Origin of the sequence: Achromobacter sp. JD-1 (assembly GCF_038594925.1) — a bacterium.
Classification (GTDB): Bacteria; Pseudomonadota; Gammaproteobacteria; order Burkholderiales; family Burkholderiaceae_B; genus Achromobacter; species Achromobacter spanius_C.
Window position 1 is genome coordinate 1 of record NZ_JBCGCS010000009.1, and the last position, 56841, is coordinate 56841.

Genomic DNA, 56841 nt, shown 5'->3' on the forward strand with positions numbered 1-56841 from the left:
CCGGCTGATGGATGACGACGTCCCATACCCCAGCGCCCTCCCCACTGCAGAGGGCGCACCTACACCATACAAGGATGATGACGCGCACCCCGACGCCGTGCTGCAAGCCCTGCTGCTTGCTCGCCATAGCTGCCGCGCTTTCCTGCCCGCGCCGGTGCCGCGCAATGTCATCGAACGCATCCTGACGCTGGCGCAGCGCACGGCGTCCTGGTGCAACTGCCAGCCCTGGCAGGTGGCCATTACCGAAGGCGCGGGCACCGAGCGCCTGCGCGCGGCGCTGCAAGCGCGGGCGCAAGCCGCCGATGCTGGCCCCGGCTTCACCCCTGACTTCCCTTTCCCCCCCGAATACCGCAACGAATATCTGGCGCGCCGCCGGGAATCGGGCTTCCAGTTGTACGGCGCGGTGGGCGTGGCGCGCGGTGACCGCGAGGCCTACCGCCGGCAAGAGATGCGCAATTTCCAGTTGTTCGACGCGCCGCACGTGGCCATCATCACCACCGATGAGGCGCTGGGCGAATACGGCGCGATGGACTGCGGCGGCTACGTCGCCAACTTCCTGCTGGCGGCCCAGGCCAATGGCGTAGCCACGGTGGCGCAGGCCTCGTTGGCGATGTATCCGGAAGTGCTGCGCGAGGTGCTGGGCATTGGCCCCGACCGGCGCGTGGTCTGCGGCATTTCCTTCGGCTACGCCGATACGGCGCATCCGGCCAACAGCTACCGCACGCGGCGTGCCGAGTTGCCGGAAATCGTCAGCTGGATTTCTGGCTAGCAGCAAGGGCTGACGATCCACCCAGAGGACAGACGCCGCGACGCCTGATATGGTTCACCATGTTTGCCGTTTGGCTGGCTTCGTTTGGCCCCGTCCGGCCCTGTTCATTTCTCCAGCATCCCCCTTGAAGATGACCTCCAAACACATCGATACGGTATTGCAGCACGCGGGCACCGCCCCGTTCGACCCCGAAACCGGCACGGCGCCCGTGCCGCTGCCGCCCATGCGCGCCAGCACCGTGCGGTTCCAGAACCTGGCTGCGTTGGAGCAGGCACAGCGCAGCAAGGCCGCTGGCGACCGTGCCACCACTTACGGCCGCATGGGCATGGATACCCACGCCGCGCTGGAAGAGGTCTTCACACACCTGGAAGGCGGCACGCACTGCTATCTGGCATCGTCGGGCCTGTCGGCGATGACGATGGTGATGATGGCGCTGTGCTCGGCGGGTGACCACGCGCTGATTTCTGATTGCGTCTACGGCCCGATGCGCGAGCTGGACGACGCGGTGCTCAAGCGCATGAACATCAGCATCACCTACTTCGCGGCCGATGAAAACCTGGACGCCTTGGTGCAGCCCAACACCAAGCTGCTGTACGTGGAATCGCCGGGTTCGCTGTTGTTTGAAATGCTGGACATGGGCGCCATGGCGGCCGTCGCCAACCGCCACGGCCTGGTGCTGGCCACCGACAACACCTGGGGCTCCGGCTATATCTACCGCCCGCTGACGCTGGGGGCGCAGGTGTCCGTCATTGCCGGCACGAAGTACGTGGGCGGCCACTCCGACCTGATGCTGGGTGCGGTGGTGACGAACGACGAGGCCATCGCCAAGAAGCTGAACCGCACGCAATACGCGATGGGGTATTCCATCAGTGCCGACGACGCCTGGCTGGCGCTGCGCGGCGTGCGCACGATGCCGATCCGCATGGCGCAGCACGCGCGCAATGCTATGCAGGTGTGCGAATTCTTCAAGAACCGTCCCGAAACCGTGCGCCTGTTCCACCCGGCGTGGCCCGAAGATCCGGGCCATGCGCTGTGGCAGCGCGACTGCACCGGTTCCAACGGCATGCTGTCCGTCGAGCTGCGTCTATCGCCCGCCGGTGCGGGCGCTTTCGTGGATGCGCTGACCTTGTTCGGCATTGGCTTTTCGTGGGGCGGCTACGAAAGCCTGGTGCAACTGGTGTCGCCCAAGGACCTGTCTACGCATCGCTATTGGGGCGAAGGCGACAACGCGCTGGTGCGCTTGCACATTGGCCTGGAGTCGCCGGACGACATCATCGCCGACCTGACCCAGGCGCTGGAGAAGGCCGCCGCGGTCGGCGCATAACGCTGACGCGGCGGCGACGGTTTCACGCCGCCGCGGCGCGTATCCACGCGCCGATGCGCGCGGCGATGTCGTCGCTGTTGTCGTCCATCATCGGCATGTGGGAATTACCGGTAATGCCCATCTGAGCCAGCCGCCACGTGTCGACCCGCGCACCGTGGCGTGCCAGCATATCGGCATAATCCTGGCCACTGACGCACAGGCGCTGCCACAGCGGCGTGGCGTCCAGGTAGTCGCCATAGACGAAGAGAAACGGCTTGTCCGCCACGGCGGTAGCCGAGACATCGGCGGAGAATCCCGACGGTTCAATCCCGATGACGCCGCGCACCAGATCGGGCCGCGCGTGCAGTGCTCGGTAAGCCACTTCGCCGCCGTGGCTATGCGCCACCACCAGGCAGGGGCCGACGCGGTCGAGCACCGCGCAGAAGGCGTGCCGCGCCGCGTCGTTATTGCCCAGCCAGCGTGGCACGGCATGCCGGATGAAGTCGTCGAACGCGTCGACCGGAAAGCGTTGCCCCGCGAACGCACGACGCGCCCCGAAATCTTCGGCGCGACCAAGCCGGAACAACGACCAACTTTCCTGCGCGCTTCGGATGATGGGCGGCTCGGGCCAGACCTGTTCGAACGGCGCCCACCCGGCGCGCCCGCGCTCGACGTTATCCACCACATACACGGCATGGCCCTGGCGCAGAAAATGCTGCATCCAGCCCGTGCGTCCGTCAGGCGTCTGCTCCCACATCGCGCCCGTCATACCGCCGCCGTGCAGCAGCACGATGGGCAGCGGATGCGCCAATTGCGCGGGAACGAAGTACTGCACATAGGCCTGTTCAAAGTGGTACAGGCCATTGGGGTCATACGCCAGCGACGCGCTTTGCGTGAACGCGATTTCGCGTTGCGGCAGGCCGGCGATGTTTACCGGCCTGCCGCCCGCGTAGAAGCTGCCGAAATCGGTCAGCGTGACGGGCTGGTTCTGGCCCTGCGCTTGCATCATCGTTTGACCAGCGGGCATTGGCTGTCCGCCAGCGGCCAGGCCAGCGTGTCGCCGGGAATGTTGCGCACGATGTTGTAGTAGTCCCAGGGCCCCTTGGATTGTGCAGGTGTTTTTACCTGAGCCAGCATCATGTCGCGCACCACCAGGCCGTCTTCGCGAATATGCGCGTTGATGCTGAAGGGGTCATCGATAGGCAGCGATTTCATTTTTGCCATGACGGCATCTGCGTCCACCGTGCCGGCCGCCTTCACGGCTTGCAGGTAGTGGCGCACCGAGCCGTAGACGCCGGCCTGCAGGAAGGTGGGCGGACGGCCGACGCGTGCTTCGAACTTTTTGGTAAAGGCGCGCGTGCCGTCGTTCATGTTCCAGTACGACGGCACGGTCAGGTAGGTCTTCTGCGCGGCTTGCAGGCCCAGGCTGTGCACGTCCGTGATCAGCAGCAGCATGGCGGCCAGTTGCTGAGCGCCGCCGATACCGAATTCCGCGGCTTGCTTGATGGCCGCAATCGTGTCGCCGCCCGCGTTGGCGATGGCGATGATCTGCGCCTTGGTCCCTTGGGCCTGAAGCAGGAAGGACGCAAAGTCCGATGCGTTCAGCGGATGGAACACCGTACCCACGACTTCGCCGCCGTTGGCCTTGACGACGGTCTCGGTGTCGGCCGCGAGTTGCTTGCCAAAGGCGTAGTCCGACGCCAGGATGAACCAGCGCTTGTTGCCTTCGTTGACCACGGCGGTGGCCGTGCCGCGAGACAGGGCGTAGGTCGTGTACGTCCACTGCACGCCATAGGGCGAGCACTGCGCTTGCGATAACGCGGTGGTGCCGGGGCTGGAGAACAGCACCAGCTTTTTCTTTTCGCGCGCAATGCCCTGCACCGCCAGCGCAACCGATGAATTGGGCACGTCCACCACCACGTCCACGCCGTCGGTGTCATACCACTTGCGGACCATGCTGCTACCGATGTCGGGGCGGTGTTGGTGGTCGCCCGATACCAGCGTGATCGGCTTGCCCAGCACGGTGCCGCCCATCTCTTCTATGGCCAGCCGGGCGGCTTCCACCGAGCCCTTGCCCGTGGCGTCGGCGGTCACGCCCGCCATGTCGGTAAGCACGCCGATCTTCACGCCTTCGGTTGTGCTGGCGTGTGTGGTGATGGCGCTGAACGCCAGGAACAGGCCCAGGCCCAGGTTCAATGTCGCGCGCTTGCGCGGGAATTGCCGTTTCATTTGTCTTCCACCCATGTGATGCCGTCTTTGCGGCGAATTCTTGTGGCGAAAGTGTAGCGCCGCGGGTTCGATGGCGAGGAAGAATTTCTCAACGCATTCCCAAAAGCAGAGCGCCCCGGCCATGCGGCCGGGGCGCTCTGCAATCCCTGCGCAAACCGAATTACTGGTTGCGCGCCATCGGGATCAATTTGTTGACTTCCTTCAAGGCGCCTTCGTAGCTGTTGCCCGCCATGACCGGCGAGGTCATGAACTTGCCACCGACGGCAAACGACGGCGTGCCGTCGATACGGTAGGCCTCGGTCAGTTGGGTGGCGCGTTGCACCTGCGCCTGCACGCTGAACGAATCGAAGACGGAATCGAACTTGGCGCGGTCCACACCTTGCGTGGCAACCCAGTCGCCCATGGACTTCTTGTCGAACAGGCGCTTGTGTTCACCGTGGATGGCGGTGAAGAACTTGGCGTGCAGATCGGGGCGGTCCAGCGCCTGGAACGTGTAGTAGACCTGTTGCAGCGGCTTCATGCCGGCGTTGAACGCAATGGGAATCTGCTTGAGCACGACGTCCGACGGGGCCGTCTTGGCCCACTCTTCAACCATGGGTTCCATGGCGGCGCAATGCGGGCAGGTGTAGGCGAAGAATTCCAGCACTTCCACTTTGCCCGGGGTGTCCGACGGCAGCGGCGGATTGATTGCCACATAGGCTTGCGTGCCTTGCGCGTGGCTTACCGGGCTGAAGAACGCCGAGGCGGTCAGCGCGGCCGCGGCCATGATGCGAATGATCTTTGGGGACAACATGGATGAGAGGTTCCTGAGTAAAAAGTTACAGACAGGCCCGGGGCCGGATAAGTTCAATGCAAAAAATAGCGCCGGATAGGTTTACTGGCGGACCACGGCGGTTTCGATCTTGTTTTCGCCCAGGCGGCCACGCGCGCGATTCATGTCGTCCAGCCGCGCAAACGGACCCACCCGCACCCGGTTTAGCGGTTTGCCGTTGACTTCCGCCTTTTGCACCGCCACCGGCAGGCCCAGCAGGATGATGCGCGCCCTTAACGATTCAGCATCGCTTTCGCCGCGAAATGCGCCTGCCTGCAAGTAATACGTGCCCGTTGCCGCCGGCGCGGCCTTGGCGGCTGGGGCGGGCTTGGACAGCGGTGTCGGGCTTGGATTTTGCGTTTGAGCCGGCGTTTGACCCGACGCGGCGGCCTGCGGCTTGTTGGTGGACGGCAAGGTGGCGATCAGCGCACCCAGGTCATCCAGCCGGGACGGCGTCTCATCGGGCTTGGACGTGGTGCCGGCACCTGGCAGAGGCACCGGTGCGGTGGCGGTGGGACCGGTGGGCGGCGCGCCTGCCGGTCCGTCGCGTCCGTACAGGCCGGCGTTCGGATCCGGCGCCTGGCGCGGGTCGGGCAGCTTGCCCGTGTCGCCCTGGCGGCTGGCCCGGTCCACGAAGGGCACGGGAGCCTTTGTGACGTAAAAGGCCACGACGGCGGCCACGATCAAGCCTAGGAGCAGACCGGCGAGCGCCCCGTAAAGGGTGCTGCCGCTTTCGCCCGAGGAACGGCGGGTGGTTTTGCGCTTGGTTGCCATGAACCGATGTTACATCCGCTCGGGCGCGGACACGCCCATCAGCGTCAAGCCATTGGCCAGCACCTGACGCGTGGTGGCGGCCAGGCGCAGGCGGGCCAGCTTCAAGGCCACGTCGTCCACCAGCACACGTTCGGCGCTGTACCAGGCGTGGAAGTCAGACGCGCAATCGCGCAGCCAGAAAGCAATGTGGTGCGGCGACAGGTCTTGCGCGGCCAGCGCCACCACGTTGGGAAATTCGGCCAGGCGTTGCATCAGCGCGAATTCGGACGGCGCGGTCAGCAAGGACGTATCGGCGGCTGCCACATCGGCGGCGGGCATGCCGGCGTTGTTGATCATCGTGCAGATGCGCGCGTGGGCGTACTGGATGTAATAGACGGGGTTCTCGTCACTTTTCGACAAGGCCAGGTCCACGTCGAACACGAATTCGGTGTCGGCGCGGCGCTGGATCAGGAAGTAGCGCACGGCGTCGCGGCCCACCCAGTCGATCAGGTCGCGCATGGTGACGTAGCTGCCGGCGCGCTTGGAGATCTTGACCTCTTCGCCGCCGCGCATCACCTTGACCATCTTGTGCAGCACGTACGATGGGTAGTCTTTCGGAATGCCCTCACCCAGCGCCTGCAGGCCGGCGCGCACGCGGGCCACGGTTCCGTGGTGGTCGCTGCCCTGGATGTTCACGGCGCGGTGAAAGCCGCGTTCCCATTTGGCCTTGTGGTAGGCCACGTCCGGCACGAAGTAGGTGTAGCCGCCTTCGCTCTTGCGCATGACGCGGTCTTTGTCGTCGCCGGTGCCCAGTTCGGTGGTGCGCAGCCACAGCGCGCCGCCCTCTTCATAGGTATGGCCGCCGGCGACCAGCGCCTTGACGGTGGCTTCGACGCGGCCCGACGTGTACAGCGAGCTTTCCAGGTAGTAGTTGTCGAACGCCAGGCCGAAGGCCTGCAGGTCCAGGTCTTGTTCGCGGCGCAGGTAGGCCACGGCGAAGACGCGGATGTCGTCCAGGTTGTCGATGTTGCCGGTGGCGGTGACGGGCTCGCCGTCGGACGGCTGGATGGTCTTGCCGGCCTGGAAGTCGCGGGCGATGTCGGCGATGTAGTCGCCCTTGTAGCCGTCTTCCGGCCAGTCGGGGGATTCGGTCGTCAGGCCACGGGCGCGCGCCTGCACGCTGATGGCCAGGTTGTGGATCTGGTTGCCGGCGTCGTTGTAATAGAACTCGCGGGTGACGTCCCAGCCGATGGCGTCGTACAGGCGGCACAGCGCGTCGCCCAGCGCGGCCTGGCGGGCGTGGCCCACGTGCAGCGGGCCGGTGGGGTTGGCCGACACGAATTCAACCAGGATCTTCTCGCCGCTGCGCGGGGCGCGGCCAAAGCTTGCGCCCTGCTCGGCCACGGCGGCGATGACGGCCTGGCGCGCGGCGGCGGTGATGCGCAAGTTGATGAAGCCGGGGCCGGCCACTTCGGCGCTGTCGACCAGATCACGGGCCTCGGGGTTGGCCAGCAGCGTGTCCACGATGGCTTGGGCCAATTCGCGCGGGTTGCGGCGGGCCGGCTTGGCCAGTTGCATGGCCACGTTGGTGGCAACGTCGCCGTGGGCGGCAACCTTGGGGCGCTCGAGCAGCACGTTGGCCTGGGCGTCGGGAAGGCTCTGCGCAACGGCGGCCTGGATCAGGGAGATAAGCTGTTTTTGTTGCTCGGGGAGCATGGGCGTCTGAAGAAGTTCTGGGTGAGTGACCAAGGCGGGGATCAAGCGGACGGTGTCCGGGCCGGCGATGTCACGGGAATCATCCGGAATGATAGTTGATTTGGCGGTCCAACCGGCGGCCTCGGGGGCGCAAACTGTCCGGCAAGCGTTCGCGGGGACGGCGGAACTCTCAATAAAATCAATCGTCTAGGTTTGTGAGGGCGCGCCGGCGGCAGCCGCCCCTGCGCCCGCGCCATAGCGCCAGTTGGCATCGCTTTGGCGTTGGGGTAGTGTATGTAACGTATTCATTGAGGGAGACCGCAACATGCTGATTACCTTTCACTCCAAGGTCGTGGCCGAAGTTCTGATGGTGTCCGACCACGCCGTCCCCATCCTGCAGGCGGCGGGAAAGCCCATCGGCGACAAGATCCCCGAACGTGGTGTTTTCACCGTCGAGCAACTGGGCCCCGCCATCAGCGGCATCGAGCACGCCATTGAAAGCGCCGAGCGTCCCGACGAGGACGAAGACGACGAAGACAAGGCGCCCCGCTCGGCCATGGCGCGCATGGTCGGCTTGAAGGAACGCGCGTTTCCGCTGCTGGACATGATGCGGCAATCTCAAGCCGCGGGCGTCGAAGTTACCTGGGAAGCCTCGCGCGGTTGGTAAGCAATGTCGCCCGGCGGACAATCTGCCCGGCGTTTTTTGCCTACCCTTGCCGCCTGACGCCCTTTCAAGGAACCCCTTTATGCGCTGCGACATCACCATTGTTTTCGACACCCGCCGGTCGCTGGACCTGACCGCCACGGTGGAAACGTCCCCGCAACGCCAGAGCGACGCGCGCGACTGGTTCGACGGCGCCTGGGAAACCCTGGGCTGCGAACCGTTGCGCCCCAGCGGCAAAGTGCTGCTGCTGGACAAGGTGCTGGGCGTGGCCGACGCGCTGGGCTACGACACCCTGTCCTCCGACGCCAAGGAAGCCCGCGAGTTCGCGGAGCATCTGGCCATGGCGCTGGAGCGCCCGCGCATCACTGTTGACCTGCCGGGTTTGACCGTCGGCTACTGACGGCCCAGGCGCGGCATACGTGAAAATCCCCGCTCGCAAGGCGGGGATTTGCTTTTGGGCGGCGTCTGCATGCCTTGCGGCAGCAGGCAAGCCCTAGCGGATCCCCGCCCGCATGAACGATTGCACGAACTGCCGCTGGAACAGCAGGAAGGCGATCAACAGCGGCGCGGCCGACATCAGTGTTGCGGCGGTGATGACCGACCAGTCGATGCCCTGATCCGTGGACGAGAACACCTGCAAGCCCACCGTCAGCGGCCGAGATTCGACCGAGTTGGTGATGATCAGCGGCCACAGGAAATTGTTCCAGTGGTGGCTGACCGACACCAGCCCATAGGCCACGTAGATCGGCTTGGCCAGCGGCACGTATACCTTCCACAGAATCTGCATGGCGTTGGCGCCTTCCATGCGCGCCGCTTCCTCAAGCTCGCGCGGCACCGTCTTGAAGGTCTGGCGCAGCAGGAAGATGCCGAACGCCGAGGCGAAGTACGGCAGCCCGATGGCGAACACCGTGTCGCGGATGCCCAGTTGGCTCATCGACCGGTAGTTCTCCACCAGCAGCACGTCCGGCATGATCATCAGCTGCAGCAACACCAGCATGAAGACGAAATCGCGGCCCCGGAATTCAAAGCGCGCGAAGGCGTAGCCCGCCAGCGTGGACAGCACCAGTTGCGCCGCCAGCACCATCGTGACCAGCATGAAGGTGTTCAGGAAGTAGCGCGGAAACGGCGCGGCATTCCAGGCGCGCGCGAAGTTATCCAGCGTCAGCGGCGCGAACAGCTCGAAGCGGGTCGCGTAGGCCGGGGGGTGGAACGCCGCCCACATGGCATAGGCAAGCGGCAGAATCCACAACAGGCCCAGCGCCCAGGCGCCCAGGGTATCTAGCTTGTCTTTCATTGATAGTGCGTCCTGCGGTCCAGCCAGCGGAACTTGATCAGCGCGGTCAGCGCCAGTACCACCAGCAACACGACGGTCAGCGTGGCGGCGTAAGCCGTGTCCCAGAAACTGAAACCCACCTGGTAGATGTAGTACAGCAGCAAGGTGCTGGCGTTGTCCGGCCCGCCGCGCGTCATGACCACCACATGGTCCACCAGACGGAAGGCGTTGATCAGGGCATTGATCAGCACGAACAGCGTGGTGGGCATCAAGAGCGGCCACAGGATGCGGCGGAAATACTGCCAGCGCGAGGCGCCTTCCAGCATGGCGGCCTCGCGCAGCGACGGCGACACGGTCTGCAAGGCGGCCAGGTAGAAGATCATGAAAAAGCCGGCTTCCTTCCACACCGTTACCAGCATCAGCGCCGGCAAGGCGGTTGCGCTGCTACCCAGCCAGTTGGGGCCGGGCGCACCGAACCAACCCATTACCTGCGCAATCAAGCCGTATTGCGGCGTGTAGAAGAACAGCCAGATGTTGGCCACCGCCACCATCGGCAGCACCGTCGGCGTGAAGTACGCCATGCGCAGAAAGCCGCGGCCGCTCAGATTGCGGTTTACCCACAGCGCCATGATCAGCGCAATGCCGATGGACGTGGGGATCGTGCCCAGCGCAAACCACAGGTTGTTCCACAGCGACTGCCAGAACACCGGATCGTCACGCATCAGGGCGTAATTCTCCAGCCCCACGAACCGCGCCGGACGCGCGCCCTTGGGGGTGGAGAAAAAGCTGTGCCAAAGCGTCGCCACGGCCGGGTAGTGCGTGAACGCGGCGAGCAGCACGATGGCTGGCAGCAATAGCAGCCAGCCATAAAGCGCATGTAAAGAGCGGCTCATCGTGCTTGTCGGCTTACTTGTAGGAACGCAGCACGCGATCGGCCTCGCGCTGGGCGTCGGTCAGGGCTTGCTGCGGCGTCTTCGACCCGATCAGCGCCGCTTGCAGCGCATCGTTCAGGGTCTTGGTGACGCGCTGGTTTTCATGCGTGGAGAATTCCGCCACGCTGACTTCCAACTGGTCACGCGCGACGGTTGCGGCCGGCACTTCCTGTGCGTACTTCTTCATCTTCTCGGTCTGCCAGGCGGCCGGCGTCACGGCGACGTAGCCCGTGGCGATGCTCCAGTCAGCCGCGCGTTCCGGCGTGGTGGCCCATTGCGCGAACTTCAGCGCGGCTTGTTGCTGCGCCGGCGTGCCGCTCTTGAAGATGTAGAAGTTGCCGCCGCCCGTGGGGCTGCCGCCGCGCTTTTGCTTCGGCATCATCGCAACGCCGAACGGGAAGTCGGCATTCTTGCGGATGTTGGTCAGGTTGCCGGTGGTGGTCCAGACCATGGCCGCCTTCTTCTCCAGGAAGTCCTTCGGCGTGGTGCCCCAGTCAATCGTGCCGGTCGGCATGATCTTGTGCTTGGCCGACAGGTCGCGCCAGAACTGGGCGGCTTCCACCGCCGCCGGCTTGTCCAGGTAGACCTCGTTGCCGGCCTCGTTCATCAGGATGGCGCCGTTGGGCGTGGTTAGCGCCTGGAACAGCCAGTACGCGAACGCGCCGCCTGACGGAATCTCGATGCCCCATTGCGTGGTGTTGCCCGAGGCGTCCTGCTTGGTCAGCTTCTTGCCGTATTCAACCAGTTCGGCCCAGGTGGCGGGCGCGCGTTCGGGGTCCAGGCCCGCGGCCTTGAACAGGTCCTTGTTGTAGTACATGACGATGGTCGAACGCTGGAACGGCACACCCCAGGTGTGGCCGCCCGTGCGGCTGTTCTGCATGAAGGCGTCATAGAAGCTGCCCAGCCACTTCTTGTCGGCATCGGACTTCGCCAGCGAATCGATCGGCACGATGGCGTCTTCGTCGATCAGGGTGAACATGTCGGTCGACAACAGCACAGCCAGTTGCGGCGGCGTGCCGCCCTTGAGCGCCGTCAGCGCCTTGGCGATGGAATCCTGGTAGGAGCCTGCGTAGATGGGCTTGATCTTGATGTCGGGGTTTTCCTTCTGGAATTCTGCCACCATGTCGTCGACGATCTTGGTGATGGGGCCGCCCACGGCCACCGGGTAATAGAACTCGACTTCAACGGGTTTGTTCTGCGCCTGTGCCGGCAGGGACAGGCAGGCGGCGGCCAGGCTGGCGGCCAGGGTCTTCAGTACGATGCGTCGCATGGTGCGTTTCCTTTCCTGTGGATTGGGCGTCTTTCAGCGCCCGTCGGTGTTGATGACCGCCGAATCGGCGGCAAAGAAATGCTGTTGCTCGTTCGGCCAGGACAGGCCCAAGGCCTCGCCGGCGCGAGCGCGCAGGTGGCCGCCAACTCGCACGGCGACGCCACTGGTGTCTCCAACGCGGCACACCACAATGGAGTCCGCGCCGAAGTACTCGACGCTTTCGACGATGGCGGGCATGCCCGCGCCGTCGATGCGGATGTGTTCAGGGCGCACGCCCAGCTTGACCGCGCCGGCCGGCGCATTCGCAATGGCCGGGCCATGCGTGCCGGTGATGACCGTGGAACCATGCAGGCTGGTCAGTGCGATCAGGTTCATGGGCGGCGTGCCGATGAAGCGGGCGGCGAATTCGCTGGCCGGGCGCGCATACAGGCCGTCAGGCGTGTCGTGCTGTTCGATCTGGCCGCCGCGCAACAGCACCACCTGGTCGGCCATGCTCATGGCCTCGGTCTGGTCGTGCGTGACATACACCATGGTGATGCCCAGGTCCTGCTGCAACGCGCGGATCTCGCGGCGCATCTCGTGGCGCAGTTGCGCGTCCAGATTCGACAGCGGCTCGTCCATCAGGCACACCGGCGCTTCGGAAATCACGGCGCGCCCCAACGCCACGCGCTGTTGCTGGCCGCCTGATAATTGCGACGGCTTGCGGTCCAGCAGATGGGCCAGGCCCAGCAGCGCGGCCACGCGCTGCAAGCGGCGGTCGAAATCGCGCGCGGGTTCCTTGCGCACCTTCAAGCCGAACAGGATGTTCTCGCGCACGGACAAGTGCGGGAACAGCGCGTACGACTGGAACACCATCGAAATACGGCGCTTGGCGGGAGGCAGTTGCGTCACGTCGCGGTCGCCGATGCGGATGGTGCCCGACGTGGGCGTATCCAGCCCGGCAATCATGCGCAAGGTGGTCGACTTGCCGCAGCCAGACGGGCCCAGCAGTACCGTGAAGCTGCCTGCCGGCACCGTGAAGCTCACGCCATGGATGGCGGCGGCGTTGCCGTACTGTTTGGTGAGGTTATCCAGAACGATGGATGACATGCTGTCTCGAAGATCTAATTGTTAGATCCGCATTGTTGCCTGTTATGAAAACCTTTTCATTGTGCAGCGCAAACATGACGGATTCGTGGCAAGTTCCACGGCTTCAAACTGCGCGACGCCTATTCGGCGCAGCGCTCATGCAAAGGGATACGGGCCGGGGTAATCCCCGATAACGGCGTGGTGCGTGACAAGATTCTTGCCCTGCCACCAATGCAGCTGGTAGCCCGGCGGTTCCATGATGTATTGCAGCGTCGGACGGGGCCCGAGCTCCAGCGCCAACTGATGCGCGGTGCCGGGGCAGGTTGAGGCGATGGTGCCGCCAAAGCGCTGGAAGATCGTGCGGTGCAAATGGCCGCACAACACGCGTTCGACGTTGGGAAAGCGCGACACGATGCGCTCCAGTTCCGGCGCGCCGGCCAACAGGCCGATGTCGTCCATGTGTTCAATGCCGGTCAGGAAAGGCGGATGGTGCATCACCACCAGCGTGGGGCGGTCGGGTTGTTCAGCCAGACGCGCCGCCAGCCAGTCCAGTCGGTCCTGGCAAAGCTCGCCATGGCTTTTCATTGGCACCACGGTGTCCAGCGCCAGCAAGCGCAGCGGATAGGTCTCGATCGCGTATTGGATGAACGGGCCGCCGCCTTGCAGGTAAGCATGATCGGGAAATGCCGCGCGTAGCTCCGCGCGATCGTCATGGTTGCCCGGCAGCAGAAAATACGGAATCTCCAGCGCGCTCAGGTGGTCGCGCAGCACCTGGTATTCATGCGGGCGGCCCAGGTCGGTCAAGTCGCCCGTGATCAGCACGCAGTCGGGGCGCGGTGTCAGTGCGTTCAACGCGTCTATGGCCGGCGCGAGGAACGCCGCGGGGTCAATGACGCCGTAGGCCTTGTCGCCCGGGGTGCGCATGTGCAGGTCGGTGATTTGTGCGATGAGCATGATGCGTGCGGTGTGTGGGGTTTGGATGAAAGCCGCGGAATGTCGTCAGTGAAATCCGGTCAACGACGCACGGAAGCCGCGGTGCCGCCGACCACGATGCAATGCGGCAGGCGGTTCGATTGCGGCGGCTGGCCGTGAATTTGCGCCAGCAGGTTCGAGCACGCTGTCTGCCCGATGCCGTCGCTGGGTTGCGCCACGGTGGTCAGCGGCGGGGTCAGCAGGGCGCCAAAGCGCATGCCGTCAAAGCCGCAGACCGAAATGTCGCTGGGCACGCGCAGCCCCAACGCCACCAGGTCGGCGATGACGGCGGTTGCCAACAGGTCGTTCGAGCAGAACAGCGCGGTGGGCGCCTGCTTGCCTCGCAGCGCGGCCTTGAGCACGTCGGCGTCGCTGCCGGTATGCGAGCTCATGGCGATGTGCTGCACGGTGTCCAGGTTCAGCTTCTTGGCGCAGGCGCGCGCGCCCATCAGCCGGCGGCGCGCACGGTCGGACGCGGTCAAGGGGCCGGTCACCAGCGCAATGCGGCGGTGCCCCAGTGCGGCCAGGTGCGCAACCATGTCACTGGCCGCGGCGCGATTGTCGACAGAGGCAAACGGGTGAGTGGACGACTCGTTATAGACGAGCACGTAGGGCATGCCGGCGCTGTCCAGATCGTCCAGCGTGGCGCTTTTGTTCACGTCGGCAACGGTAAGAATCAAGCCATCCACCTGATGGTCCATCAAGCCTTGCACTGCCGCCGATTCAACGGCCGGGTCATAGCCGGTGGCGGTCAGCATGACGCTGTAGCCGGATTCTCGCGCCCGCCGTTCCGCGCCTTCGAAGCATTCGGCAAAGACGGGATTGGACAAGGTGGGCAGAATCAAACCTATGGTGCGGGTGCTGCCCGACCGCAGGCTGCGGCCCACGCGGTTGGGCCTGAAACCGGCGCGCTTGGCCACGTTGCGGATGTGCGCCAGCGTGTCGGGATGCACGATCTCGGGCTGGTTGAACGCGCGCGAAACCGTCGCCGGCGAAACACCTGCCTTGCGAGCCACTTCAATAATGGAAAAGCGGGGCGACGGGCGCGTAGCCATATCTGAATTACTGCCGATTTACTGAAAACGATTTCATCTTACAAGACAAATATGACCTTTGTGTTGCACGGGTTTGCGCTATGCTGACGTGAACGCAACAACACAAAGCCAGGGCGCGGCGTAGTCGGTTTACCCGGGAAAACACGGTGTTTTCGGTGTTTTTCCCAATTGACGCGACGCGCACAATGGTTGGGATCGGTCCGCAGAAATCGCGTGGCGACAATGCCTCGCGGCAAGCAGGACAGACCCTCGGTCAAGGGGACCGGGTGCGCAGTCAGTAGCCACGCCATGCGCGGCGCCGGGATAGAGGAACAGGAAATGTCTACAGCCTTGAACAGACTTGGCGCGCTTGAAGCCGCGCGCAAGCTGCAACGGCGCGAGTTGACCGCGGTGCAACTGGTGCGGGCCTGTTTTGCCCGCATCGAGCAGCGCGAGAACACCATCCATGCATGGACGGCGCTGCAGAAGCAAGCGGCGCTGGAGCACGCGCAGGCCTTGGATGAAGGCGCCTTGCGCGGCCCCTTGCACGGGCTGCCCATTGGCGTGAAAGACCTGTTCGACACCTTCGATCTGCCCACCCGTTATGGCTCTCCCATTTACGAACGCCACCGTCCCGGCCTGGATGCGGCTTCGGTGGCGCTTTGCCGTGGCGCGGGCGCCGTGGTGGTGGGCAAGACCGTCACGACCGAATTCGCCACCTACCAGGCGGGCCCTACGCGAAATCCGCGCAACGAAGCCTATACGCCGGGCGGCTCGTCCAGCGGTTCAGCGGCCGCTGTCGCTGACGACATGGTGCCCTTCGCGCTGGGGTCGCAAACGGCGGGCTCGATCATTCGTCCGGCGTCGTACTGCGGCATCGTGGGCTTCAAGCCTTCCTTTGGTGCGATTCCGCGCGCGGGGGTAAAGAGCCTGGCCGAATCGTTGGACACCGTTGGTGGATTCGCGCGCTCGGTGCCGGACGTGGCGTTGTTCGCCTCGGTCATGATGCGCGATGCGCGCATGCTGAACTTGTCCTACGACGCCAAGCCGCGCATCGGCATGTGCCGCACGCTGCAATGGCGGCATGCGCACGCGGAAACCAAGGAAGCTTTCGCGCAGGCCGCGGCCACGCTGTCGCGCGCGGGCGCCGTGGTGCAAGAGGTGCCGCTGCCCGCGCAGGATTGCATGCTGGTGCAGTTGCACGCCGACATCATGGCGTTCGAGGCTTCGCAGTCGCTGGCCTACGAACGCCTGCAACACGCCAGCCAGCTCAGTCCGAAGATTCAGGCGGTGCTGGAAGCGGGGTCACAGATCACGGCTGAACAACACATCAGAAATCTGGCGCGGGCCGAAGAATCGCGTGCCCGCGTGAACAGCTGGTTCGACGACTACGACGTGGTGCTGGCGCCCAGCGCCGCTGGCGAAGCTCCGTTCGCCGACCTGGGCACGGGCGACCCGCAGTTCTCGCGCCCCTGGACGCTGTTTGGCCTGCCCTGCTTGAACCTGCCCTTTGCCACCGGCCCGCAAGGCCTGCCCGTTGGGCTGCAGTTGATCGGGCAACGCTACGACGACTACCGCGCGCTGGCAATCGGCGCCTGGGTCCATGAGCGGTTGCTGGAGGCCAACGCACCCGATATCGGTGCGTCCGATATGTGGCCGCGCGGTTGAACGCTATTCGGACTGTGTTGAGCGGAAAGCAGAAAGCCCGCCGATAAGGCGGGCTCTGTTTTGCCGGGTGCGCCAAAGAGAGGTGTGTCTTTGGGTCGTGGCCAGCCCATGTTTCGGGCTGGCTGTGGGCGTTCAGTGCAGCTTGCGCAGCGGAATCACGCGGCTTCGGTTGCTTCCTGGTCAACGGAGGCCACGGCGCCCGCATTGATGTGACGGTTGACGGCGCTCAGCACGGCCTGGAACGACGCGGTCACGATGTCGCGGTCGATACCCACGCCAAAGCCCGTGCTGGACTCGCCGACGCGCAGTTCCACGTAGGAAGCGGCGCGCGTGCCGGTGCCGGTGCCAATGGCGTGCTCGTGGTAGTCCATGATGCGCACGGGCACGTCCAGCGCGGCAACGAAGGCCGAGATGGCGCCATCGCCCTTACCCGTTACGACCCGGCGTTCGCCGTTGTATTCGAGTTCGGCTTCGATGCTGAAGTGCTGGCCTTCACCCGCCGACGGGTTGCCGTCGATGCGGTGACGGATCAGCTTCCACGGCGTGTTCTGTTCCAGGTATTCGCGGTTGAAAATCGTGTGCACGTCGTCGGCGGTGACTTCGCTGCCGGTCTCGTCCGTGACGCGCTGGATGGCGCGGCTGAATTCAATTTGCAGGCGGCGCGGCAAGACCAGGCCGTGTTCCTGTTCAAGCAGGTACGACACGCCGCCCTTGCCGGACTGGCTGTTCACGCGGATCACGGCGTCGTAGCTGCGGCCAAGGTCGGCGGGGTCGATGGGCAAGTACGGTACTTCCCAGACGGCGTCGGCCTGTTGCAGCGCAAAGCCCTTCTTGATGGCGTCCTGGTGCGAACCCGAGAACGCCGTGAAGACCAGGTCACCCGCATACGGATGGCGCGGGTGCACCGGCAATTGGTTGCAGTATTCGGCGCAACGGCGCACTTCGTCGATGTCCGAGAAGTCCAGGCCCGGATGCACGCCTTGCGTGTACAGGTTCAACGCGAGCGTGACGAGGTCGACGTTGCCGGTGCGTTCGCCGCTGCCGAACAGGCAGCCTTCGATCCGGTCGGCGCCGGCCATCACGGCAAATTCAGCGGCCGCAACAGCCGTGCCGCGATCATTGTGCGGGTGCACGCTAAGCACGATGCTGTCGCGGCGCGCCAGGTTCTTGTGCATCCATTCGATCTGGTCCGCGTACAGGTTGGGGCTGGTCGCCTCAATCGTGGCGGGCAGGTTCAACACCATCTTGTGGTCGGGCGTGGGCTGCCACACATCGGCCACGGCGTCGGAGACTTCCAGCGCGAATTCGGGTTCGGTGGTGCTGAACACTTCGGGCGAATACTCGTAGCTCCATTTGGTTTCGGGGCGCTGCGAGGTGTATTGCTTGATCAGGCGCGTGCCGGTGGTGGCGATGCCCTTGATCTCGTCCTTGGACATGTTGAACACGACCTTGCGGAAGGCCGGCGCGCAGGCGTTGTACATGTGGACGATGGCTTGCTTGGCGCCGGCGGCGGCTTCCACGGTGCGGCTGATCAGGTCTTCACGCGACTGCGTCAACACGATGATGGTGACGTCATCGGGGATGCGCTTTTCGTCGATGAGCTTGCGCACGAAATCGAAGTCGGTCTGCGACGCCGACGGGAAACCCACTTCAATTTCCTTGAAGCCGATTTTCACCAGTTGCTCGAAGAAGCGGAGCTTGCGCTCGACGCTCATCGGTTCGATCAATGCCTGGTTGCCGTCGCGCAAGTCGGTGCTCATCCAGATCGGCGCCTGGGTGATGCGGCGGCTGGGCCAGGTGCGTTCGGAGAAGTCGCGGGTAAAGGGCGCGAAGGGGACGTATTTGGTGGCGGGGTTGGCAAGCATCATTACTACACCTCGATCGGTATCTTTTGAATCCCGTGAGCACTGAGTCTCGGCGGCGCCTGTGACCGGATGACGGTTTTGCGCCAGGGGTTGCCGTGATTAACCGGCAGGATTCACAAATAAATGGGGGAAATCGCGTGTGGCAAACGTGGCTGCCGAGCTACCACGGGGACACTAGGCCCGGCAACCGATCGGTAGGTATAGCGATAGCGCGGCGGCAAAGGACGAGCGAGCGCGCAGGCCGGCGACCGGAGCGGCAAAGCGTCCGGTGGCAATCGCGGGGAGGGTGCGGTAAGCGGCCATAGGGTGCTAGTCAAACATACTTTTTCGACAAGCGCAAACAGAAACTGCCAGGTTGGGGGTCAGCGCGCCGGGCCGATACGCGGTTCGACGTAGCGTTCGGTGCGGGTTTCGCCACGCGGTTCGCGACGGCCCTCATCGCGCGGATCCCGGGCCGGCGGGCTGGCCGATCCGTCCAGAATCTGCGCCTGTTCCGCCACCATGGCGATCTTGCCACTGCGATTGTGGCGAATTTCAGACAATGCGCGGCGCAAGTCGCCTACAGTGAAGGGTTCCTGGCGGTCGCCCCAGGTCCAGCGCAGTACGCCCAGCGACTCTTCAGTCAGATTGGGCGCCAGATCGGCCAGCACGTCGGTGCTCACCGGCGTCGCGGCGCCCGAGGCCAGGCTGGCCGAAAACCAGGCGCGCACGGAGAAGAAGACAATCAGGGTCCAGATGCCGGTGACGACCCACCAGATGTAAGGATTGACCTTCTGCGCCATGTCTTGGGTGGGTTGGCCCAGGGTATGCAGGAAGTCGTAGTTCATGCGCTTGCCGAAATCCAGTATCCACGAGGCAATCAGATACCAAAGGACGACGGCGACGGCGATCATTATCGCGCGCACAACGATTCGGGGTAGCGCCAGTTTGAGCAGGGTCTGGCCGATAAGTCGGCTGTCCTGGCGAACGCTTGCGGGCGAAGTCAGATTCATCATGCAAAATATTGTACCTATGACCCGTCCAATTTTAGAACTGCGACCTGGCCAGCATTTGACGCTGACCCCTCAGCTACAGCAATCGATCCGATTGTTGCAGTTGTCCACGCTCGACCTCGAGGCCGAGATCTCGCAAGTGCTGGCGGACAACCCGCTGCTGGAGCGGGAAGACGACACCCCCGCCGCCGAGGCGCAAGCCGAATCCGAGCGCGAGTCCTCCGTGCAGGACGATGAACCCGCCGTCGAACGAGATTCCCCCGCCGAAGAAATGCCTGGGTCTGGCGGGGTGTATTCGGACGATGATTCCGGCCTGCCCGAGGCGGCGCGCCCCGACACCCTGCGCGAGCACCTGTTGGGCCAACTGATGTTGACGCGGGCCGCCCCGCGCGACGCCGCGCTGGCAGCCCTGCTGATCGACGAGCTGGACGAAAACGGGTATCTGGGATCGCCGCTTGAGGAAATCCTGACGTGGCTACCCGCCGACATGGAACCGGACCTGGACGAATTGCGCGCTGCGCTGTCCTTGTTGCAGTCGTTCGACCCCCCTGGCATCGGTGCGCGCGACATGGCCGACTGCCTGGTGTTGCAGTTGCGCCACCCTGACCTGAGCCGTCTGCCGGAAGCGGCGGACGCATCGGTCCTGGCGTGCGCGCGCGCGATCTGCGCACAGCATCTGCCCGTGCTGGCCACGGGTAACGCCGCCCGTCTGTGCGCCGCCGTGGGCTGTGACGAGGCGACTTTCCGCGCCGCCCATACTCTGATCCTGCGGCTTGAACCCCGCCCAGGCCGGGCCTGGACCGTGCCGGCCGCCGACTACGCCGTGCCCGACGTCATCGTGCGCAAGACCCGGCGCGGCTGGCAGGTCACGCTGAATAGCGCTGCGGTGCCCCGGCTACAGATCAACGGCCTGTATGCGCAGATGCTGGGCAATCAGAAGGAATCCGCGCACGCCGGCTTGCAGACCCAGTTGCAGCAGGCCAGATGGATGATCCGCAACGTGGAGCAGCGCTTTGACACGATCCTGCGGGTGGCCCAGGCGATCGTGGAACGCCAGACTGCGTTCTTCAGTCAAGGGCCATCGGCCATGCGTCCGCTGATCCTGAAAGACATTGCGGGCGAGCTTGGCTTGCACGAATCGACCATTTCACGGGCTACTACGCAGAAGTACATGCTTACTCCGTTTGGTACGCTGGAGCTCAAGCGCTTCTTCGGCACGGGCGTGTCCACGGACGGGGGGGATGCGACTTCCGCCACCGCGGTGCAGACGTTCATCCGCCAAATGGTGGCGGAAGAGAACCGCGCCAAGCCCTTGTCGGATAGCCAGATCATGCAGAAACTGGCCGATCAGGGGATAGTCATCGCCCGCCGGACGGTGGCAAAGTACCGCGAGGCGCTGCGGATTGCCCCCGCCACGCTGCGCAAGGCGCAGGCCAGCGCGCGTTGAAATAGGGGACGATTCCGCGCGGATTCGTCCTTTGTATCAAGGGCTTGCGTGACAATTCCGCTACAACTTTTTTTGGGTGCGGGGCTTGTCATTCGTCGAATAATTTTCGATAATCATTCGCATGTACATTTGCGTATGTAATGCCATCACCGAACGCCAAGTCCGCGCCAGCGTGGACGGTGGCGCGACGACGCTGTCCGACCTGCAATTCGAGCTGGGCGTAGCCACGTGCTGCGGCTGCTGCGCGGCAACCGCCGCCGAATACCTGCCGGGCGGCCGCTGCTCCAGCGTGTGCGACGTTCGCTCCATCGCCGTTCCGGTCAATGCTCCTGCCACGCTGGTTGAGTCGGGCGCGGCTGCCAACAACAGCAGCTTCCCCATTCCGCTGGTCGCCGCGGGCTGAGTATTGCCGTCCCCTTCCGGCTCGCTGAGGTTTCCCAGCGGGCCGCGCTGTTTTTCCTTCCAGATTTCCACTGCTGTTCCTGCAGTTTCTCCCGCTGTTTTCCTGTCGATCCCCTTTTGCCCGCGCCGGGTTGCAAATGCACAACCTGACGGCATCAGCGCGTATGTCGCCGAAAACACCCAGCCTTCCTCTCATTTACCGAGCCCTCGCGCGCAATATGCTGAACGATTGCGGCGTATCGGTGCGCGCAAGGCCGCATATCGCTTGCCTTGTGTGTGCAAGGCATCAAGTACGCATACTCATTCTCATTGGCTTGTCGCTTTCTTGTAGCGGTCCTAAAGCGGTTTACCAAATGCAGAGCAAGGCTAGGCGCGGCCCCGCGGCAGGTGGTAGTCTGCCGGGGTTGCGTACGCGCGGCATCGTGCGCTCCTTTGTCGCGATGCACTCGCGTCGCGCCTGACTGCAAGGAGTCCATTATGAAAGGCGACAAAACCGTCATCCAGTTCTTGAACAAGCAACTGACCAACGAACTGACGGCCATCAACCAATATTTCCTGCATGCTCGCATGCTGAATCACTGGGGCTTCGACAAGCTGGGCAAGCACGAGTACGAAGAGTCCATCGGTGAAATGAAGCATGCGGATCGCCTGATCGCGCGCATCTTCATGCTGGACGGCCTGCCCAACCTGCAAGATCTGCACAAGCTGCTGATCGGTGAAGACGTGCCCGAGCTGCTTGCCTGCGACCTGAAGCTGGAGCAAGCCGCCCACACGACCGTCGTGGAAGCCATTGCCTATTGCGAATCGGTGCGTGACTACGTCTCGCGCGATCTGTTCCAGGACATCCTGGACGACACCGAAGAACACATCGATTATCTGGAAACCCAGATTGAACTGATCGACAAGGTCGGTATCCAGAACTACCTGCAAAGCCAGATGTCCGTGCCCGAGTAATCGGTTCGACAGCAGGCAAGAAAATGGCGCCCCGTGGGGCGCCATTTTCATGGGCGGCGTAAAGAAAATACGGCGTTACTGTGCGCCGAGTTACTGCGGCCGGGCCGGGCATTCGGCCATCGTGCCCCAGGCGCGGTTGGGCGCACAGTACTTGTTGCGCGCATTCCAAGAGCACGAGGGGCGCTCGAAGAAGCCTTGCGTGGCGCAATGGGCCAATTCGCGTTTGAGCGCGTCCTGCCAGCCGGGTACGCCCGGCGCGGGCGATGTGTTGGGCGGGGGCGGAGGCGCCTGGATCATTTGCGACGTGCCGTAGCCGCTGGTTTGCATCTGACCGCCGTTGATGGCGGTAGACGTGCCAGGCACTTGCAGATCCATTGTGGTGACGTCCGAAGAGCCTGACGGCAACGGCACTTCCGAGGCCGCCGCGATTTCTCGCGCCTGTTCGGGCGTGATGCGCTCGCGCGAGATCTGCACGGCGGGATCGCTGACGGTGTCGAACAGCGACACCGTATTGACCTGCCATTCCCGGTCAGCGGGCTTGTCCGGCACGCCCAGCGTGCCGTCAATGCGGGGCTGCGGGGGTTGCGCCACGTAAGGGCGTCCGTTGGCGTCCAGCACAGGTTGCTGCGAAGCCGCCGCGTCCTGTCCAGGAGCCGGTGCCGCGGGCGGCGCGTGTGCTACCAGCCAGTCACCCAGTTGAATACCGCCCCAGGCCGACGCGCCAAGCGCGACCAGGAGCGTTGCGAATAATAAGCGCCAAGACATTGCTACCCTCATCTGCCGTGCGGAGCCCGAACGGGCCTACGCCTTGTCCCCGAAAACCTTGCCTCCATGCTCGCGCATGGCATGGAATTTAACCTCGGGATACAGATCCTCGGCTACGCGCAACTGCGCGTGGGAACTGACCAAAAAGGCCGCCGCATCGACGACATCATAGGCGATATGGGCGGCATTGGCATCCATGAACTTGCGCAGCGCTTTCGGGTTTTCAGACGTAATCCAACGTGCCATTGTGTAGCGCGAAGGCAGCATCCGGGCGTCCGCGCCGTACTCGGTTTTGAGGCGGTGAGCGACCACTTCAAACTGCAATTGGCCGATGGCGCCCAGCAGCAACGAGCCGCCGGCGGCCTCGGGGCGGAACACCTGAATGGCGCCCTCTTCGCCCAGTTGGGTCAGGCCGGTGCGCAGTTGCTTGGTGCGCAGCGGGTCCTTCACTTCCACCGCCTGGAACAGTTCAGGCGCGAAGAACGGCAGGCCGGTGAACTGCAGCGTTTCGCCTTCGGTCAGCACGTCGCCCAGTTGCAGCACGCCGTGGTTCGGAATGCCGATCACGTCGCCGGCATAGGCCTCGTCCAGCAGCTCGCGCCGTTGCGACAGGAAAGACACCACGTTGTTGGGCCGCATTTCCTTGTTGGTGCGGGCCACCTTCAAACGCATGCCGCGTTCAAAGCGGCCCGAGCTGACGCGCACGAATGCAACGCGGTCGCGGTGGGCCGGGTCCATGTTGGCTTGCACCTTGAACACCACGCCGGTGAACTTGGGTTCCTCCGGCAGCACTTCGCGTTGCAGCGCCATGCGCGGGCCGGGGGGCGGCGCGTGGTCGACCAGCGCATCCAGCACTTCCTGGACGCCGAAGTTATTGATGGCGGACCCGAAGAACACCGGGGTCTGCTTGCCGGCCAGGAACTGATCGCGGTCGAACGGGGGCGCGGCTTCGTTGATGAGCTCGATCTCGCCGCTGGCCTGGTCAAACGCCGAGCCGTAACGGCGGGCGATTTCGGGGTTGCTCAGGCCTTCGATGACGTCGTCATTGTCCGAGCGGCGTTCCTGCCCGGGGCGGAACACGCGCATGCGATCGCGGCGAATGTCGAACACGCCGCCAAAGGCCTTGCCCATGCCGACCGGCCACGAGAACGGCACGGCGTCCATGCCCAGGTGCCCTTCGATTTCAGACAGCAGTTCCAGCGGCTCGCGCACTTCCCGGTCCATCTTGTTGATGAACGTGATGATGGGCGTGTTGCGCGCGCGGCAGACCTGCAGCAGGCGGATCGTCTGCGGTTCGACGCCGTTGGCGGCGTCGATCACCATCAGCGCGGCGTCCACCGCCGTCAGCACCCGGTAGGTATCTTCCGAGAAGTCCTGGTGGCCCGGGGTGTCGAGCAGGTTGATGACGCAGTCGCGGTATTCCATCTGCATGACCGACGAGGCCACGGAAATGCCGCGTTGCTTTTCAATTTCCATCCAGTCGGACGAGGCATGGCGCGAGGCTTTGCGCGCCTTGACGCTACCGGCGATCTGAATCGCGCCTGCGAACAGCAAGAGCTTTTCGGTCAGCGTGGTCTTGCCCGCGTCGGGGTGGGAAATGATCGCGAACGTTCGGCGCCGCGCAACTTCGTGAGGGATATTCATGGTCGGGGAGATTGTACTTAACGCCGCTTTTGGAGCCGGCGCGGTACGGCATCGTGCATGAAAAAGCCTTGGGGCACGCGCTGTCGCCAGCGAGCGCGCCAAGGCCCGAAAGTTCAGGAATGGCGGCGGAACGACGCCAGGAATACACCAGCCAGAATGAACAGCGACCCAAAAGTGCGGTTCATCCAGCGGATGTGCTTGGCGTCGCGCAGCAAGCGCAGCACGCGCGCCGCCAACAACGTATAGACACCCATGGCGACCAGATCGGTGAAGGCCAGCGTACCGGCCAGCGCCATGTACTGCGGCGTCAGCGCCAACGTGGGGTCCACGAACTGCGGCACCACGGCCAACAGGAACACCGTGCCCTTGGGGTTCATGGTGTTGATCAGGAAGCCGCGCATGACGAGCTCACGGATCGAGGCCTGCTTGGGGTCGCCCGCATCCACCGCGACGGGCGCGGCGTCGGTGCGGATCTGTCGCACGCCCAGGTAGATCAAATACGCCACGCCCAGATACTTGACCACATTGAAGGCCATTTCGGACGTAGCCAGCACCGCGCCCAAGCCCACGGCCACCACGACGAACTGGAACAGGATGCCCAGGATGAGGCCGGCCGTGTTCCAGTAGCCGCGTGCAAAACCGTATTTCAATCCAGAGGACATCGCCGAAATCGCGCCCGCCCCGGGTGAGAACGAAATGGCCCAGGAGGCCAGGAAGAACGTCAACCAGGTGGATAAGGGCATGATGGCGCGGGTCCTTGGATCGCAGGAAAGTGGTGCCGGGATATTACTCGCTTGGCTTTACTTGCCCAGCAAGGCCGCGCGCGGACGACCCGAGCCGCCATTGCCCGCCGGACGCGGGGCGCCTTCGGGACGGCGCGGGGCCTGCTGCGGACGGCTTTCGCCGCGACCAGCGTGAGCCGGGCGGTCAGCGGGCTTGCCATCGCGTTGGCCACCGTTGCCACGGCCCTCGCCGCCGGCGCGAGCCGGTGCGGGGGCGCGGCCACCCGTGGCCGCGCGGGCCTGGCCCTGGGCCGGACGCGAACGGCCGGCGCCAGCGTTGCCGCCGCGGCCGGCGTTACCGCCATTGCCGCCACGACCGCCGTTGCGATTGCCTCCGCGCGGGCTGCGCGCGTCTTCATCGCGTTCCTGGCGTTCAAAGGCGGCGGCGCTGGTGGGCGACGGGGTCCAGCCTTCGACCGGCTTGCGCTCGATCGTCTTCTTGATCAGGCGTTCGATGTCTTTCAACAGCTTGATTTCGCTGTTGTCGACCAACGAGACGGCCGCGCCCGTGGCGCCGGCGCGGCCGGTACGGCCGATACGGTGCACATAGTCTTCCGGCACGTTCGGCAGTTCAAAGTTCACCACCTGGGGAAGCTGGTCGATGTCCAGGCCACGGGCGGCGATGTCGGTCGCCACCAGCACCGTCACGGTGCTGTCCTTGAAGCCGGCCAGCGCGCGGGTGCGGGCCGATTGGCTCTTGTTGCCGTGGATGGCGGCGGCGGTCAGGCCGTCCTTGACCAGCTTTTCAGCCAGGCGGTTGGCGCCGTGCTTGGTGCGCGTGAACACCAGCACCTGATGCCAGCCGCTTTCACGGATGATGTGGCTGATCAGGTCGCGCTTGTGATGCTGTTCCACCATGTGCACCGTCTGGGTGACCAGTTCGGTGGCGGTGTTGCGCGGGGTTACCGAGACTTCGCCCGGATTGTTCAGCACGCCGCGCGCCAGGGTACGGATTTCGTCCGAGAACGTGGCGGAGAACAGCAGGTTCTGGCGTTGCTTGGGCAGCAGGGCAAGAATCTTGCGGATGTCGCGGATGAAGCCCATGTCCAGCATGCGGTCGGCTTCGTCCAGCACCAGGATTTCGACGCCGGACAGGTCCACCGTCTTCTGGCCGCAATGGTCCAGCAAACGGCCCGGCGTGGCCACCAGGATGTCCAGCGGCTTGCGCAGCGTGGAGATCTGGGGGTTGATATTGACGCCGCCAAACATCACCATGGACGTCAGCGAGGTGTATTTGCCGTAGGTCTGCACCGATTCGGCCACCTGCGCGGTCAGTTCGCGCGTCGGGGTCAGGATCAGGCAACGGGGGCGGCCGGGCTTGCGCGCTTCCGGCTTTTGCTGCATCAGCAAATGCAGGATGGGCAGCGTGAAACCGGCGGTCTTGCCGGTGCCGGTCTGGGCGGCGGCGAGCAAATCGCCACCTTTCAAAACTTGGGGAATCGCCTGGGCTTGAATAGGCGTGGGTGCGGTGTAGCCGGTATCGGCAATGGCGCGCAACAGGGAATCAGCCAGCCCGAGGTCGGCGAAAGGGGAAGAGGTAGTCAAAACAACTCCAGCGGCAGCCCGTCGCTCAAGTTGAGAGACTCCAATCCAGGCGGACGAATAAGGAGAAAAGGGAAGCGCCCTGATGGGCGAAGCTTGGCAGCGAAGGGCCATAGCGGACGTGTGCAGATTGGCAAAGCACACTCGGCGATTGTAGCTGATGTGGCGGTGCAGCAGCGGATTGCTTTACCGGTGCTGTATTGCGAAGTAACAAATTGCAGCGTATCAGAACGAAATACGTGTTTTCCCTAGTGCGCACTCCCTATAATCGCTGCGCATCTATCCATTCAAAGAAATAAAGGGTCGCTATGAAGAAATCGGCATTAGTGGGCGTCGTGGTTGTTCTGGGCGCGGTGTGGACCGGCACGGCCTGGTACACGGGCCAAAAGGCCGAGGCGTTCGTCAACCAATCCATCGGCGACGCCAACGTTGAACTCAAGAAGTTCAGCGACCAATGGGGCATTGCTACCAGCGCGGAATTGATGTCGTTCGAGCGCGGTGTGTTCTCGTCCACCGCGCGCTACCGCGTCAAGTTCACCATGCCCGCCGCCGAGGGCAAGCCCGCCCAAGAGCGCGACGTGGTGTTCGTGGAGCATTTGTCCCATGGCCCCCTGCCGCTGTCGAACCTGAAGTCGGGTTCTTTCGCGCCGGCCATGGTCGCCAGCGACTTTGCGTTGGAAGAGACCCCCACCGTCAAGGAATGGTTTGCCGCCACCAAGGGCGCGGTGCCGCTGTCGGGCCACTACAGCGTCAGCTACGGCAAGGACATCACCGGCAAGTTCAACATGGCGCCCGCCGAAGTCGCCAAGGACACCACCAGCCTTTCGTTTTCGGGCATGACGGGTAACTTCGACTACACGATCGACACCAAGCACGGCATCTTCGACCTGAAGACCGACAAGCTGGTGCTGGCCGGCCAGAGCGAAAACAGCGACGTCGTCAACATGACCCTGCAAGGCATTGCGTTGACCAGCGACATGACGCCGGCGGCCAACGACATGTACGTGGGCACCCAGAAGCTGACGTTGAAGGACTGGACGATCACCTCCAAGGAAAAGCCGCCCGTCCAGTTCAAGGACACGTCGATTGCCGTCGACATGACCGAAACCGGTTCGGCCATGGGCGCGAAGATGGCCCTGGATTTCGGCATGATCAACGTGCAGGCAAAGGACGTGGCCGGCATGAAGCTGAGCCTAGACGTGCAGAAGCTGGACTCCAAGGCGTTCAAGGCGCTGAACGACGTCTACGAAGCCGCTTCGCGCCGCATGATGCAAAGCAACGGCGAAGAGCAGGTGCCGGAATTCACGCCTGAAGAGCAGCAGGTCATCAAGGCCAATGTGGAACAGATCCTGGCGGGCAACCCCACGCTGGCTGTGTCGCCGCTGGAAGTGCGCACCGCCAACGGCACGTCCACGTTCAACCTGAATCTGGATTTTGCCAAGCCCGCGTCCATGGACGGTGAAATCGCCGATACGTTGACGCAAGCGGTAAGCAAGCTGAACGCCAAGTTGGTGCTGTCCAAGGGCAACCTGGGTGACCTGATGGCCATCGAGCCGCAAATGCGCGGCGTGCCGGCCGAACAAGCCGTGCAAACCGCCAAGGGCCAAGCCGAAATGGTCGCCACCATGGCCACTGCCATGGGCATGGCCAAGGTCGAGGACAACAACATCGTTACCTACGTGAATTACGCTGACGGCCAAGTCGACTTCAACGGCAAGAAGATGCCGGTTGAACAGTTCTTGATGATGGTCATGAGCGGCGCGATGGGTGGCGCGCGTTAAGCGCGTGGTGACCCCGCGGCGCCGATAAGCATCGGCGCCGTCGCGTAAAGACTGCTACGCCGTAAAGGCGTGGCAGTTTTTTTTTGTGCTTGGCGATTCCATCAAAATAAGAAAAATCTCGGAATCCGTATGAGCCGGACATGCGGAGTCACGTCCGCACATGCCCGGCGGGCATCCCGATAACGGTTGCTGTCCATACTGTGACCTCAGGTCATCGGGGATGGAATCATGAAGAAAACAGGGATTGCAGGCGTGCTGGGATTGGCTCTTGGCGCGACGGTCACCGGGGCGGCCTGGTACACAGGCAAACAGGCGCAAAGCGATCTGGACCAGACGCTGGGACAGATCAACGGCGCGTTGCAGGCATTGGGCGCATGGGGCGGCCAAGCCGTGCCCGTCATTGAACTGATGGCATCCGAGCGTGGCGTTTTCTCGACTACGCGGCGATACCGGTTGACGTTGGCGCCCGCCGCGGGGGGGACGGGCCAGGCTCAAGAGCTCGAGTTTGTCGAAACGCTGGACCACGGCCCGTTTCCGCTTCAACGCCTGAAGGCGGGAAGGTATGCGCCGGCGATGGTGGCGGGCCGCATTCGCTTGGAAGATTCCGCGTTCGTCAAAGATTGGTTTGCCGCCGCCAATGGCAAAGTGCCGGTGTCGGGCGAATACGACATTGATTACAGCAAGCAGTATTCGGCCCGCTTCGACGCAACGGTGATGGCGCTGCAACAAGGCACGGCCATCATCCAGGCCTGGAACCTGACGGGCAACGTTGCCTACTCCGCCGCCCGGCAACGCGGGGTTGCGCAGTGGCGCGCGGACAAGCTGCTGGTGTTGGGGCATCGGCATCCGTCTTCAAGCTTTGAGCTGATCGCGTCGAGCTGGCGCCAGGAACTGACCCGCATGCCGGCCGGCGCGTTTGCCACACAACAAAAGCTGTCGTTCACAACGGCTACATTGACCGAGCATGGCCAACCCCTATGGGTGGCGAAGGACACGGCTCTTGCCTTGGACGCCGCACGAACCGGCCGTCTTTGGGCCATCGACGCAAATGTTGATATCGGCGCGTTGAAGGGCCGGGAAACGGGGAATGAAACCGTCGGCCTGCAATGGGCCGCAGCCGTCAAGAACTGGGATCAGCACGCTTTCAAGGCCCTGGTCGATACCTCTCTGACCTTGGCTGACCGCGCCGGTGAAACGGAATATGGGGCGGGTGCGCAGCAATTGATGGCGTCGATGGCGCTGTATCTTCAGCAGTTTCTTGCCCGCAGGCCCACCCTGTCCTCGTCGCTGACGGTGCGCTCGGCGTCGAACACATCCGCCCTGAAGCTGGACCTTGGCCTGGCCCCGGCCGACCCTACGCAGCCGCAGCTTCAGATTCCCTTGCTTGGCATGCTGAGGACGCTGGATTTCAGCATGGCGCTATCCAAGCCCATGCTGCGCGACGTGATCGCTCTGCGGCAGCGTCCGCCTGGCGTAGAGGTTCCGCTGCGCATCCGCAAGACGATAGCCGCAAAGCAGGTCGACACTATTGCGGAAGCGCTGCGTGAAATGGGGCTGGCCAGCATTGACGGCGACGCCATACTGGCCCGTGTGAGCCTGGCTGACGGCTTGGTGGAAGCCAACGGCGCCGTCATGCCATTGGATACGTTCCTGGGCCGGCTTGGCGGCATGCTCGATCTTGGGACTTGAGGCTTGGCCTTCCACCCTATCCACGCCTGTTCATGATGGGCATCGTTGCCGGCACCTGACTCCGACCGCTTCATCGTGCCTTCCTGGGCTCGGGGCGCACCGAATTACATCGGCAGTGCGCCCGCCGCCAATTCGCCATTGCGCAGCACCGCCACATGAAAACGCTTGTCGGCCGCCTTCAGGATGTCTTCTGTCGGGTCGCCCTGCACCAGCAGCAGATCAGCGACCTTGCCGTCGGCGATGGCGCCGTGTTCCGTCAGGCCCATCAGGTCGTGGCCGCGTGAGGTGCCGGCAATCAGCGCATCGATGGGCGTCATGCCAAATTCCACCATGTAGGCCAGCTCCATGGCGTTTTCGCCATGCAGGTTGAAGGGCGTGCCCGCGTCCGTGCCCAGCGCGATGCGGCCGCCGGCCTTGTAGTACATCTGGAACGACTCACGATGCCGCTGTTCAACGGCGCGCGCCTTTTCCACCGCGTAGGCGGGGATGCCGTTGTCGGCGTTGGCGATGATGTTGCGCACCGCCGCGATGGTGGGTACCAGATAGGTTTCGGCTTCCAGCATTTCGCGCAGGCAATCGTCGTCCATGAAGATGCCGTGTTCGATGGAATCAATGCCTGCGCGCACCGCGTTCAGAATGCCCTGCGTGCCTTGTGCATGGCTGGCCGTGCTTTTGCGAAAGCGCTTGGCTTCGTGCACGCCCGCCTTCAATTCGTCGAAGCTGTAGTGTGCGTCCATCGGGCTCACGCCCGGCGTCATGACGCCGCCCGTGGCCATGATCTTCACGAGATCGCAGCCGGCGTGCACTTGTTCACGCACGGCCTTGATGACGTCTTCACAGCCGTCGGCGACGCGGCCAATGCGGTTGCCGTGTCCGCCCGTCATGCAGATGATGCGGCCAGACGCCTTGATGGTGGGGCCGGGAAAAACGCCGCGCGCAATCGCGTCGCGCACGCCGAATTCCAGGTAGTCCTTGCCGCCACAGTCGCGCAATGCCGTGACGCCGCCGCGCAAGCTGGCTTGTGCGTTCTCCAGTGCGGTCAGCGTGATCTGCGCCGGCCCCTGCTTGCTTAATTGCGCATTGGGATCGGCGCCGCCCGTGTAGACCAGATGAACGTGGCAATCCGCCAGGCTGGGCATCAGCGTCATGCCGGTGGTGTTGACCTGCGGACCGGCATAGCCTTCGAACGCGCTCGCGGGCGCCACGCGCGCCACTCGCTTGCCTTCGACCAGCACGCCGTGATCGCGCAATATCTTGCCCTCGCCATCGAATACCTGGCCGCCGATGAACAGGGTCTGTCGTGTCGCCGTCATGTCTCGCTCCGGTTGCGCTCAGGCGTCAGCCTTCCACCACATCCAAGCCTTCACGAGACATGGATTGCAGGCGGGGCATCAGTCCAAGCAAGTGCTGGCTGTACGGATGTTGCGGATGCTCGAACAGGTTTTCAGTTTCGGCCACTTCCAGCAATTCCCCGTACCGCATCACGCCGACGCGGTCGCACATCTGGCGTATCACTGGCAGGTCGTGGCTGATGAACAGCATGGTCAGGCCCAGTTCTTCCTGCAGGTCTTTCAGCAGGTTCAAAATCTGCGCCTGAATCGAGACGTCCAGCGCGGACGTGGGTTCGTCGCAGATCAGAAAGCGCGGGCGGGTGGCCAATGCGCGGGCGATGCAGATGCGTTGGCGTTGGCCGCCTGAAAATTCGTGCGGGAAGCGTTCGGCGGCGCGGTCGCCCAGACCCACGACGTCAAGCAGGTCAGCGACGATGCGGCGCGCTTCGGCCTCGGATGCCGCCAGCTTATGGAAGCGGATCGGTTCGGCGATGATGTCCAGCACGCGCATGCGCGGGTTCAGCGACGAGAACGGATCCTGAAAAATCATCTGGATCTGCCGCCGGAACGGATTCATCTGCTTTTCGCCTTTCAGCGCGGTCAGGTCCGTGCCGCCGAACGTCACCGAACCTTCCGACGGGGTGTATAAGCCGGATATCAACCGCGCCACCGTGGACTTGCCTGATCCGGACTCGCCCACCAGCCCAAACACCTCGCCTTCGCCAATGGAGAAGTTGACGCGCTTGACCGCGTCCAGCGTGCGCTGGTTGCGTTTGAACAGCGCGCTCTTGAGCACGAAGCGCATCGACAGATCACACACCTGCACCAGCGGGCCATCCGTCTGCGCGCCGAAGTCGCGCCGCTGGCCCAACCAGTGCGTGGCCAGGTCCAGCGGTTGCGACGGCGTCTTGACGTCTTCAATGTAGGTGACCAGCGGAAAGCGCTTGAGCTTGATGTCCGGACGCGGCACGGCCGAGATCAGGCTGCGCGTGTAGGGGTGGTCGGGGTCGCCCAGGATCTTGGCCGTGGGGCCTTGTTCAACCAGCTTGCCGCGATACAGCACCGCCACGCGGTCGGTCACGTCCGCAATCACGCCCATGTCGTGCGTGATGATGATCATGCCCACCTGCTCTTCGCGGCACAGCTTCTTCAGCAGTTCCAGGATCTGCGCCTGGATGGACACGTCCAGCGCGGTCGTGGGTTCGTCGGCGATGATGACTTCGGGTTCGCAGCACAGCGCCAAGGCAATCACCACGCGTTGCCGCATGCCGCCCGAGAACTGGTGGGGATATTGCTTGACGCGCAGCTCCGGCTGGTCGATGCCCACTTGCACCAGCAGTTGCACCGCGCGCGTCTTGGCTTCGGCTTGCGTCAGGTTCAGGTGGACCTGCATGGTTTCCACCAGCTGGCTTTCCACCGTTTGCAGCGGGTCCAGGGACGTCAGCGGATCCTGGAAAATCATGCCGATGCGGCGTCCGCGCACCTTGCGCTTTTGCGCGGGCGTCAGCGTGTCGATGCGTTCGCCGTTCAGCAGCACCGACCCGCCCGCCAGGCGCCCGGGCGCTTCCAGCAAGCCGATCACCGCATTGCCGATGGTGGACTTGCCGGCGCCGGATTCGCCCACCACCCCCAGGATCTCGCCCTTTTCCAGAGCCAGCGATACGCCGTCCACCGCCACCATCGTGCCGCGGCGGCTGGGGAATTCGATGCGGATGTCTTCTATGTTCAACAGGGCCATGACGTCCTCAGCGCAGCTTGGGGTTGAGCGCGTCGCGCAGCCAGTCGCCCAGCAGGTTGACCGACAGCACCAGCGCTACCAGCGCAATGCCGGGGAAAATGGAAATCCACCACATGCCCGAAAACAGATAGCTGTTGCCGATGCGGATCAGCGTGCCCAGCGATGGCGCGGTGGGCGGCACGCCCACGCCCAGGAACGACAGCGTGGCCTCGGTGATGATGGCGATGGCCAAATGGATGGTGGCGATGACCAGCACCGGCCCCATGACGTTGGGCAGGATGTGGCGGCGCAGGATGGTGATGGGGCCAATGCCGATCAGCTTGGCCGCCTGCACGTATTCCTTGTTGCGTTCGACCAGCGTGGAGCCGCGCACGGTGCGCGCATACTGCACCCAGCCTGAAATGCCGATGGCGAAGATCAGCACGTACAGGGCCAGTTGGTCGTGCATGTCGCGCGGCAATACGCCGCGCGCAACGCCGTCGATCAGCAGCGCCACCAGGATGGCGGGAAACGACAGTTGCACGTCCGCGATACGCATGATGAAGCTGTCGATGCGGCCGCCGGCGTAGCCGCTGATGAGGCCGAGCGTGACGCCCAGCACCATCGAGAACAACACCGACGCAAAGCCCACCAGCAAGGACACGCGCGACCCGTACAGCACGGCGGAAAGTATGTCGCGGCCCTGGTCGTCGGTGCCCAGCAGGAAGTCGGGGCTGCCGCCCTCTTCCCAGGCGGGCGGCGTGTTGGCGTCCATGATGCTCAAGGAAGCCAGGTCGAAGGGGTTGTGCGGCGCGACGATGGGCGCGAACAAGGCGCCCAGCAGAATGGCCAGCGTGACGATCGCGGCGATGATGGCGCCGGGCGAACGCTTGAAGCTGTGCCAGATGTCGCTGTCGGCCGCGCGGGCAAACATGGGAGCGATGCGAGCAATCATGTTGATTCCTTTACTTGCTCTGCACGCGCAGACGTGGGTCCACGGCGAAGTACAGCAGGTCGACGACCAGGTTGATGACCACGAACATGAAGGCGATCAGCACCAGGTACGCCGCCATGACGGGAATGTCGACCATGCTGATTGCCTGGATGAACAAGAGGCCCATGCCGGGCCACTGGAACACGGTTTCGGTGATGATGGCGAACGCGATGATGGAACCCAGTTGCAGGCCCGTGATGGTGATGACGGGCACCATCGTGTTCTTCAGCGCGTGGCGGAAATTGATCAGCCTTTCCGGCAGGCCGCGGGCGCGCGCGAATTTGATGAAGTCGGCGCGCAGCACTTCCAGCATTTCGGCGCGCACCAGCCGCATGATCAAGGTCATCTGGAACAGCGCCAGCGTGATGGCGGGCATGATCAGCGCCAGCCATCCGGATTTGGTCAGGAACCCGGTGGTCCACCATCCCAGGCTGACGACGTCGCCGCGCCCGAAGCTGGGTAGCCATCGAAGCTGCACGCCGAAAACCAGGATAAGCAGGATGCCGATCAGGAAAGTGGGCAGCGAGATACCCGCCAAGGACAGCGCCATGAAGGCCTTGGACAGGACGCCGTGGCGCCGCAGCGCGGTGTAGATGCCCATGGGAATGCCCAGCGCCAGGGCCATCACGGCAGACACGAACGACAGTTCCAGCGTGGCGGGCATGCGCTCTTCAAGCAGCTCGCTGACGGGCCGGCGCTGCCGATACGAGATGCCGAAGTCGCCCTGCACCGCGTTGCCGACGAAGCGCGCGAACTGCACAACGAAGGGGTCGTCCAGGCCGAGGCGTTCGCGCAGTTCCGCGCGTTGTTCAGGCGTGGTGTCCTGGCCGACCATGCTGGCGATGGGGTCGCCTACGTAGCGGAACATGGAGAACGCGATCAGCGCCACCGTCAACATCACCAGCACCGACTGGATAAGCCGTTGCGCAATAAAAGAAAGCATTATCAGGTGCCCTCGTTTGCGGATAACGCCGGGCCGCGCTTGCTGGGTAAAGCCGCAAGCGGGGCTGGGCCGGGCGCGCCCGGATGGCTTGCGCCATCCGGGGCTGAGGTCGTCAAAGGATTACGACAAGAGGAGTTACGGCAACACCACGTCGCGCAGATCAAGCACGTCGTCGGCGCGCTGGATGACCTTGATGTTGTCCTTCACACCCCAGGACATCGGCTGCTGGTGCAAGGGCAGATAGCCGAAGTCCTTGCGCACGATCTCGAAGGCTTCCGTGATCATGGCGTTGCGCTTGGCCTGGTCGGTTTCGACGCCGACCTTGTTGGTCAGGTCGTCCACCTTCTTGTTGCAGTAGCCGCCCAGGTTGAACTGGCCGGCGGCCGTCTTCGCATCGCGGCAGGCCGCCAGGTTCAGCAGCACGTTGTGCGCATCGGTGGAGCTGGGCGTCCAGCCCAGCATGTACATGCTGGTCTGGTTGCCGGCTTGCAGCAGGATCTTGCCGAAGTACTTGGACTTGGTCTGCGCCAGCAGGTTGATCTTGATGCCCACGCGCGCCAGCATGCCGGCGACCGCCTGGCAGATCTTTTCGTCGTTGACGTAGCGGTCGTTCGGGCAGTCCATCGTGACGGTGAAGCCCTTCGGATAGCCGGCTTCGGCCAGGAGCTTCTTGGCGCGTTCGGGGTCGGGCTTGAACGGCGCGCCGTAGGAGTCCGAGTAGCCGTTGATGGCGGTGGCCACCAGCGAACCCAGCGGCTTGGCCGCGCCGCGCATGATTTTTTCGTTGATGGCCTTGGTGTCCACGGCCAGCACGACGGCTTCGCGCACCTTGGCGTCCTTGAACGGGTTCTTGCCCTTGACGTCCGAGAACAGCAGTTCGTCGCGGTGCTGATCCATGCCGATGAAGATGGCGCGCGCTTCGGGCGCGGTCAGCGGCTTCACGCCCTTGGCGTCTTCCAGGCGCTTCCAGTCTTGCACCGGCACCGGTTGCACCAGGTCCATTTCACCGGAGATCAGCGCAGCCACGCGCGTGGCTTCCTGCGTGATGGGCTGGAAGATGACCTCGTCGACGTTGGTCTTGATGTTCTTGTTCCAGTAGCCGTCATAGCGCTTGAGCACCGTCTTCACATCCGGCTGACGCGACACCAGCATGAAGGGGCCGGTGCCGTTGGCGTTCAGGTTGGCGTAATTGCCCTGGTTGTCACCCTTGACGTTGGTGGCTTCGGTGGTGTTGTTCTTCTCTGCCCACGTCTTGCTCATGATGTACAGGAACACCCATTCGCGCGGCAGGATGGGGTTGGGCGTGGGGGTCGTGACTTCAATGGTGAAGTCGTCGATCTTCTTGATGTCGGAAGCCTTGGCGCCGTAGCCCTTCATGTCGGACCCGGGGGTCAGGCTGCGCTTCCACGAGAAGATGACGTCGTCGGCGGTGAACGGCGAGCCGTCATGGAACTTGACGCCCTTGCGCAGCTTGAACACCCACTTGGTGGGCTCCGGGTTTTCCCAGCTTTCGGCCAGCAGGGGCGTCAATTTCAGGTCGCCGTCATAGCCGGCCAGGGTTTCGTAGATGTTGCCCTGGAAGCCCAGCGTGAACGTTTCGTTCAAGGCCATCGGGTCCATCGACGTGGCGTCGCCTTGATACGCCCAGTGGAAAGTCTTGGCGGCTGCGCCGGCGCTGAACGCCAGCGATGCCGCAATGGTGGCCGCCAGCGCAGCTTGCTTCAGGTGGGGAAAAGTACGCATAGCCCTCATGCTCCGTGTGGTGCGCGGATAGCGCGACAGAAGTGACAGAGCCCCGGCCCCAACGGGGTCCAGGGCATGGCGTTGCTGCTTACTGCGAAAGATGGTGCGGGGTTGAGCGGCGCGCGGCGCGAACTGCGCACAGGCCGTGGAGGGCGATGCCGGGCATCACTGCAGAGGACTTCGACTTCACGATAGATCCAACCCCTTTTGATTGTCATGGCCGGGACGAGCCCGCGCCAATGCAGATCGAATCTTATAGACCCATTCGTTTAAGCGTCAATCGGTTTGGATTGGGGTTAGCCCGCGCTTGCCGTCTGCCTTGAATGGTGCAGGTTGGCGGCGGTTCAGGCGGTGGCGGCGGGGCCGCTGGCAAGGGTTCGCGCCAAGTCCTGGACGATGCGTTTGCGGCGGTCGCTGTCTTCATGGTGCTTGCCCAATGCCGACCATTCCGGACGGCTGCGTGCTTCTTTCAGCGCGTCGGGCAAGGGGCCTTTCTGCCAGGTTTCGTCATCTGGCAAGGCAAGCTTCAAGGGTTCACGCGCCGCGTGGCCGCGGCGTTCCAGCGCGTCGATCAATTGGCGTTGGCGCAAGGCCAGCAAGCGCAGCACGGCATCATCGACACTGATCTCGCGCCAACCGCGCAGCTTGCCCGCGACACGCTTGCCCAGTTTTTCCACGCCCTGCCACAAGCCGCCCGCCGCGGCGCCGATCAGCATTCCGGTGCCCAGGCTCAGGCCCGCGCTAAGCAAGTCCACCGCCGCGCCGGCCATGGCGCCGGCGGCAGCGCCCATGCCCACTTGCACGCCCATGTCCTTGAGTGCTTGCGGATGAAAGAGGTCCATGCCCCAGCGTTCGCCTTGCAGCGGCAGCGCGTCGTCGCTGAAGTCGGACGCGCGGAAGTTGTACAGCGCCAGCAAGGCGTTCACGCAGGCTTGCTCGCGTTGGCGCACATGATCGCGCAACTGTTGGGACGCAGCGGTCAGCGCCTTGTCATCGCTGGGGCTGGTGAGATGCAGCGCCGCGACGTCGATAAGCAGATCGGCCAGTAGTTCGTAGGCGGCGGCGTGGCGTTCGCGGCGTTGTGCGGACAGGCTGTCGGCCAGGCGTGCCAGTGCGTCGGCGTGGCGGTCCAGCAGTACGCCCAGCTTGGCATAGAGCTGCTGTTCGCCATCCAGCGGCGGCGCCACGGTGTCGAATTCCACCACCGCATGCAGGCCCAGCCGCGCCATGGCGCCGCGCCATTCGTCGGCGCGGTGCGCGGGCGCGTTCACGAAATTCAACACGGGCAGCAGGGGGCGGCCGCAGGCGGCAAGAATGGCGAGTTCGTCGCGATGCTTGCCCAGCACGGGGTCGCGCGCGTCGATCACGTACAGCGCCGCGTCGCACTCCAGCATTTTTGCCAGCACGCGGGCTTCTTGTTCGAAGCGGCCATGCGCTTCGGGCGTGTCCAGAAAGCGGCGGATGCGCGCGGGGCCGTCCAGCCGTTCGTCAGTGCTGCCCAGCCGGTCCAGGTATTCCAGCAGCGCGATGCTGTCTTCCATACCCGGCGTGTCGAACCATTCCAGCACCGCGCGCCCGTCCAGGCGCAGGCGCGCGCCTTCCACGTGGCGCGTGGTGCCGGGGCTGTCGGCAACTTCGCCAAAGCGGGTGTCGCGCGTCAAGGTGCGCAACAGCGAGGTCTTGCCGGTATTGGTGTGGCCGACCAGGGCGATCTTGATGATGTCCTCAGCCATGGCCGGGCTCCAGCCACGTGAGTGGCAGCGTGGGCGTCTGCAGGATGGCGTCGGCCGGCAAACCCAGCGCCAGCAAGCGTTCGCGCCACAGCGCGGCGCGCGTCGCCATGCCGTCTTCGGCAGAGGCGATCAGCCAGACGCCGGTGTGGCCCGCATGGGCGGAGAGTTCGGCGATCAGCGACAAGCTGCCGCGGTCTGGCGTTTGGCGCGCGTCGCAGGCGATCAGCAAGCGCGACGCCGCGGCCTGGGCCAAGGCGTCCAGCACGCGGTTGCGCTCTTCGCGCGTGTCCAGGTTGCCGGCCATCTGCACGCTGGCGGGCAGGCCAGCGGGCGGCCAGGCCAGGTCGGCGGGCAGTTCCAGCCCCAGCAGCACGGGCTGCCCCGCCAGATCGGAAAGGGATGCGGCCGGCATGCGCGGCTGGTGCAGCGCGTCGACCGGGCGGTCGATGCCGGTGGATTGCGCGGGCGGCTCCAGGCGGTCGCGCAGCGGCGAGAAACCCGCGAGCGTGGGGTCGATGCGCAAGCGGCGCAACGCCCGCAACGTGGCGCTGATGCACAAGGCCCCGGCCAGCAGGCGCGGCAAGATGCCGTAGACCACCAGCACACCGATCAGCCACCACGACCATTGCACCTGTGCTTCGGCGGCCAGCGTCTGCGCGCCGTCGCTGGCGCGGATGACGGCGGCATCCGGCATCGGAAAGCCCAGGTGCGCCGGCAGCCAGCCTATGGCCTGGGTCAGCCAGACAAAGGTATCGGGCGCCAGCAACGTGGTGGCCCAGACGAAGCGGTAGCTGGCGGTGGACAAGGCCACCAGCAAGGCCGCCAGCGCGGCGCACAGCGCGGTGAGCCACAGCAGGTGGCTGACCGCGCCAAAGAGCCAGCGCAAGGCGCCCGCGCGGGCCAGCAGGTTCAGAAAGGCTTGCGGCACCAGCGCGCTGTCGGGGCCGCGCGCCAGCTTGCGGGTGGCCCATAGCCACAGCCGTCCCAGTCCGGTCGCGGCCGAGGGTTTGAGCAGAAAACTGCCCAGCCACAGCAGGAAGGTCAGTGCGTGCAGACCCAGCAAGGCGCCCAGCGCCCACAGCACGTTCACGGGTCGGGAGCCGTCGCCCAGCGCGCCCAGGGCCACGGCAATGCCGGACATCAGGGCCAGCACGAACAGGGCCGCCAGCATGGCCCGGGCGCTGCGCCGCCAGCCGTCCACAAGCGGGGCAAGGTTTTCGCGTTGCGCCAGCAAGTCGGCGCGGGCCAGGATGCGCGAGGGCAGATCGGTGTCGAGTTGGCGCACGCGCCGGACCGCGTCCGCATCGTCCATCGGACCCCAATGCGTTTCACGCAGACGGATCAGTTCGGCCAGCCAATGCGCGCGCAAGGGGCGCGGGGTGGCGGGGCCAGGCGGGGAGGAAAAAGCGCGAGAGGTCGAGGACGGCATCGCGTCGGTAGGCAGCGCGGTCGAACCGCAACGTAAGGCCGCAAAGGGCGATGCGCCATTGTAGACCCGGCGGATTCGCCGGCGGAGGCGGACAGCGGAGCCGGAAGGCGGGCCACGCGTCTGGCCACAGGTCGGCCACACCGCGAAAGCGGATACTGGCCGCGATCAGTGCTGGCGGTGCGCGTTGCGGTATTGGCCCGGGGTAAGGCCGACGGCCTCGCGGAACACGCGCGACAGGTGGCTGGCGTTGCCAAAGCCGCTGGCCTGCGCAATGCCGGCCAGGTCGCCCTTGCCCGCCGCCAGCAGCCCGCGCGCATGCGCCAGGCGCCGTGCGCGCACCCAGGCATGCGGCGGTTCGCCGAACGAGGTGTGGAACATGCGGGCGAAATGGTAGGTGGACAAGGCCGCCACGCCCGCCAGTTGGTCCAGCGTCAAGGGCTCGTGCAGGTGTGCGTCCACATAGTCCATGACGCGGCGGCGCACGGCGGGCGCCAGCCCCCCGCGCGCGGGTTGCGGCGTCTTGCGCGCCACGCCCTGTTGCAGCAAATGGTGCAGCACGGTTTCGGCGGCGCTGCTGGCGGCCAGGCGGGCGGCGGGTTGCGCCCAATCGGTGCCCAGCAATTGCCGGCACACGTCGATCAGCGAGGGGTCTTGAATGTAGGTGCGGTCGCGCAGTTCCAGCGCGCGAGGCTCGCAGTCCAGGCGCATGACGGCTTCGCGGGCCAGCCGTTCGGGGGCGATGTACAGGTGCAGGAAATGAACCGTGTCGTTCATGCACCAGCGCGAATAGTGTTCGGCCGGCAGCACGCAGAATTTTCCGGCGCCGCCATGCAGCGTGTCGCGGCCCACGCGGAACGACTTGTCGCCGCCGTGCAGGTAGAGCGACAGCGTGTGATGGCCGGGCGTGTCGTAGCCCAGCGTTTCGTGTGCGCTGCGCCGCCATTGCGAGATCGCCATTCCTTCGCCCAGGGGCGACGCGCGTTCCAGCGTGGCGGTGGAACGCGACAGGGTGCGGAAGACGGAGAAGTCGGCCGGGGCCGAAGCAGCGGTGCCCATAGTGGCGAAATGCTAAGCGATCTTTCGCGCGCCGGGCTGGCGGTGCCTGCAAAAACCGCAAGATCCGGCAATCGCCCTGAAGGGCGGCGGCGCACACTGGGGGTCAGGCGGGCGGCCTGCCATGGCGGCCTCGTGACCCTTTTTTGCGCATCGTATCGTGAACCTCTTTCTGTATTTCCTGACTGTCGTCATCTGGGGCACCACCTGGATCGCCATCAAGCTGCAACTGGGTGTCGTGGCCATTCCCATATCGATCTTTTATCGCTTCGCGCTGGCGGGCTTGGTGTTGTTCGCCGTGCTGCGCTTGACCCGCAAGCTGCAAAAACTGGACCGGCGCGGGCACTGGCTCTGTGTGGGCCAGGGGCTGTGTCTCTTTTGCTTGAATTTCCTGTGCTTCTACACGGCCACGCAATGGATACCCAGCGGCCTGGTGTCGGTGGTGTTTTCGGCCGCCACGCTGTGGAACGCGCTGAACGCCCGCCTGTGGTTCGGCACCCGTGTCGCGCCGCGCGTGATGGTGGCCGGGGCCATCGGCTTTTCGGGCTTGGTGCTGTTGTTCTGGCCCGAGCTTGCCAGCCAGCAGGCCAGCCATGAAACCTTGCTGGGACTGGGCTTTGCCCTGCTGGGCACGTTCTGCTTTTCCACCGGCAACATGCTGTCGTCCTTGCAGCAGCGCGCGGGCGTGCGGCCCCTGACCGGCAATGCCTACAGCATGCTTTACGGTGCGGCGATCCTGCTGGCGGGTTGTCTCGTGGCCGGCTTGCCGTTTCAGTTCGACACGTCCACCCCGTATGTCGGCGCCCTGCTGTATCTGGCGATCCCGGGGTCGGTGATTGCGTTTACGGCGTACTTGACGCTGGTCGGGCGCATGGGGCCGGCGCGTGCCGCCTACTGCACGGTGCTGTTTCCGGTGGTGGCGCTGGGTGTGTCGACGGTGGCCGAGGGCTACCAGTGGACGCCGCCCGCGCTGGCGGGCCTGGTGCTGGTGATGAGCGGCAACCTGTTGGTGTTTTCCAAGTGGTCGCCGTTTGTGCGGCGGGTGGCGGGGTAGGCCGCGATCACGCGGGAGTCGATCGCGCCAGGCGGCCCAGCGCATCCAGCAGGCGGTCGATCTCGTCGTCGTGGGTCAGGGGGCTGACCGACACCCGCGCAATCTGCGACAGGCCGCGCGCCTGCATGTCCAGCGGCGTGTAGGGCACGCCATTGCTGCCGATCGTGATGCCGCTCGCCGCCAGCGCGCGTTGTACGTCGGGGGCGTTCCAGCCTTCCAGATTGAACGCGATCAGGCCGGATTTTTCACGACCCTGATCCAGCACGGTAATGCCGGAGATGGCCGCGAGTTCGGCTCGCAACTTCTGCGCGGTGGCGTCCACGGTAGCGCGGATGGAATCCATCCCAAGTTCCAGCGCCTCTTGCAAGGCATGGGCCAGGCCGCAGCGCAGGGCCATCGAGGCTTCGGCGCACTCCAGCCTGGCGGCGTCCGCCCGCAGCATGGGGCGGCCGTCCGCGCCCAGGGGAGCGGAGTGGGTGTCGACGAAGGCAGGCGTCAACTGGTCCAGGAAGCCGCGCCGCACATACAGCAGGCCGGTGCCGCGCGGGCCGCGCAGCGCCTTTCGGCCCACGCTGCTGAGCACGTCGCAGCCGATGTCGGCAACATCAACCGGTAACTGGCCGACTGCCTGCGCCGCATCCACAAAGTAAGGAATGCCAGCCTTGCGCGCGACGCGGCCGATGGCGGCCGCTGGGTTGATCAGGCCACCGTTGGCCGGTAGCCACGTCAGCGTGATCAGACGCACGCGTTCGTCCAGCATGGCGGCTAGCGCGTCGGCATCCACGCAGCCGCTGGCATCCGACGGAATGGTTTCCAGCACGGCGCCCGCGCGCTCGGCGCTATAGCGCATGGTGGCCAGGTTGCCGCCCCATTCATGGCGCCCGACCAGGATGCGGTCGCCCGGCCGCCACGGCGCAAGCGCCGCGAAGGCCGCGCCCCAGCCGGCAGAGTTGCCGCTGGTCAGGGCAATTTCATCCGGTTGCGCGTTCAGCAGTTGGGCGGCCAGCGTGCGGGCGCTTTCCGTCAACGCGCGCGAGGCCACGCCGGCTTCCATCGGCCCTTGGGTGGCCTCGCGATGCAGATGTGCCTGGATGGCTTGCACGGTGCCGGACGAAGGCAACGAGGAACCGGCGTGATTGAAGTGGACGCTGGTTTGCGTGCCCGGTGTCTGCGCGCGCAAGGCCTGGAGGGTGGCGGGACTGAGGGGGGCGGACATGGTGGCTCAGGCTGAGGTCAGAGCGATGACAGCTTCGATTTCCACCGCCACGCCCTGCGGCAAGGATGCCACGCCGACGGCGCTGCGCGCATGGCGGCCGGCGTCACCGAACACTTCAACCATCAGGTCGGAGGCGCCGTTGGCGATGGCGCTCTGGCGGTTGAAGTCGGGCGTGCTGGCCACAAAGACGCCCAGGCGCACCACGCGCGCCACGCGGTCCAGGCGGTCGCCGGTGGCGGCGGCAATCTGCGCCAGCAATCCCAGCGCGGACAGGCGGGCTGCTTCCACGCCGTCGGCATCCGAGATCTGGTTGCCCAACTGGCCCAGGTACTGTGGCTTGCCGCCCTTGCGTGAGATCTGCCCCGAGATGGTGAGCAGGTTGCCTTCCAGCACAAAGGGCACATAGTTGGCGGCGGGTGCGGCGGCGGCTTCCAGGGTGTAGCCCAGTTCACTGACGCGGCCGGAAATCGTTTGAGTCATGGTGGATCACCTGTGAATAAGTAGTGGGTGCATTTGGTGCATTTGGTGCATTTGATGCGTGGGGCGCACGCGGGTGCACGCAGGCAAGTGTTGATGCTATCGGCCGCGCCGCTGCCTGACCAATCAATTCTTGCCTTGAACGCATGAGTGAAACTAATGCGTAGCGGCGTTGTCCGGGCCGTCTGCCCGCGCTGCCTCGGCCAGCCAGTCGCGCAAGGCCAGTGCGGCGGGCGACAGCGCGCCGCGCGGCGACACGAACCACCAGCCGATGCGAGGGTCTTGCAGGACGGCGTTGGGCAATGCCTGCACCAGCGCGCCACTGGCCAGATGCGGGGCAATCAGCCGGTGCCGGCCCATGGCAAGCCCCTGCCCGGCCAAGGCGGCTTCGACCACGATGTTGTAGTCATGCAGCCGCACCGTCTGGGCGCGGCCCAAGTCCATGCCGAAGCGTCGCGCCCAGGCATCCCATTCAAACGGTTGCCTGGCGTGCGAGGTCAACAGGGGATGGCGCAGCAGATCGTCCGGGGTGCGGGCACGCTTGCGTCCGGATACGAGGGCCGGCGCGCACACCACCGACAGCGATTCCGTCATCAGCAGCCGTGAGCTCACGCCAGGCCATGCGCCGCGACCATAGCGTATGGCCACGTCCACCTCGCCGCCCGCCACGTCGGCCAGCCCGATGTCGGGCTGCAATTGCAGGGCGATGCCGGGGTGCGCGGCGGCAAACGCGGGCAGTCGCGGCGCCAGCCAACGCGTGGCGAACGAGGCCAGCAAGCCGATCTTCAGCGTGACGCCCGCGGCGGCGGGCGCGCGGATCTGCTCGGTGCCTTGGCGCAGCAGTTCGAATGCCGCGTGCACCTGTTCGAAATAGGCCTGCCCGGCGGGCGTCAGCGCTACCGCGCGCGTGCGGCGTTCAAAGAGCGCAACGCCCAGTTCGCTTTCCAGCCGCTGGATGTGGTGGCTGATGGCGCTTTGCGTAACGAAGAGCTCCTGCGCGGCCAGCGAAAAGCTAAGGCGCCGCGCGGCCGCTTCGAAAGCGCGCAGGGATACCAGGGCGGGCAGGGATCGCGTGGAACGCATGGGGAAGGCGGTGGTGTCGCTCGGTGTGTTGCTCGGTGACTTCGCGCGGTGACGTGGATACGGATGTGCGTCATGCTACGCGTTTCGAAACCCGGGAAGCAAAGCGCGGGTGAAAAACGTTTGTGCAAACACCAATGCAAAAAGCCCGCAAACAAGTTGCGGGCTTTTTAGGGGTACTGCTAGCGGTGCGGCTTTTACATGCACTGCTGAATTCTTGGCTCCCCGAGCTGGGCTCGAACCAGCGACCTGCGGATTAACAGTCCGTCGCTCTACCGACTGAGCTATCGGGGAACAGGTAGAGGGGCCGAATTATGCACAAAAAATAAGAAGAATGCAAAGCGGCCCGGAAATTCTGTTCAAGCGTGCTGGATCGCGTGGGCCGTGCGGAACAGTTGCGGCACGATATCGCGCAGCAAGCGGTCGCTGGGGTAATCATGGCGTGGCGCGCTGACGCTGATGGCCGCCAGCGGCACATCGCGCGCATCGCGCAACAGCACGGCGGCGCCCACCTGATTCTGCAATACCTGGTCTTCGGTCAGCGCGTAGCCGTCGTCGCGCGCCTGGCGGATCAGCGCCAGCAAGGCGTCGGGCTCAACCACCGTGCGCGGCGTGAAGGCGCGTGCAGGCGCGTTCAACAGCGCCTGGCGGATGACGTCGTCGTCATGCTGGGTCAGCAGCATGCGGCCGCCGCTGTTGCACCACGCGGGCATGCGCCGGCCCGGCAGCATTTCGGCCAGGGTCAGTTGGCGACTGGGCAGGCGCAGCAGATAGATCATGTCGCTACCCGTCAGCACACTCATGTGCACGGCCAGGCCGCAGCGGTCACGCAGCGCAACCAGATGCGGCGCGGCCATGGACACCAGGCGGTCGTTGCGTAAAAAGAAATAGCCCAGCTCCACCACGCGCGGACCCAGCCGGTAGCGACGCGTGGCCGTGTCCTTGACCAGGTAGCCCAGGCGTTCCCACGTATGGACAAAGCGCTGCGCCGCGCTTTTCCCCAGCCCGGTCAGGGTGGCAATGTCAGTCAAGCCGAGTGAATCCGAGGCGTCGCGAAAGGCGTCCAGCACCCGCATGCCTTTTTCCAGCGAGGCAACGAACAGGGCATCCTCCGCGTCGGGCGTGTCGGTGTTGGCAAGCGGCAGTTTGCGAGTCGTCATGATTGGGAAGCCGAGGGGGCGCAAGGCGCTGTTGGCAAGGGGTGGATGAGGCGCGACGCCGTGGTTGGCGCTAGTTTCCCCGAATTGTCCGGGCGCCGGATACGCACTATAAAGTTGATTATTCAATACTTTGTATCGCATAGCAATACATTGGGGCCGTTGGATGGCCTCCCCAATCTGCCCCAGAATCAACCCCCGGATGAACCTCGTTTTATGAGCACCCCTAGTTCCGTTTGCGACCTGAGCGCCGTGGCGATGCGCACCGAGATCGCTGCCGGCCACCTCAGCGCCCGCGAGGTCACGGCCGCGCACCTGGCGCGGATCGACGCCTGCAACCCGCACATCAACGCCGTGGTGACCCTGGACGCCGAAGGCGCGATGGCCCACGCCGCCCTGGCCGATGAGCGCCAAGCGAATGGCCATCCGCTGGGTTTGCTGCATGGCCTGCCGATCGTGCACAAGGATTCGTTCCTGACTGCCGGCATGCGCACGACTTACGGCTCGCCGCTCTACCGCGACTTTGTGCCTGAACGCGACAGCCTGATCGTTACCCGCGAGCGCGCCGCTGGCGCCATCACGCTGGGCAAGAGCAACCTGCCGGAATTCGGCGCGGGCTCGCAAACCTTCAACACGGTCTTCGGCGCCACCCGCAATCCCTATAACCTGCGAATGACGGCGGGCGGCAGCAGCGGCGGCGCGGCGGCGGCATTGGCCGCGCGCATGGTGCCCCTGGCGGATGGCACCGACATGGGCGGCTCGCTGCGCAACCCGGCGTCGTTCTGCAACGTGGTGGGGCTGCGCCCCTCGCCCGGCCGCGTGCCGCAATGGCCAACGGCCAGCCCCTACAACGCGTTGACGGTTGCCGGCCCCATGGCGCGCACCGTGGCCGACGTAGCGCTGTTATTGGCCGCCACGGCGGGCCCCGACGCGCGTGACCCCCTGGCCATCGAACAAGACCCCGCACGCTTCCTGGACAGCCTGTCGCGCGATTTCAAGGGCGTGCGCATCGCCTACGCGCCCGACTGGGGCGGCCTGCCGATGCAGCGCGCGGTAACGCAGGTGCTGGAGCGACAGTTGCCGGTCTTCAGGGACCTGGGCGCGCGGGTGGAGCCGGCCTGCCCGGATTTCACCGGCGCCAACGACGCCTTCCAAGCGCTGCGCGGCCAAGTCTTCGCGGTGGGCTACGAGGCCGCGCTGCGCGAGCATCGCCATCAACTGAAAGACACGGTCATCTGGAATATTGAACTGGGGCTGACGCAGTCCCCCGCCGCCGTCTTGCAGGCCGAGCGCGACCGCGCGGCGTTGTTCGCGCGCATGCACACGTTCATGCAGACCCACGAATTCCTGATCGGGCCGGTCAGCCAGGTGCTGCCCTTTCCGGTTGAAGACGAAACCGTCAGCCGTATCGACGACACGTCGATGCAGAACTACATCGACTGGATGCGCTCGGGCTATTACCTGTCCTTGACCGGCCATCCGGCCATTTCCGTGCCCTGTGGCTTCACCGATGAGGGCTTGCCGGTCGGCATCCAGATCGTTGGCCGCTATCGGCAGGAACACGCGCTGCTGCAATTGGCGCATGCGTTCGAGCTTGCCACGCAACATTGGCGCCGCGCGCCTGTGCTGCCCGACTGATCATTCCAAACAACACAAGGGGAAATCCATGAAGAAAGCCGTTTCAAGCGCACTCGCCGTATGCGCCCTGGCCGCCACGCCGCTGCTGGCGTCGGCCGACACGTATCCGTCCAAGCCGATCACGATGGTGGTGCCGTTCCCGCCTGGCGGCTCCACCGACGTCATCGGCCGGCTGTTTGCCGCCAAGCTGGGCGAGCGCCTGGGCCAGACCGTTGTGATCGAGAACAAGCCGGGCGCCAACACCAGCATCGGCGCGGTGGCCGTGGCGCGCGCGGCGCCTGACGGCTACACCTTGCTGATCACGGGCGCGCCCACCTTCACGTCGAACCCGCTGCTCTATCCGAACCTGAACTACGACCCGGTCAAGAGCTACGAGTACGTCGCCGTGGCGGGCAGCACGCCGTTCGTGATCCTGACCAATCCGCAAACCGGTATCGGCACGGTGGCTGACATCACCAGCAAGTCAGCCACACAGGCGCTTAGCTTCGGGTCGTTCGGCAACGGCTCCACGCCCCATATCGCCGGCGAATCGCTGGCCCAACGCACCGGCGCCAAGCTGCTGCATGTGCCTTATCGCGGCAGCGCGCCCGCCATGACGGACCTGATCGGCAACCAGATCCCGCTGTCGATCGACACGCTGGTGGCGGGCCTGCCGCAGATCAAGGCGGGCAAGGTGCGCGCGGTGGCGTTGACCGGCGGCGAGCGCTCGCCCCTGGTGCCCGACGTGCCCACCGTGGCGGAAAGCGGCGTGGCGGGCTACGACTTTCAGACCTGGTTCGGCGTGGTCATGCCCAAAGGTACGCCCGAGCCCGTGGTGACCAAGATGTCCAAGGAAATCCAGGCCGTGATGGCCGAGCCCGACACGCGCGCCCGGTTGCAGGAACTGGGCTTTGACGCCACCTACCAAGACCCCGCCGCGTTCCGCGCCAAGGTGCAGCGCGAACTGGAGCGCAACGTGGCCATCATCAAGGCGGCGGGCATCAAGCCGGATTGATCGGCTGAATCGCCTGGCGCACACGCCGGATTTGCCCATTCGTCCGGCAGTTCCGGCGTGACCGATGCGCGTCAGGCTGATCCCTTATCATGGCAACCAGAAGGCTCGCGACCTCTCTCGATTTTTCTGGATTCATCCATGTCTTCGTTCGACATTCAGTTGCTGCTCACCGCCCTGGTGAGCGTCTTGGTGCTGGTCGCCCTTATCGTTTCCCGCATACGCATGCATCCTCTGCTGGCGCTATTGATCGTGTCGATCGGCGTTGGCTTCGCCACGGGCATGGCGCCCACGGCCATCGTGAAGAACCTCACCGACGGCGCCGGCAAAACGCTGGGCGCGGTGGGCGTGGTCATCGCGCTTGGCGCCATGCTGGGCAAGATCCTGGCCGATTCGGGCACCACCGAGCGTCTGGCCAACGCCATCTTGCGGCGCACGTCCGTGCGCATGATTCCTTGGGCCATGACGCTGGTGGCGTTCGTCATCGGCATCCCCATGTTCTTCGAAGTGGGCCTGGTGGTGATGCTGCCGCTGATCTTCAGTGTGGCGCGCAAGCTGGAAAGCCAGCAACGCTTCAAAGGGTCGGCCTACATCTACGTGGGCGTGCCGGTCATTGCCGCGCTGGCCGCCATGCACGGCATGGTGCCGCCGCATCCCGGCCCGCTCACCGCCATCGCCACCTTGAAGACCACGGTGGGCCCCACGATGATCTACGGCTTTCTTGCCGCCCTGCCCGCCATGGTGCTGGGTGGCCCGCTGTACGGCGCGTTTCTCACGCCGCGCATGACGACCCGCCCCGATGAAGCGCTGCTGGAACAATTCACCGCTACCCAGGAAAGCGATTCCGGTGCATCCCCACCCAGCGTCGGCCTGGGTGTCCTGGCGGCCTTGCTGCCCGCCCTGCTGATGTTGGTACACGCGCTGGCCGAGATGCTGCTGCCCAAGGATTCCAGCCTGATGCACGTGGCGGCCTTCCTGGGCAACCCGCTGGTCGCCATGTTGCTGGGCGTGTTGTTCGCCGCCGTGACGCTGGTGTTCATGCGCGGCGGCGACGCCGAAAAGCTGCGAGATGGCCTGGGCAAAAGCCTGAAGCCCATCGCGGGCATCATGCTGATCATCGCGGGTGGCGGCGCATTCCAGCAGGTGCTGACCAGCGCCAAGGTGGGCGACGCCATCGTGCACCTGACGCATCAATTCGCGTTCCCGCCATTGATCCTGGGCTGGCTGATCGCCATGCTGCTATCGGTGTCCACCGGTTCGGCCACCGTCGGCATCGTAGGCGCGGCGGGCCTGTTGGCGCCGTTGGCAGGATCAGACCCCACCTTGAACCTGCCGCTGCTGGCGTTGTCGATCGGCTGCGGCTCGCTGTTCTTCAACTACGCCAATCACGCCGGCTTCTGGATGGTGAAAGAGTCGTTCGGCATGACGATGGGCGAAGCCACCAAGACGATTTCGATTGTGCAATCGATCGTGGCGGTGGCAGGCTTGATCATGGTGCTGCTGTTCAACATGCTGCCGGCGCTGGGTTGAGGGCACTCGGCTGCGATGGCCGCCGAAAAGGTGGGTTAGCTCGCTTTTTTCGGCCGTCTTGGCCGGGGCAGTTCGCCGGTGGCCTTAATGTCGATGACCATCTTGTCAAAGTCGGACTTAAAGGTCAGGTCCTGAACGACACGGAACTTTTCGTACTCTGCCTCGGCCTTCTTTTTGGCAGAGTCAGCAGAAATACGTCCGGCGTTGGCCAGTACATCGTATTCGTTAAACCTAAGAAAATCGTCTAGCTTGGCTGCCCACTCTGCCATGGTCATCACTTTGCGACGCTCTGCGAGACCTTCGGCAAAGTCCAGGTATTGGGACACCAGGCGATTCAAGCTGCGAATCTCATCTTCACTGAGGTAGTTCTTCGCAATGGCTACATCAGACTTGAGAACTTTTCCTCCCGCCCTCTCATTCTTCCAAGACGTGAGGCCCATGTTGGGCTTTGAAGAATCGGAGCGGGTTGTGATCAGTTCTGACGCCGTCTTTCCATGAATGGCGAAGTGAAATTTGTTCTGTACCGCAGCGTAGAACACATGAGCGGTGTCGGACTCTTTGTCATAGTCGACACTGCACTGCGCGAAGACATCAGTGACCTTTTGATAGAACCGTCGTTCGGATGCGCGGATTTCGCGGATCCGCTCAATCAGCTCTTCGAAATAGTCCTGCCCGAAAAGCTGGGCGCCCTGCTTCAAACGGTCGTCGTTAAGGGTAAAGCCCTTGATCAGATAGTCTTTGAGAATTCCGGTAGCCCAGATGCGGAACTTAGTCGCATAGGCCGAATTGCAGCGATAACCGACCGAAATGATCGCATCTAGGTTGTAGTGCTCTATGTTGCGAGAGACTTGCCTTGCGCCCTCTTGGCGAACTGTTAGAAAACTTCTAATAGTTGACTCGGGCGTCAGTTCCCCTGCCTTGTAAATCTCTTTCAGGTGATAGCTGATCGTTGGGACCTCCACGCCAAAAATCTCCGCCATGCCCTTCTGGCTCGCCCAGACCGTCTCGTCTTTCGCAATAACCTGGACGCGAACGTCGCCCTCGGTTGAGGCATAGAAAAGGAATTGGGAACTGTTCGGTTCTGGGAGGTCCATGCGTGGAGTCTGCGGATCTGTTTGTGGTTTACTGTATAAATGTACAGTATCACGCTTTCTGTTGAATAACGCGCGTCATGCTAACTCGCATGCACGACGAAATCGATCGACAGCTCTGCAGTTAAGCGGCCACAAGTCCCTTGTCGTGTACGCGCTATGCACATCTGGTCGGCAATCACAGTCAGGCTGCAATGGACGAGCTTGATGGCTGTATGGTCGACACGATTACAACGAAACGACGCAAACGAAAAAGACCGCCCCCAGAGGAAACGGCCTAAGCATTTGATTTCATTGGTGCCGGTGAAAGGAATCGAACCCTCGACCTTCTCATTACAAGTGAGCTGCTCTACCAACTGAGCTACACCGGCACGGCGTGCCGGGGCACGCGCAGGGACTGCATTGTAATGAAAAATCGGCGGCGCCGCGTGCAGACTGGCACGGGACGCCGCCAACATTCAATTTGAATCCCACAGGAGCGCGGTAGCGGCGTTCACGGCGAGGGCGTGCCGGGCACGCCATCCCCGCGTAACGCACACTACTTGACGATCGTCAGGCGCGGGCGCTTGGGTTCGTCGTCGTTGCCGCCGTCGTCGCCTTGCGTGGCGTCGGCCTGGGCTTCAACGCCTTCCAGGGCAGCGGGGTCCGCCGTGCCCTGTGCGCCTGCTTCCGGCGGTTCATAGGGCTGCACTTCGAAGCCCATGCCCGCGCCGGTTTCGCGCGCGTAGACGGCGCTGACGGCGCCGACGGGAACATAGACGTTTTCGGTCACGCCGCTGAAGCGGGCTTGGAATTCAATGAATTCGTTGCCCAGCACCAGGCGGTTGGTGGCCAGCGTGCCGACGTTCAGTGTGATCTGACCGTCACGGACATGCGCGACGGGCACCATGGTGTGCTCATCGACCTGCACGGTGATGTACGGCGTGTAGCCGTTGTCGGTGCACCATTCATGCAGTGCGCGGATCAGATACGGTTTGGTCGAGGTTTCACCCATCACACTGCCAGCCTTAACGACGCATTACTTTTTCCGAAGGCGTCAGCGCTTCGATGTAGGCCGGGCGCGAGAAGATGCGTTCGGCGTACTTTTGCAGCGGAGCCGCGTTCTTGGGGAGTTCGATGCCGTAGTGATCCAGGCGCCACAGCAACGGAGCCACGGCCACGTCCAGCATCGAGAATTCTTCGCCCAGCATGTACTTGTTCTTCAGCAGCATCGGGGCCAACTGGGCCAGGCGGTCGCGAATGTTCTGGCGCGCGTTGGCCAGCTTCTTCTCGTCGGGCTTGGTGCTGCGGTCTTCCAGCGTCGAGACGTGAACAAACAGTTCTTTCTCGAAGTTGTACAGGAACAGGCGGGTGCGGGCGCGCATGACGGGATCCGCCGGCATCAGTTGCGGATGCGGGAAGCGCTCGTCGATGTACTCGTTGATGATGTTGGATTCGTACAGGATCAGGTCGCGCTCAACCAGGATGGGCACTTGACCGTACGGGTTCATCACCGCGATGTCTTCGGGTTTGTTGTACAGGTCGATGTCACGGATCTCGAAGTCCATACCCTTTTCGAACAACACGAAGCGGCAGCGTTGCGAAAACGGACACGTGGTTCCGGAATAGAGCACCATCATGGTGAAAGTCCTTTATGAAAAACGAAAGGCCAGCGCCTAAATCTAGCAGGCGCTGGCCCCGATTGCCAGGCGGGATAGGCGTACGGCCCTATCCTCCGTTGCCGTCCCTTATTAATGAGGTAGCGGCTTGCATGCCTGGCGGGGCGTTGCGGTTAGCGCACGTGTTTCCAGTACGAGGCGTTCAAGCGCCACGTAACCAGGAAGAACAACAGCAGGAACAACATGACGCCGACGCCGATACGGACGCGCAATGTCTGGACGGGCTCGGCCATCCAGGACATGAATGCGGTCAGGTCTGCGACGTCGTTGTCGTATGTTGCGACTTGGGCCGGGTTGGCGGCCTTAAATTTGGCATCAAAGGTGGCATGGCCGTGGTAATCAGCTACCGGTTCGGCCTTGACCGTGGAAAAACCTTGAGCATCGTACACCGTCGTGATGCGTTCCCAGTTTTTGGGTGCGCCTTCCTTGGCATCCTTGGCTTCCACTTCATGCATGGCCACGGTCGTCAGCTCGCGCGGACCCTGGCGTTCCCAGAGGGCGTGCGGCATGCCCACGGACGGGAAAACCAGGTTGTTCCAGCCCGTGGCGCGCGACGTGTCGCGGTAGAAGGTGCGCAGGTAGGTGTAGATGTAGTCGGCGCCGGACGGGCCGGCGTTGACCGATTTGGCCCGGGCGATCACGGATAAATCCGGGGGCGTCGTGCCAAACCACTTCTTGGCGTCCTGGGGCGTCATGGCGATATGCATCATGTCGCCGACCTTTTCGCCGGTGAACAGCAGGCTTTCCTTGATTTGCTGGTCGGTCAGGCCAATGTCCTTGAGCTTGTTGTAGCGCATCGACGACGCGCTATGACAGTTCAGGCAGTAGTTGACGAACAGCTTGGCGCCGTTTTGCAGCGACGACATGTCGTTGACGCGGTACGGCGCCTTGTCCAGCGGGAAACCGCCCTCGGCGGCAAATGCGGTGGTACACGTGAGCATCAAGGCCACGGCACCAATCAGCTTCTTGATCATGGTTAATCCGTTATCTGGTGGGCTCAGTGGGCGTGGAACGTAACGCGCTCGGGCACTTGCTTGAAGGTGCCAAGGCGGCTCCAGACCGGCATCAGGAAGAAAAATGCCAGGTACAGCAGCGTGCCAATTTGCGACGTGATGTTCAACGGCGGACTGGGCGGCTGCGTACCGATGTAGCCGAGCACCAGGAAGTTGACCATGAAGATGCCGTAGATCCACTTGTGCCAGGTGGGGCGGTAGCGGATCGACTTGACCGGGGAATGGTCTAGCCAGGGCAGGAAGAACAGGATCACGACCGTACCACCCATGGCCACCACGCCCCAGAACTTGGCGTCGATCACGCGCAGCAGCACGGCCACGACGATCAGGATGCCGGGGATGGCAATGCGCAGGATGCCGCGCAGGTTGCTCTTGACGAGCAACGCGATGGCGCCCAGTACCGACGCGCCCGCCAGCACCCACGTGAATTCGTCGGTAGTGGCGCGCAGCATCGAATAGAACGGGGTGAAGTACCAGACCGGCGCGATGTGCGGCGGCGTCTTCAGCGAGTCAGCGGGAATGAAGTTGTTGAACTCGAGGAAGTAGCCGCCCATTTCCGGCGCGAAGAACACGATGAACGCGAACACGAGCAAGAAGCCCGCCACGCCCATCAGGTCATGCACGGAATAGAACGGGTGGAACGGAATGCCATCCTTGGGGCGGCCGTACTTGTCTTTCGGGCCCTGCTTGATTTCGATGCCGTCCGGGTTGTTCGAGCCGACTTCGTGCAGCGCCACCAGGTGAGCCGCGACCAGGCCCACGAGCACCAGCGGAATCGCGATGACGTGGAAGGCGAAGAAGCGGTTCAAGGTGGCGTCCGACACGACGTAGTCGCCGCGGATCCAGATGGACAGTTCGGGGCCGATGAACGGAATGGCGGCGAACAGGTTCACGATCACCTGGGCGCCCCAATACGACATCTGGCCCCACGGCAGCAGGTAACCGAAGAAGGCTTCCGCCATCAGACAGAGGAAAATCGCCACGCCGAAGATCCACACGAGCTCGCGCGGCTTGCGGTAGGAACCGTATAGCAGCCCGCGCAACATGTGCAGGTAGACGACGACGAAGAACATCGACGCGCCGGTGGAATGCATGTAGCGCACGAGCCAGCCCCAGGGGACCTCGCGCATGATGTATTCAACGGATTGGAACGCGCGTTCGGCGTCCGGCTTGTAATGCATGACCAGGAAAATACCGGTCACGATCTGCAGCACCAGGACCAATAAGGCCAGAGAGCCAAAGAAATACCAGAAGTTGAAATTCTTTGGTGCGTAGTACTCGGACAGATGGGCTTTCCAGGTGGATGTCACCGGAAAACGCCGGTCCAGCCACCCCAACAGGCCTGTTGTCTCGACGGTTTTCTCGCCAGCCATGTAACGGCTCCTTCTCTAATACGTGGCGTATTTGTTTTACTTACGTAATCGGGAAAAAAGCGCGACGCGAGCGTCAGGCCTTGTTGTCTTCATCGACGCCCACGATGATGCGGGTATCGCTCAGATACTGGTACGGCGGAACTTCGAGATTATCGGGAGCAGGCTTGTTCTTGTAGACCCGGCCAGCCAGGTCGAACGTGGAGCCGTGGCAGGGGCAGAGGAACCCGCCTTGCCAATTGGCGCCCATGCCGCCACCCCCGCCTGTTTCGAAGTGCGAGGTGGGCGAGCAGCCCAAGTGAGTACAGATGCCGACGCAAACGAAGATCTCGGGCTTGCGCGAGCGAACTTCGTTCTTGGCATATTCGGGAGTGAAGCCAGGCCGCTCGGATTCCGGGTCGGCCAGCAAGGGGTCAAGCGTCTTGAGGGCGGCGAGCTGTTCGGGAGAACGGTGCATGATCCACACCGGCTTCCCACGCCATTCCACGGTTTTCATGGTGCCGACGGGTATATCGCCGATATCCACTTCAACGGGGGCCCCGGCCGCGCGGGCCTTTTCAGAGGGAGAAAATGTGCTCACAAGCGGCACTGCCGTTGCGACACCTGCTACGCCACCCACAGCACAGGCGGTGGTAACCCAGAAACGTCGCGAAGGATCAGGTGGCAGGTTGGGATCAACCGCACCGTCATCATCGTGCACCAGCGTATCCTGACTCATCTTCCTATCCTTGTTGATGCGCCCGCTCTACGAGTAGCATCACTTCTGCGGCATCGGGTTCGCGGGAATATGTAACAACATAGCAACCGCGTATTATAGCGCCAGCCCACTCAAGGGCGTATCACGATGGGAGTGCTTTTATGAGCAAAAAGACTGGTTTCGTCAAAGAATTCCGAGATTTCGCTGTAAAAGGCAACGCGATCGACCTGGCGGTGGGTGTGATTATCGGCGCGGCGTTCGGCCGAATCGTCGATTCGATGGTGAAAGACATCATCATGCCCTTGGTCAATTTCATCCTGGGGGGCGCAGTCGATTTTTCGAACAAATTCTTTGTACTGTCGATGCCTGCCGGCTACAACGGCCCGATGACGTATGCCGACCTCACCAAAGCGGGCGCCTCCGTGTTCGCCTGGGGTAATTTCGTGACGATCCTCATCAACTTCGTGTTGTTGGCGTTCGTGATTTTCTGGATGGTCAAAGCCATCTACAAGGCCCGCACCAAGGCCGAGGAAGCACCGGCCGCACCGGCCGCAACGCCGGAAGACGTGGCGCTGCTGCGCGAAATCCGCGACCTGCTCAAGAAATAAAACCCCGGAATGCC

Annotated in this window: 50 protein-coding genes and 2 tRNA genes; 15 read left to right on the plus strand and 37 right to left on the minus strand. The window is 63.9% G+C overall.

Annotated elements, in window-relative coordinates; genetic code table 11:
* The first annotated feature begins 7 nt into the window (after positions 1-7).
* Both WBR68_RS15415 and metC read left to right on the plus strand, forming a co-directional pair.
* Positions 8-769 carry a nitroreductase gene (locus WBR68_RS15415; RefSeq protein WP_230694760.1) on the plus strand — a complete coding sequence of 254 codons (762 nt, stop codon included), beginning with the start codon at positions 8-10 and terminating at the stop codon, positions 767-769.
* 130 nt (positions 770-899) lie between these two features.
* Complete coding sequence (gene metC / locus WBR68_RS15420; protein WP_230694669.1) at positions 900-2093, plus strand: cystathionine beta-lyase; 1194 nt, start codon at positions 900-902, stop codon at positions 2091-2093.
* 22 nt (positions 2094-2115) lie between these two features.
* Here the strand turns inward: metC and WBR68_RS15425 are convergent, their stop codons facing one another.
* The 5 genes from WBR68_RS15425 to argS form a co-directional block, all read right to left on the minus strand.
* Positions 2116-3099, minus strand: coding sequence for an alpha/beta fold hydrolase (locus WBR68_RS15425; protein ID WP_230694670.1), 984 nt, complete (start codon positions 3097-3099; stop codon positions 2116-2118).
* On the minus strand, positions 3078-4301 hold the full coding sequence (locus WBR68_RS15430) for an ABC transporter substrate-binding protein (RefSeq protein ID WP_050448859.1): 1224 nt from the start codon (positions 4299-4301) through the stop codon (positions 3078-3080). Before WBR68_RS15430 ends, WBR68_RS15425 begins: the two co-directional genes overlap by 22 nt.
* A 160-nt stretch (positions 4302-4461) precedes the next feature.
* Complete coding sequence (locus WBR68_RS15435; protein ID WP_050448860.1) at positions 4462-5094, minus strand: thiol:disulfide interchange protein DsbA/DsbL; 633 nt, start codon at positions 5092-5094, stop codon at positions 4462-4464.
* Positions 5095-5175: 81 nt separating this feature from the next.
* On the minus strand, positions 5176-5886 hold the full coding sequence (locus tag WBR68_RS15440; protein ID WP_050448861.1) for an SPOR domain-containing protein: 711 nt from the start codon (positions 5884-5886) through the stop codon (positions 5176-5178).
* Positions 5887-5895: 9 nt separating this feature from the next.
* The gene (gene argS / locus WBR68_RS15445; RefSeq protein WP_127183107.1) at positions 5896-7581 is read right to left on the minus strand and encodes an arginine--tRNA ligase; all 1686 of its coding nucleotides are present in this window, start codon (positions 7579-7581) and stop codon (positions 5896-5898) included.
* A gap of 304 nt (positions 7582-7885) precedes the next feature.
* Between argS and WBR68_RS15450 the strand changes: the two genes are divergently transcribed.
* A complete protein-coding gene (locus tag WBR68_RS15450) occupies positions 7886-8227 on the plus strand; it encodes a DUF1840 domain-containing protein (RefSeq protein WP_050448863.1) in 342 nt (113 codons plus the stop codon).
* 79 nt (positions 8228-8306) lie between these two features.
* Complete coding sequence (locus WBR68_RS15455; RefSeq protein WP_050448864.1) at positions 8307-8624, plus strand: hypothetical protein; 318 nt, start codon at positions 8307-8309, stop codon at positions 8622-8624.
* Positions 8625-8717: 93 nt separating this feature from the next.
* Here WBR68_RS15455 and WBR68_RS15460 read toward each other — a convergent pair whose 3' ends face one another.
* The 6 genes from WBR68_RS15460 to WBR68_RS15485 form a co-directional block, all read right to left on the minus strand.
* Entirely contained in the window at positions 8718-9518 is an 801-nt protein-coding gene (locus tag WBR68_RS15460; RefSeq protein WP_050448865.1) for a carbohydrate ABC transporter permease, read from the minus strand.
* Positions 9515-10390 (minus strand): carbohydrate ABC transporter permease, encoded by an 876-nt coding sequence (locus tag WBR68_RS15465; RefSeq protein WP_050448866.1) that lies wholly within the window; start codon positions 10388-10390, stop codon positions 9515-9517. The genes WBR68_RS15460 and WBR68_RS15465 overlap by 4 nt, the downstream gene beginning before the upstream one ends.
* A 13-nt stretch (positions 10391-10403) precedes the next feature.
* Positions 10404-11699, minus strand: coding sequence for an ABC transporter substrate-binding protein (locus WBR68_RS15470; RefSeq protein WP_230694671.1), 1296 nt, complete (start codon positions 11697-11699; stop codon positions 10404-10406).
* A gap of 33 nt (positions 11700-11732) precedes the next feature.
* Positions 11733-12788 (minus strand): ABC transporter ATP-binding protein, encoded by a 1056-nt coding sequence (locus WBR68_RS15475; protein WP_050448868.1) that lies wholly within the window; start codon positions 12786-12788, stop codon positions 11733-11735.
* A gap of 135 nt (positions 12789-12923) precedes the next feature.
* Positions 12924-13721 carry a phosphodiesterase gene (locus WBR68_RS15480; protein ID WP_050448869.1) on the minus strand — a complete coding sequence of 266 codons (798 nt, stop codon included), beginning with the start codon at positions 13719-13721 and terminating at the stop codon, positions 12924-12926.
* Between the two features lie 59 nt (positions 13722-13780).
* The gene (locus tag WBR68_RS15485; RefSeq protein WP_050448870.1) at positions 13781-14794 is read right to left on the minus strand and encodes a substrate-binding domain-containing protein; all 1014 of its coding nucleotides are present in this window, start codon (positions 14792-14794) and stop codon (positions 13781-13783) included.
* 318 nt (positions 14795-15112) lie between these two features.
* Between WBR68_RS15485 and WBR68_RS15490 the strand changes: the two genes are divergently transcribed.
* A complete protein-coding gene (locus WBR68_RS15490; RefSeq protein ID WP_230694672.1) occupies positions 15113-16441 on the plus strand; it encodes an amidase in 1329 nt (442 codons plus the stop codon).
* Positions 16442-16596: 155 nt separating this feature from the next.
* Here the strand turns inward: WBR68_RS15490 and leuA are convergent, their stop codons facing one another.
* Both leuA and WBR68_RS15500 read right to left on the minus strand, forming a co-directional pair.
* Positions 16597-18309: a 2-isopropylmalate synthase gene (gene leuA / locus WBR68_RS15495; protein WP_230694673.1), complete on the minus strand. Its 1713-nt coding sequence runs from the start codon at positions 18307-18309 to the stop codon at positions 16597-16599.
* 359 nt (positions 18310-18668) lie between these two features.
* Positions 18669-19301, minus strand: a complete 633-nt coding sequence (locus WBR68_RS15500; protein WP_230694674.1) for a hypothetical protein — start codon at positions 19299-19301, stop codon at positions 18669-18671.
* Positions 19302-19317: 16 nt separating this feature from the next.
* Here WBR68_RS15500 and rpoN point away from each other — a divergent pair, with 16 nt between their 5' ends.
* The 3 genes from rpoN (at position 19318) to bfr (ending at position 22101) form a co-directional block, all read left to right on the plus strand.
* The gene (gene rpoN / locus WBR68_RS15505; protein WP_442854135.1) at positions 19318-20745 is read left to right on the plus strand and encodes an RNA polymerase factor sigma-54; all 1428 of its coding nucleotides are present in this window, start codon (positions 19318-19320) and stop codon (positions 20743-20745) included.
* 121 nt (positions 20746-20866) lie between these two features.
* Positions 20867-21148, plus strand: coding sequence for a (2Fe-2S)-binding protein (locus WBR68_RS15510; RefSeq protein ID WP_050448875.1), 282 nt, complete (start codon positions 20867-20869; stop codon positions 21146-21148).
* Between the two features lie 476 nt (positions 21149-21624).
* On the plus strand, positions 21625-22101 hold the full coding sequence (bfr, locus tag WBR68_RS15515) for a bacterioferritin (RefSeq protein WP_050448876.1): 477 nt from the start codon (positions 21625-21627) through the stop codon (positions 22099-22101).
* A 90-nt stretch (positions 22102-22191) separates the two neighbouring features.
* Here bfr and WBR68_RS15520 read toward each other — a convergent pair whose 3' ends face one another.
* The 4 genes from WBR68_RS15520 to WBR68_RS15535 all read right to left on the minus strand — a co-directional run bounded on the left by WBR68_RS15520 (position 22192) and on the right by WBR68_RS15535 (position 26837).
* The gene (locus tag WBR68_RS15520) at positions 22192-22878 is read right to left on the minus strand and encodes a hypothetical protein (RefSeq protein ID WP_127183110.1); all 687 of its coding nucleotides are present in this window, start codon (positions 22876-22878) and stop codon (positions 22192-22194) included.
* A gap of 24 nt (positions 22879-22902) precedes the next feature.
* A complete protein-coding gene (locus WBR68_RS15525; RefSeq protein WP_050448878.1) occupies positions 22903-24510 on the minus strand; it encodes a peptide chain release factor 3 in 1608 nt (535 codons plus the stop codon).
* Positions 24511-24623: 113 nt separating this feature from the next.
* Positions 24624-25253, minus strand: a complete 630-nt coding sequence (locus WBR68_RS15530; RefSeq protein ID WP_050448879.1) for a LysE family translocator — start codon at positions 25251-25253, stop codon at positions 24624-24626.
* 57 nt (positions 25254-25310) lie between these two features.
* On the minus strand, positions 25311-26837 hold the full coding sequence (locus tag WBR68_RS15535; RefSeq protein ID WP_230694675.1) for a DEAD/DEAH box helicase: 1527 nt from the start codon (positions 26835-26837) through the stop codon (positions 25311-25313).
* 305 nt (positions 26838-27142) lie between these two features.
* On the opposite strand from WBR68_RS15535, the gene WBR68_RS15540 reads away from it, so the two are divergent.
* Together WBR68_RS15540 and WBR68_RS15545 are read left to right on the plus strand one after the other, a co-directional pair.
* A complete protein-coding gene (locus WBR68_RS15540; RefSeq protein WP_230694676.1) occupies positions 27143-28615 on the plus strand; it encodes a YdgA family protein in 1473 nt (490 codons plus the stop codon).
* A gap of 228 nt (positions 28616-28843) precedes the next feature.
* Positions 28844-30304 carry a YdgA family protein gene (locus WBR68_RS15545; RefSeq protein WP_230694677.1) on the plus strand — a complete coding sequence of 487 codons (1461 nt, stop codon included), beginning with the start codon at positions 28844-28846 and terminating at the stop codon, positions 30302-30304.
* A 104-nt stretch (positions 30305-30408) separates the two neighbouring features.
* On the opposite strand, the gene WBR68_RS15550 is transcribed toward WBR68_RS15545, so the two are convergent.
* From WBR68_RS15550 to WBR68_RS15585, 8 genes are all read right to left on the minus strand, one after another.
* On the minus strand, positions 30409-31617 hold the full coding sequence (locus WBR68_RS15550; protein WP_127183115.1) for a metal-dependent hydrolase family protein: 1209 nt from the start codon (positions 31615-31617) through the stop codon (positions 30409-30411).
* 25 nt (positions 31618-31642) lie between these two features.
* The gene (locus WBR68_RS15555) at positions 31643-33373 is read right to left on the minus strand and encodes an ABC transporter ATP-binding protein (protein WP_230694678.1); all 1731 of its coding nucleotides are present in this window, start codon (positions 33371-33373) and stop codon (positions 31643-31645) included.
* A 7-nt stretch (positions 33374-33380) separates the two neighbouring features.
* A complete protein-coding gene (locus WBR68_RS15560; RefSeq protein ID WP_050448885.1) occupies positions 33381-34307 on the minus strand; it encodes an ABC transporter permease in 927 nt (308 codons plus the stop codon).
* A gap of 10 nt (positions 34308-34317) precedes the next feature.
* Positions 34318-35289, minus strand: coding sequence for an ABC transporter permease (locus WBR68_RS15565; RefSeq protein ID WP_050448886.1), 972 nt, complete (start codon positions 35287-35289; stop codon positions 34318-34320).
* 135 nt (positions 35290-35424) lie between these two features.
* Positions 35425-37032, minus strand: a complete 1608-nt coding sequence (locus WBR68_RS15570; RefSeq protein WP_050448887.1) for an ABC transporter substrate-binding protein — start codon at positions 37030-37032, stop codon at positions 35425-35427.
* Between the two features lie 344 nt (positions 37033-37376).
* On the minus strand, positions 37377-38765 hold the full coding sequence (locus tag WBR68_RS15575; RefSeq protein ID WP_230694679.1) for a GTPase/DUF3482 domain-containing protein: 1389 nt from the start codon (positions 38763-38765) through the stop codon (positions 37377-37379).
* Entirely contained in the window at positions 38758-40194 is a 1437-nt protein-coding gene (locus WBR68_RS15580) for a DUF2868 domain-containing protein (RefSeq protein WP_370641236.1), read from the minus strand. The genes WBR68_RS15575 and WBR68_RS15580 overlap by 8 nt, the downstream gene beginning before the upstream one ends.
* Before the next feature lie 165 nt (positions 40195-40359).
* A complete protein-coding gene (locus WBR68_RS15585; RefSeq protein ID WP_230694680.1) occupies positions 40360-41250 on the minus strand; it encodes an AraC family transcriptional regulator in 891 nt (296 codons plus the stop codon).
* A 157-nt stretch (positions 41251-41407) separates the two neighbouring features.
* Between WBR68_RS15585 and WBR68_RS15590 the strand changes: the two genes are divergently transcribed.
* Positions 41408-42301, plus strand: coding sequence for a DMT family transporter (locus WBR68_RS15590; protein WP_230694681.1), 894 nt, complete (start codon positions 41408-41410; stop codon positions 42299-42301).
* Positions 42302-42308: 7 nt separating this feature from the next.
* On the opposite strand, the gene WBR68_RS15595 is transcribed toward WBR68_RS15590, so the two are convergent.
* From WBR68_RS15595 to WBR68_RS15615, 5 genes are all read right to left on the minus strand, one after another.
* The gene (locus WBR68_RS15595; protein WP_230694682.1) at positions 42309-43517 is read right to left on the minus strand and encodes an aminotransferase class V-fold PLP-dependent enzyme; all 1209 of its coding nucleotides are present in this window, start codon (positions 43515-43517) and stop codon (positions 42309-42311) included.
* A 6-nt stretch (positions 43518-43523) separates the two neighbouring features.
* A complete protein-coding gene (locus tag WBR68_RS15600; protein ID WP_050448893.1) occupies positions 43524-43997 on the minus strand; it encodes a RidA family protein in 474 nt (157 codons plus the stop codon).
* A gap of 153 nt (positions 43998-44150) precedes the next feature.
* Positions 44151-45077, minus strand: a complete 927-nt coding sequence (gcvA, locus tag WBR68_RS15605) for a transcriptional regulator GcvA (protein ID WP_050448894.1) — start codon at positions 45075-45077, stop codon at positions 44151-44153.
* A gap of 215 nt (positions 45078-45292) precedes the next feature.
* Positions 45293-45368 (minus strand) — tRNA-Asn (locus tag WBR68_RS15610).
* Positions 45369-45433: 65 nt separating this feature from the next.
* A complete protein-coding gene (locus tag WBR68_RS15615; RefSeq protein WP_230694683.1) occupies positions 45434-46234 on the minus strand; it encodes an IclR family transcriptional regulator in 801 nt (266 codons plus the stop codon).
* 213 nt (positions 46235-46447) lie between these two features.
* Between WBR68_RS15615 and WBR68_RS15620 the strand changes: the two genes are divergently transcribed.
* The 3 genes from WBR68_RS15620 to WBR68_RS15630 all read left to right on the plus strand — a co-directional run bounded on the left by WBR68_RS15620 (position 46448) and on the right by WBR68_RS15630 (position 50390).
* Entirely contained in the window at positions 46448-47869 is a 1422-nt protein-coding gene (locus WBR68_RS15620) for an amidase (RefSeq protein WP_230694684.1), read from the plus strand.
* A gap of 28 nt (positions 47870-47897) precedes the next feature.
* Positions 47898-48863: a Bug family tripartite tricarboxylate transporter substrate binding protein gene (locus WBR68_RS15625; protein ID WP_050448897.1), complete on the plus strand. Its 966-nt coding sequence runs from the start codon at positions 47898-47900 to the stop codon at positions 48861-48863.
* Between the two features lie 138 nt (positions 48864-49001).
* The gene (locus tag WBR68_RS15630) at positions 49002-50390 is read left to right on the plus strand and encodes a GntP family permease (protein ID WP_050448898.1); all 1389 of its coding nucleotides are present in this window, start codon (positions 49002-49004) and stop codon (positions 50388-50390) included.
* Positions 50391-50425: 35 nt separating this feature from the next.
* Here the strand turns inward: WBR68_RS15630 and WBR68_RS15635 are convergent, their stop codons facing one another.
* From WBR68_RS15635 to petA, 7 genes are all read right to left on the minus strand, one after another.
* Positions 50426-51484, minus strand: coding sequence for a virulence RhuM family protein (locus tag WBR68_RS15635; RefSeq protein WP_230694685.1), 1059 nt, complete (start codon positions 51482-51484; stop codon positions 50426-50428).
* A gap of 292 nt (positions 51485-51776) precedes the next feature.
* A tRNA-Thr gene (locus tag WBR68_RS15640) sits at positions 51777-51852 on the minus strand.
* A gap of 167 nt (positions 51853-52019) precedes the next feature.
* Positions 52020-52475, minus strand: a complete 456-nt coding sequence (locus WBR68_RS15645; protein ID WP_050448900.1) for a ClpXP protease specificity-enhancing factor — start codon at positions 52473-52475, stop codon at positions 52020-52022.
* 13 nt (positions 52476-52488) lie between these two features.
* Complete coding sequence (locus WBR68_RS15650) at positions 52489-53100, minus strand: glutathione S-transferase N-terminal domain-containing protein (protein ID WP_050448901.1); 612 nt, start codon at positions 53098-53100, stop codon at positions 52489-52491.
* Positions 53101-53252: 152 nt separating this feature from the next.
* Positions 53253-54113: a cytochrome c1 gene (locus WBR68_RS15655; RefSeq protein ID WP_050448902.1), complete on the minus strand. Its 861-nt coding sequence runs from the start codon at positions 54111-54113 to the stop codon at positions 53253-53255.
* 23 nt (positions 54114-54136) lie between these two features.
* Positions 54137-55525 (minus strand): cytochrome b, encoded by a 1389-nt coding sequence (locus WBR68_RS15660; protein ID WP_050448903.1) that lies wholly within the window; start codon positions 55523-55525, stop codon positions 54137-54139.
* A gap of 73 nt (positions 55526-55598) precedes the next feature.
* Positions 55599-56240, minus strand: a complete 642-nt coding sequence (gene petA / locus WBR68_RS15665) for a ubiquinol-cytochrome c reductase iron-sulfur subunit (protein ID WP_230694686.1) — start codon at positions 56238-56240, stop codon at positions 55599-55601.
* 140 nt (positions 56241-56380) lie between these two features.
* Between petA and mscL the strand changes: the two genes are divergently transcribed.
* Positions 56381-56827 (plus strand): large conductance mechanosensitive channel protein MscL, encoded by a 447-nt coding sequence (gene mscL / locus WBR68_RS15670; RefSeq protein ID WP_050448905.1) that lies wholly within the window; start codon positions 56381-56383, stop codon positions 56825-56827.
* Positions 56828-56841 lie beyond the last annotated feature (14 nt).

Bases quoted from the DNA above. Each gene is read 5' to 3' on its own strand.
- WBR68_RS15415 (WP_230694760.1), top strand. From the start codon at position 8: ATGGATGACGACGTCCCATACCCCAGCGCCCTCCCCACTGCAGAGGGC.
- metC (WP_230694669.1), top strand. From the start codon at position 900: ATGACCTCCAAACACATCGATACGGTATTGCAGCACGCGGGCACCGCC.
- WBR68_RS15425 (WP_230694670.1), bottom strand. From the start codon at position 3,099: ATGCCCGCTGGTCAAACGATGATGCAAGCGCAGGGCCAGAACCAGCCC.
- WBR68_RS15430 (WP_050448859.1), bottom strand. From the start codon at position 4,301: ATGAAACGGCAATTCCCGCGCAAGCGCGCGACATTGAACCTGGGCCTG.
- WBR68_RS15435 (WP_050448860.1), bottom strand. From the start codon at position 5,094: ATGTTGTCCCCAAAGATCATTCGCATCATGGCCGCGGCCGCGCTGACC.
- WBR68_RS15440 (WP_050448861.1), bottom strand. From the start codon at position 5,886: ATGGCAACCAAGCGCAAAACCACCCGCCGTTCCTCGGGCGAAAGCGGC.
- argS (WP_127183107.1), bottom strand. From the start codon at position 7,581: ATGCTCCCCGAGCAACAAAAACAGCTTATCTCCCTGATCCAGGCCGCC.
- WBR68_RS15450 (WP_050448863.1), top strand. From the start codon at position 7,886: ATGCTGATTACCTTTCACTCCAAGGTCGTGGCCGAAGTTCTGATGGTG.
- WBR68_RS15455 (WP_050448864.1), top strand. From the start codon at position 8,307: ATGCGCTGCGACATCACCATTGTTTTCGACACCCGCCGGTCGCTGGAC.
- WBR68_RS15460 (WP_050448865.1), bottom strand. From the start codon at position 9,518: ATGAAAGACAAGCTAGATACCCTGGGCGCCTGGGCGCTGGGCCTGTTG.
- WBR68_RS15465 (WP_050448866.1), bottom strand. From the start codon at position 10,390: ATGAGCCGCTCTTTACATGCGCTTTATGGCTGGCTGCTATTGCTGCCA.
- WBR68_RS15470 (WP_230694671.1), bottom strand. From the start codon at position 11,699: ATGCGACGCATCGTACTGAAGACCCTGGCCGCCAGCCTGGCCGCCGCC.
- WBR68_RS15475 (WP_050448868.1), bottom strand. From the start codon at position 12,788: ATGTCATCCATCGTTCTGGATAACCTCACCAAACAGTACGGCAACGCC.
- WBR68_RS15480 (WP_050448869.1), bottom strand. From the start codon at position 13,721: ATGCTCATCGCACAAATCACCGACCTGCACATGCGCACCCCGGGCGAC.
- WBR68_RS15485 (WP_050448870.1), bottom strand. From the start codon at position 14,794: ATGGCTACGCGCCCGTCGCCCCGCTTTTCCATTATTGAAGTGGCTCGC.
- WBR68_RS15490 (WP_230694672.1), top strand. From the start codon at position 15,113: ATGTCTACAGCCTTGAACAGACTTGGCGCGCTTGAAGCCGCGCGCAAG.
- leuA (WP_230694673.1), bottom strand. From the start codon at position 18,309: ATGATGCTTGCCAACCCCGCCACCAAATACGTCCCCTTCGCGCCCTTT.
- WBR68_RS15500 (WP_230694674.1), bottom strand. From the start codon at position 19,301: ATGATGAATCTGACTTCGCCCGCAAGCGTTCGCCAGGACAGCCGACTT.
- rpoN (WP_442854135.1), top strand. From the start codon at position 19,318: ATGACCCGTCCAATTTTAGAACTGCGACCTGGCCAGCATTTGACGCTG.
- WBR68_RS15510 (WP_050448875.1), top strand. From the start codon at position 20,867: ATGTACATTTGCGTATGTAATGCCATCACCGAACGCCAAGTCCGCGCC.
- bfr (WP_050448876.1), top strand. From the start codon at position 21,625: ATGAAAGGCGACAAAACCGTCATCCAGTTCTTGAACAAGCAACTGACC.
- WBR68_RS15520 (WP_127183110.1), bottom strand. From the start codon at position 22,878: ATGAGGGTAGCAATGTCTTGGCGCTTATTATTCGCAACGCTCCTGGTC.
- WBR68_RS15525 (WP_050448878.1), bottom strand. From the start codon at position 24,510: ATGAATATCCCTCACGAAGTTGCGCGGCGCCGAACGTTCGCGATCATT.
- WBR68_RS15530 (WP_050448879.1), bottom strand. From the start codon at position 25,253: ATGCCCTTATCCACCTGGTTGACGTTCTTCCTGGCCTCCTGGGCCATT.
- WBR68_RS15540 (WP_230694676.1), top strand. From the start codon at position 27,143: ATGAAGAAATCGGCATTAGTGGGCGTCGTGGTTGTTCTGGGCGCGGTG.
- WBR68_RS15545 (WP_230694677.1), top strand. From the start codon at position 28,844: ATGAAGAAAACAGGGATTGCAGGCGTGCTGGGATTGGCTCTTGGCGCG.
- WBR68_RS15550 (WP_127183115.1), bottom strand. From the start codon at position 31,617: ATGACGGCGACACGACAGACCCTGTTCATCGGCGGCCAGGTATTCGAT.
- WBR68_RS15555 (WP_230694678.1), bottom strand. From the start codon at position 33,373: ATGGCCCTGTTGAACATAGAAGACATCCGCATCGAATTCCCCAGCCGC.
- WBR68_RS15560 (WP_050448885.1), bottom strand. From the start codon at position 34,307: ATGATTGCTCGCATCGCTCCCATGTTTGCCCGCGCGGCCGACAGCGAC.
- WBR68_RS15565 (WP_050448886.1), bottom strand. From the start codon at position 35,289: ATGCTTTCTTTTATTGCGCAACGGCTTATCCAGTCGGTGCTGGTGATG.
- WBR68_RS15570 (WP_050448887.1), bottom strand. From the start codon at position 37,032: ATGCGTACTTTTCCCCACCTGAAGCAAGCTGCGCTGGCGGCCACCATT.
- WBR68_RS15575 (WP_230694679.1), bottom strand. From the start codon at position 38,765: ATGGCTGAGGACATCATCAAGATCGCCCTGGTCGGCCACACCAATACC.
- WBR68_RS15580 (WP_370641236.1), bottom strand. From the start codon at position 40,194: ATGCCGTCCTCGACCTCTCGCGCTTTTTCCTCCCCGCCTGGCCCCGCC.
- WBR68_RS15585 (WP_230694680.1), bottom strand. From the start codon at position 41,250: ATGGGCACCGCTGCTTCGGCCCCGGCCGACTTCTCCGTCTTCCGCACC.
- WBR68_RS15595 (WP_230694682.1), bottom strand. From the start codon at position 43,517: ATGTCCGCCCCCCTCAGTCCCGCCACCCTCCAGGCCTTGCGCGCGCAG.
- WBR68_RS15600 (WP_050448893.1), bottom strand. From the start codon at position 43,997: ATGACTCAAACGATTTCCGGCCGCGTCAGTGAACTGGGCTACACCCTG.
- gcvA (WP_050448894.1), bottom strand. From the start codon at position 45,077: ATGCGTTCCACGCGATCCCTGCCCGCCCTGGTATCCCTGCGCGCTTTC.
- WBR68_RS15615 (WP_230694683.1), bottom strand. From the start codon at position 46,234: ATGACGACTCGCAAACTGCCGCTTGCCAACACCGACACGCCCGACGCG.
- WBR68_RS15620 (WP_230694684.1), top strand. From the start codon at position 46,448: ATGAGCACCCCTAGTTCCGTTTGCGACCTGAGCGCCGTGGCGATGCGC.
- WBR68_RS15625 (WP_050448897.1), top strand. From the start codon at position 47,898: ATGAAGAAAGCCGTTTCAAGCGCACTCGCCGTATGCGCCCTGGCCGCC.
- WBR68_RS15630 (WP_050448898.1), top strand. From the start codon at position 49,002: ATGTCTTCGTTCGACATTCAGTTGCTGCTCACCGCCCTGGTGAGCGTC.
- WBR68_RS15635 (WP_230694685.1), bottom strand. From the start codon at position 51,484: ATGGACCTCCCAGAACCGAACAGTTCCCAATTCCTTTTCTATGCCTCA.
- WBR68_RS15645 (WP_050448900.1), bottom strand. From the start codon at position 52,475: ATGGGTGAAACCTCGACCAAACCGTATCTGATCCGCGCACTGCATGAA.
- WBR68_RS15650 (WP_050448901.1), bottom strand. From the start codon at position 53,100: ATGATGGTGCTCTATTCCGGAACCACGTGTCCGTTTTCGCAACGCTGC.
- WBR68_RS15655 (WP_050448902.1), bottom strand. From the start codon at position 54,113: ATGATCAAGAAGCTGATTGGTGCCGTGGCCTTGATGCTCACGTGTACC.
- WBR68_RS15660 (WP_050448903.1), bottom strand. From the start codon at position 55,525: ATGGCTGGCGAGAAAACCGTCGAGACAACAGGCCTGTTGGGGTGGCTG.
- petA (WP_230694686.1), bottom strand. From the start codon at position 56,240: ATGAGTCAGGATACGCTGGTGCACGATGATGACGGTGCGGTTGATCCC.
- mscL (WP_050448905.1), top strand. From the start codon at position 56,381: ATGAGCAAAAAGACTGGTTTCGTCAAAGAATTCCGAGATTTCGCTGTA.